Raw genomic sequence first — 44108 nt, forward strand, 5'->3', positions numbered from 1 at the left:
CGGGCCGGTCAGGTTGAGCTTGTTCGCCACGCGCGTGGTGATGTAGTCCTTCTCGTTGGCCAGCATCACCTGGAACTCGCCGACCATCTCGACCAGGTCGGGCCGCGTCGACACGTGGCGCTGGAAGTAGCTGGCGTTGGACATGCCGCCGTACACGCCGACCGGGCCGGGCGCCTGATCGGGCACGTAGCCGCCGCGTTCCAGGCATTCCCAGCAGATCTCGAGGAACACGCGCTGCTGCGGGTCCATCAGCTCCGCTTCCTTCGGGTTGATGCCGAAGAAGGCGGCGTCGAACTGATCGATGTCGTCGATCACGCCGCGGGCGCGCACGTAGAGCGGGTCGGCGCGCAGCGCTGCGCTGACGCCGGCGTCGAGCGTCGCATCGTCGAAGAAGCTGATCGACTCGCGCCCGGCTATCAGGTTGTCCCAGAACTGTTCGACATCGGCGGCGCCCGGGAAGCGGCCGGCCATGGCGATCAGCGCCACCGGCTCCATGTCGCTGCCGGTGGCAGGCTTTGCTGCCGGTGTGCGCTCGCGCTGCGGCGGTGCGGGCTCGTCGTCCTGCGCCTGCATGTCGGCGGCCAGCGCCGCGGGCGTCGGTTGGCGGAAGAACAGGTTGCTCGAGAGGCGGCGTTCGCTGCCCTGCTGCAGATCGCGCAACACCCTGAGCACCAAGAGCGAATCGCCGCCGAGGTCGAAGAAGTTGTCGCTGCGGCCGACCTGGTCGAGGCCCAGGGCGCGCGCGAAGGCGGCGCAGACGCGGCGCTCCGTGTCGCTGCGCGCTTCCTCGAAGGGCTGTGCGAGCTCGGGCCGTTGCCGCGGCGGCTCGGGCAGTGCGCGGCGGTCCAGCTTGCCGTTGGTCGTGACCGGCAGCTGTTCGAGCCAGACCTGGGCCGCGGGCAGCATGGCTTCGGGCAGGCGATCGGCGAGATGCTGGCGCAGCGTGGTCCAGGGCAGCTCGGCGCCGCGCGCCACGAGGTAGGCCACGAGGCGCAGCCGGCCCGCAGCGTCCGCGCGCGGCACGACCGCACAGGACTTGATGCCGGGATGGGCGAGCAGCGCGGCCTCGACCTCGCCGATCTCGATGCGATGGCCGCGGATCTTCACCTGGCCGTCGATGCGGCCGATATATTCGATGCTGCCGTCGGGCAGCCAGCGCGCCTGGTCGCCGGTGCGGTAGAGGCGCTCGCCGGGCCCGCCGAAGGGATCGGCCACGAAGCGTTCGGCGCTCAGGTCGGAGCGCTGCAGGTAGCCGCGCGCCAGGCCGCGCCCGCCGATGCAGAGCTCGCCGACCAGGCCGGCGGGCAACATCGCCATCGAGGGGCTCAGCACGCGCAGCACGGTGTCGTTGATCGGGCGGCCGATGGGCACCGAGCGCGCGTCGGCCGCGAGGTCCTGCGGAATCCGGTGCGTGGCCGCGAAGGTGGTGCACTCGGTCGGTCCGTAACCGTTGATCAGCGTGAGCCCGGGCAACGCCGCGAGCGCGCGCCGCACGTGCGGCACCGACAGCGCCTCGCCGCCGGTGAGCAGCTGGCGCAGGCCTGCGAGTTGCGCGGGATCGTCGTCGACCACCGCATTGAACAGGCCGGCGGTGAGCCAGGCGGTCTTCACCGAGTGTTGGGCGATGGCGCGTGCGAGGCCGGCGCCCGTGGGCACCTTCTCGTCATGCACCACGCAGATGCCACCATTGAGCAACGGGCCCCAGATCTCCAGCGTCGAGGCATCGAAGCCCAGCGGCGCCGCATGCAGCATGGCCTCGCCCGCACGGAGTTCGACATAGTGCGCGTCGACCACGAGGCGCAGGATCGAGCGATGGCAGATCTCGATGCCCTTGGGCGTGCCGGTCGAGCCGGAGGTGTACATCACGTAGGCCACCGATTCGCCGTCGGCCGCGGCCGGTGCGAGCGGCGGCAGCGCGGCATCTTGGCCGGCATCGTCGTCGATGGACAGCAGCGCCCGCTCGCTCGGCACCAGCTGCCGGTACGCGGCCTGCGTCACGACCAGGCCGACGTCGGAATGCGAGAACATGAAGGCGATGCGCTCGACCGGGAAATCCGGCTGGACCGGCACATAGACGGCGCCGGCCTTCAGGATGCCGAGCATCACGATCACGGCCGCGCTCGAGCGGTCGAGCATCACGCCCACGGTGTCGCCGGCACGGATGCCGTTCGCCTGCAGGCGGCGCGCCATCAGTTCGGCGCGCTCAGCCAGCTCGCGGTAGCTCAGCGCACCTGCGTCGCCGACGAGCGCGATCGCATCGGGCCGGCGGGCGACCTGGCGGTCGAACATGGCTTGGACGGTCAGCGCCGCGTCATAGGCCGAGGCGGCGCTGTTCCATGTTTCCAGTTGGCGCTGGCTGTCGAGGGCCGGCAGCGTGCGGATCTCGCGCAGGCTCGCGGCGGGGCGATCGAGCAGATCCGAGGCGGTGTCGGCGATGGCCAGCAGCAGGCCGACTTCGATCGCGCTGTCCATCAGCGAAGCGGTGGCGGCCAGCCGGAGCGTCGCCGGCCGGCCCGCGGGCGCATGGAATTCCAGCTGAAGCGAAGGCGCGTCGGCTTGGCCGGCGCTCGCGCCATCACGGAGCCAGAGCGCAAAAGGGGGCGGCGATCCGGCCGTCGATGCGACGACGCTGTTGCGACGTGCGCTGTCGATCGCGGCCAGCCATTGCTGCGCTGTCGTGGTGTCGTCGCAGTTCACCGCGACGCCGGCACCCGGTGCCTCGTGAAACTCCACCGCCGCCAGGCCCAGCCAGCGGGATTGAAGCAGGATCCATGAAGCGGCGAAGAGCGTGTCCGGCAGAAAGCCGGACGCCTGGGCCTGCGCGGCCCACCGGGTCGCGAGTGCCGGCGGGATATCGAGGCTGGAGACTTGCACCGCGGCTTGCCCCGCTGCGCCGGCACGGGGTACGAACAGGTCCCCCAGCGAAAGCGCCGTCGCGTCGGTCGAGGAATTGGGTTGAGGTCCTTGTTCCATGAACTGGTGGCTCCGCTGTTAGCGCTGTTGCTTCCTTGCCTCGTACGCCGGCCTACATGTATCTATTAAGAGTAACTACAAAGCATTCACTCCATGTGCCGGATATTGCCCCTTGACGATGCGTCGCGCCACCGTACAAAAGGCTATGTGCCCAGCCTATGTCGTTTGGATGTTCTGCAACACTCGACGCATTTGGTTGCGACTGCGGTAGGACGGTGCGGACACGATTCTGCCTCCCTTTTTACATTTTGAATACAAAGGAAGTACAAGAAACGCCGCGTAGACGGCGAGAACTCATAGGAAAGTTCTATTTTTAACGGATCAGGCCTGGTTCAGGCCGCGGCTTCGTCGAGCGACCCCTCGCTCAGGTGTCCGGTATCGCCCCAGCCCACGAGCGTGAAGCCCTGGGGCGTCCAGAGCAGGCGGTTGATGGCGGCATTGCCCAGGTGCCAGGTGCGCGGAGCCTGCAGTTCCTGCCCGGTGGCCGCGCGGTAGAGAACGTCCATCACGCCGCCGTGCGCCACCATCACCACCAGTTCGCCCGGGTGCCTCGCTGCGAGCCCCGCCGCCACGCCGGTCACGCGCTCCCTGAAGGTCAGCAGTGATTCACCGCCATTCGGCGCGAAGGCCGGATCGCGAGTGCGCCAGAGCCGGGCCTGGTCGGGGAGGGTGGCATCGATGTCGGCGAAGGTGCGGCCTTCGAAGTGACCGAAGGCCCGCTCGCGCAGCCCCGGCTCCGCCTTCACCTCGATGCCGCGCGGCGCTGCGATTTCGAGCGCGGTTTGCCATGCGCGCGTGAGGTCGCTGGCATAGATGGCGGCGATGGGTTCTTCCGCGAGCGCCTGCCCGACGCGCCGGGCCTGCCAAAGGCCCGTGTCGTTGAGGGCGATGTCGAGCTGCCCCTGGATGCGGGTGTCGACATTCCATGCGGTTTCGCCGTGGCGCACGGCAATCAGGCGGGTGACCTCCATCCGAGGCGATTCTAGGGGTGAACCCTAGGGCCTGCTAACAGACTCTAGTTCTTGGCGGTCGAGACCTCGATGTCCACCCGGCGTTCGCCCTTCGGCGGATTCGGAAAGCCCTGCAAGGCAGCCTGGAACATCACCGGCAGCACCGTCGCGCTGGCCGTGTAGGGGCCGTCGTTGCGCGCATGGGTTTCGTACACCACGCGGTTGGACGGCAGTTCGCGCAGCACGATGCTGACCTCGCGCGCATACCAGGGGTTCGAGGCGGGCGGGAAGGCCGGTCCGTACCAGCCGCCGCCATACCAGCCCCGGCCGTACCAGGGCGAGCCGTAGCGGCCGTAGCGGTAGGGCCCCCATGGCCCGCCGCCGTAGAACCAGGGGTCGGCCCAGGGCGAGAGCTCGGCTGTCACGCGGGCGCCGATCTGTGCCGTGTAGCGGGGGTTGGCGTCGTCGCGGCGCAGGCCGACGCGTTCGAGCGCGGCGCCCGCCATCGTTTCGAGCTGTTGTTGCGAAGCCTCGCTGGCCTGCTGCGAGGGCAGGCGCTCGAAGCGGTAGGTGGCACCGGCCGGAACCGCGCTGATGTTGGAGAAACTTTTCACCTCGCTGTCGACCACCCAGCGGGTGGCGCAGCCGGTGAGGCCGACGGTCAGCACCAGGGCGGTGAGCGCAAGTTTCATGCGGATCTCCTCGTGGAAGCGCCGTCCCTCAAAGTTGCACGATGCGCAGCGCGGACGGCTCCGGGAACTCGGGTGCGTCGAATGCCTTGTCGCCTTCGGCATCGGCCACGCCGGTGGCCTTGAGACCCTTGAAATCGAAGGACGTTCCGTCCAGCAGATGCGAAGGCACCACGTTCTGCAGCGCATTGAACATGTTCTCGACGCGCCCCGGGTGCTTGCGGTCCCATTCGCGCAGCATCTCGCCCACCTGCTTGCGCTGCAGGTTCTCCTGGCTGCCGCAGAGCGTGCACGGAATGATCGGGAACTCGCGGTGCTGGGCCCAGCGAACCAGGTCCTTCTCGGCCACGTAGGCCAGCGGCCGGATCACGATGTGGCGGCCGTCGTCGCTCACCAGCTTGGGCGGCATCGACTTGAGCTTGCCTGCGAAGAACATGTTGAGAAAGAAGGTCTGCAGCATGTCGTCGCGGTGGTGGCCCAGCGCGACCTTGGTGGCGCCGAGCTCGTCGGCCACGCGGTACAGGATGCCGCGGCGCAGACGGCTGCACAAGCCGCAGGTGGTCTTGCCCTCGGGGATCACGCGCTTCACGATCGAGTACGTGTCCTGCTCCTCGATGTGGAAGGGCACGCCGAGCGCAGTGAGGTAGCCCGGCAGCACATCTTCGGGAAAGCCGGGCTGCTTCTGGTCGAGGTTGACCGCGACGATGTCGAAGTGGATCGGCGCGCGGGCCCGCAACTTGAGCAGGATGTCGAGCAGCGCGTAGCTGTCCTTGCCGCCCGAGACGCAGACCATGACCTTGTCACCTTCCTCGATCATGTTGTAGTCGACGATCGCGCGGCCGACCTCGCGGCACAGGCGCTTTTCGAGCTTGTGGGTCTCGCGCTCGATCTTCACGTTGTTGTTGGTGGACGAAGGGGCTTCGTCGATCCATACCGCACTCATCATTTGCTCCTGAAAACTTCAACGCCGACGGCCTCGCAGTCGGGGTACACATCCGGCTTGGCCGTCGACACCCGCGCGGCCTGCACCTTGGGATGCGCGAGCACCTGCGTCAGGATGTCGTCGCACAGCGTTTCCTGCAAGTGGATGTGGCCCTTGGAGAGGCGCGTGGCGACGGTGCGGCGGATGAAGTCGTAGTCGACCACTTCGTCGAGATCGTCCGCCTTCGGCGTCGAGACGTCCAGCGGCACGTAGAGATCGACATTGATGATGACGCGCTGCTCGGCGCGCTTCTCGAACTCGTGCACGCCGATGTTGATCCAGACCTCGTAGTTGCGCAGGAAGACGCGCCGGCACGAGAGCAGAAGAGGGTCGAGCGCGGCAGTGGTCATGGTGTGGAATCTTTTTTCAGCAGCTCGTCGACGACGAACATGATGTCGCGTGCCAGCGGCACCAGGTGCTGGCCGTTGTCGACGCAAAGGGTGGTGCCGGTCACGCTGGGCGTGCCGGCGAGGAAGACGCAGGCGCGGGCGACGTCGGCCGCATCGATGGGCCGGCGCAGCAGGTTGGCGCGCGAGGCCTTTTCGAAGTTGGCCTGGTTCTGCGGCCCGCTGGTGTAGAGGATGCCGGGCGCCACGCCGCACACCCGCACCGCGGGCGCCAGCGACTGGGCCTGCAACGCCACGGCGCGCTCCAGCGCCAGCTTGGACACCGTGTAGGAGAAGTAATCGGGGTTCAGGTTGTAGACCTTCTGGTCCAGGATGTGGATGGCCGAACGGTCGATGCCGTCGCCGGGCGCGGCGCTCTTCGCGAGCAGCCGTGCCAGGGACAGCGGCGCGACCAGGTTCACGCCGAGCTGGCGCAGCGCGGCATCGGCGTCGAAATCCAGGCCGGTGTCGGGCTCGAAGGCCGAGGCGTTGTTGACGATGCAGCCCAGCGGGCCGTCGGCCGTGACCTTGGCGATCAGCGCGCGCCGTCCCTCTTCGCTCGCGATGTCGGCTTCGATGGCCGTGGTACGGTGTCCCTCGTCGCGCAGGCGCGCGCACAGTGCCTCGGCCTGCGCGCGGGAGGCGCGGTACTGGCACCACACCGTCCAGCCCGCGCGCGCGAAGGCGTCGCAGACCGCGGCGCCGAGCCGCTGGCCGCCGCCGGTCACGAGCACGCCGGGGCGTGGGGTCGATTCAGCCATCCTGATAGATTTCCCGTATGAACCAGGAGCACAGCGCGGAACGCGCCACCCCCTTGACCCGGATTATCGATGCCACCCTGCAGCGCGCCGGAGGCTGGCTGCCATTTGACCGTTTCATGGCCCTGGCTCTTTATGCGCCGGGCCTGGGCTACTACGCCAACGCGAGCCGCAAGTTCGGCCAGATGCCCGCCTCGGGCAGCGACTTCGTGACCGCGCCCGAGCTCACGCCGCTGTTCGGCCGCGCCCTGGCCGTGCAGGTGGCCGAGGCGCTGGCGAAGACCGGCACCGACGAGCTCTGGGAGTTCGGTGCCGGCTCGGGCGCGCTCGCGCTGCAGCTGCTCGACGCTTTGGGCGATCGCGTCGAGCGCTATCGCATCGTCGACCTGTCCGGCACGCTGCGCGAGCGCCAGCAGCAGGCGCTCGCGCGCCACGTCGGCAAGGTCGAGTGGCTGGCCGAGCTGCCGGAGACGATGCGCGGCGTGGTGGTCGGCAACGAGGTGCTCGATGCGATGCCGGTGCAGCTGTTGGCGCGCAGCGGCGGTGCGTGGTTCGAACGCGGCGTGGTGCGCCGGGGCGAGGGCTTCGCCTGGGAAGACCGTCCGACCGAACTGCGGCCGCCGGTGGAGGTGGAGGGCGCGCACAACTACCTGACCGAAATCCATCCGCAGGCCCAGGCCTTCATTGCCACGCTGGCCGACAGGCTGAAAGAGGGCGCGGCCTTCTTCATCGACTATGGCTTTCCCGAAGCCGAGTACTACCACCCGCAGCGCCACATGGGCACCGTGATGTGCCACCGCGGCCACCAGGCGGACGGCGATCCGCTGGCGGAGGTGGGGGAGAAGGACATCACGGCCCACGTCGACTTCACCGGTGTGGCGCTCGCGGGCCAGGAGGCCGGCCTCGAGGTGCTGGGCTACACGAGCCAGGCGAGGTTTCTGCTCAACGCGGGCATCCTGCCGATGATGGAGCAGGCGTCCCTGGCGGAGCGCACGCTGGCCGCGCGCCTGATCCACGAGCACGAGATGGGCGAGCTGTTCAAGGTGATCGGCTTCGCGGCCGGCGAGCCCTGGGACGCACTGGGCTTTGCCGAGGGCGACCGCAGCCACACGCTCTGAAGCGGTTGGACAATTCGTCGAGAATGGGCCGCATGACTGCCGCCCCGACCGCAGATACCGCGCCGCATCAGGACTTCGAGGTGCGCCCCTTCGATGCACCGGTCGGCGCCGAGATCGTCGGCCTCGACATCGGAAGGCCGATCAACGAAGCCGATTTCAGGCGCATCCACCGCGCGCACCTGGACCACCACGTGCTCGTGTTCCGCGACCAGCAGATCACGCCGGACCAGCACATCGCCTTCAGCCGCCGCTTCGGCCCGCTCGAGATCCATGTGCTGCACCAGTTTCATCTCGAGGGCCATCCCGAGATCCTGATTGTCTCCAACATCAAGAAGGCCGACGGCGAGCCGCTCGGCCTCGGCGACGCAGGCGCCTATTGGCATTCCGACATTTCCTACAAGCCCCATCCCAGCCTCGGCTCGCTGCTGCACGCGCAGGAACTGCCGAGCGAAGGCGGCGACACGCTCTTCGCCGACCAGCATCTCGCCTGGGAGGGCCTGAGCCCCGGGATGCAGCAACGGATCCTGCCGTTGAAGGCCGAGCACAGCTACCTCGCCAAGTACGAGGAACTGCGCGCCAAGAATCCGTGGCGCCCCAAGCTCTCGCAGGCCCAGATCGACAAGGTCGCGCCCGCGGTTCAGCCCGTGGTGCGCACCCATCCCGAAACCGGCCGCAAGGCGCTGTTCGTCAGCGAACATTTCACGACCCGCATCGTCGGCTTGCCGCAGGAGGAAAGCGATGCGTTGCTGGCCGAGCTGTTCGCGCACAGCGTGAAGCCCGAGTACGTGTACCGCCACCTCTGGGCGCCGCACGACCTGGTGTTCTGGGACAACCGCTCGCTGATGCACCTGGCCGCGGGCACGCCCGACGAACTGCGACGCAAGCTCTACCGAACGACCATCGAGGGCGATCTGCCGTTCTGAAGCCTGACCGCGACGAAGCGCTTCAGGCCTTGGCCTGACGTCTCACCAGGCGAAGCTCGTCCTTCAGGAAATCGCTCGAGTTGCGCGTGCGCTTGTCCGCCGTTCGGACCTTGTAGGGCACCTTCGTCACTTCGGAGCGTGTGCCGCACAGCCGGATGAAATCCTCGGCGGTCACGATCTTGTCCTTGAAGTGGTCGTACTTGGCGCGCAGGTGCTGCGCCGCTTCCGTGGCATCGTGCTCCTCGCCATTGCGCATGAACTTCATCGATTTTTGGCTGGCAACGCGCTGGATCAGGGTCTCGATCACCCTCTGCTCGGAGGCCGAGGGGGTGGCGTGGGCCGGGCTGGCCGCACACAGCCCAAAAGCCATCGCGGCCAGCAGGGCTTGCAGGAATCGAAGTGTGTTCATTGGCATCGGACTCCAAAGAGCGGGTCACGCAAGTCCAGCCGATGCTAGCGGCGCTGGGCGTGGGGCGTCAAAGCAGCCTGCTGTCAGGTTTAATCTATTTTTTTGCCTTCTCGCGCCATGAGCTCCAACCTCCCTTCGCAAGACGATCTGCGCATCGCCAACGCGCTGGCCGACGCCGCGGCCGCGCATTCGCTGCGCCTGTTCCGCACGCCGCTCGACATCATTGCCAAGGCCGACGAGAGTCCGGTCACCCAGGCCGACCGCGCGGCCGAGACCGCGATGCGCGAGATCCTCGGCCGGGAGCGCCCGGCCGACGGCATCTTCGGCGAGGAGCACGGCCTGGAGCGCGTGGACGCCGCGAGCGTCTGGGTGCTGGACCCGATCGACGGCACGCGCAGCTTCATCACCGGTTCGCCGCTCTGGGGCACGCTGATCGCGCTGGTGCGCGGCGGCCGCGTCGAGCTCGGCATGATCGACATGCCGGTGCTCGGCGAACGCTGGGTCGGCCTGTACAGCCTCGGCGCCGAGCGCAATGGGCAGGCGGTGCGCGCGAGCAGCTGCAGCGCTGTTGCCGAGGCGCGCATCGTCACCACCTCGCCCGACATCTTCAATGCGGCCGACTGGCAGGCCTTCGACACGCTGAGCCGCCGCTGCGCGATGCGCCGCTTCGGCGGCGACTGCTACGGCTACGCGCAGCTCGCGGGCGGCACCATCGACCTGGTGGTCGAGACCGGCCTGCAGCCCTACGACTACCTGGGCCCCGCCGGGCTGATCGAGGCGGCCGGCGGCGTGATCACCGACTGGCAGGGCCAACCGCTGGGCCTGCAGTCCGACGGCCGCGTGATCGCCGCGGCCACGGCGGCGCTGCACCGGGAGGCGCTCGCGGTGCTGGGAGCGGCAGGCGGCCGCTGAAGAAAGCAGTCGACGCGGGACCTTTGTCCCGCCCGATCACCCGCCCGGCGCACCCGCAGCGCTCGAACCGGGACAGTCGCCTCACGACAACCCGCGCCGTGATCCGAACAATCGATGCTCCCCTCACTGTCTCGCGGGAGTTCTTTCGATGTCAGTTCACGCCATCCACGCGGCGATCCCGCCCTCGCGGCATCCGGCCTTGCTGGGCCTGATTGCGCTGATCGATGCGACGTCCGGCGAGGAGCGCGGTGCGGTCCTCGGACGCTGGCTCGAAACCCGCTTTGGCGAACGCCGCCCGCTGGGCTGGCAGGTCGAGCGCGCGGCCGCCGCGGCGATGTCGCTTCTCGACGCGGCCGACACGCCGATCGACGAGCTGGCGCGCCGGCACCGCGTGAGCCGGCGCCAGCTCGAGCGCGATTTCCGGCGTTGTCTCGGCGTGGCGCCGCGCACCTACGCGCGCCTGGTGCGCTTCCAGCGCGCGGCCTGCGCGATCGCAGATGGCATGCCGCTGGCGCAGGTGGCCGCGGAACACGGCTTTGCGGACCAGGCGCACATGACGCGCGTTTTCGGCGAAACCGCCGGCGTGACGCCGCGCCGTCTGCGCGACGGCGACGGGGCTGCGGCCGCGCTGCGTTCGGCGTTCGCGCATCGCACGGTCATGCCGCCGGCCTTGCGGCTGGCGGCCTGAGAAGCCGGCTGCGGCCACCGCGCCTTCCTCACAGATCGCTGACAGGGCCACCCGCGCCTTCGGTCCGCGCGGCGGATGTGCGTTCGCGCGGCTCCTCCATGCCCTGCCAGACGATGACCTTGCCGTGGTCGCTCCAGGCCTCGGTGGCCTGGGCTGCCGAATGAATGGTGCCCCGCGCATCGCAACCGCCGATGCCGGCGGCCAGCACGCACAGCAGGCCGGCCAGCCCGGCGCGGAGGGTGGTTTCGAACATGGTGCGCTCCTTCTGAAAAGAGCTTCGATGATCCGAAGGCACGGCCTCGCCGTCTTGCAGTTTTGCGTCATGCATGCATGTCCAACGGCCTCTTGCCGGCAGAGCTAGACTCTTCCCATGATTCGCTGGCTGATCGTCGTCGTGCTTGCACTGGTCCTCATGAGCGGGCTCACCGAGTGGCTGCGGCGCTACGGCTTCGGGCGCCTGCCCGGCGACTTCGAGTTCCGCGCCTTCGGGCGCGAATGGCAGCTGCCGATCGGAAGCACGGTGGTGCTCAGCACGATCGCAGCCTTGATCGCAAAGTGGATTTGATTCGATGAGAGCTTGTGTCGATATCGGCGGCACCAAGGTGGCCGTGAGCCTGTCGGCCGACAGCGCATCCCCGCTGATCGGCCGGCGCAGCGAACCGACCGCCAAGACCGGCGACAACGATGCGGTGGCGCTGCAGATCCTGCGGCTCATCGACGAGATCTGCGCCGAGCAGGGCATCGCCGCCGATTCGATCGACCGCGCGGGCGTGTCCTCGGCCGGACCCTTCGTGCTGCGCGACGGCATGGTCGAACTCGCCACGCCCAATATCTGCGGCGGCATCGCGGGTCCGGCGCGCGGCCTGCCCAACCAATGGATGACGGCGATCGTCGAGGCGCCGCTCAAGCAGCGCTTCGACCACGTGCGGGTCGAGAACGACGCGGTGGCCGCGCTCGAGGCCGAGCGCCGCTGGGGCGCGCTGCAGGGCGCCGATCATTGCGCCTACGTCACCTGGAGCACCGGCGTCGGCGTCGGCCTGTGCGTCGACGGCCGCATCCTGCACGGCAAGAACGGCAATGCGGGCCATGCGGGCCACAGTTTCGTGGTCGACGACGACAGCAACGCGCTGTGCGGCTGCGGCAATGTCGGCGACGTCGAGGGCCTGGCCGCCGGCAACTCGATCGCGCGCCGCTTCGGGCATTCGGCCGCGGATCTCTTCGCCGCGGCGGCCGCGGGCGATCCGCAGGCGCTGGCCACCACCGATGCGCTGTGCCGCGTGATGGGCCGCATGCTCTACAACCTGGTCGCCACGCTCGATCTGCAGCGCATCAGCCTGGGCGGCAGCGTGTTCTGGAACAACCGCGATTTCCTGCTGCCGCGCCTGCAGGCGCAGGTCGACGGCAAGCTGGTCGCTTTGACGCGCGGTGCAGTGCTGGTGCCCGCGGGGCTGGGCGACAAGGTGGGTGATTACGCGGCGCTGGCGCTGCTCGACTGAAGCCGGCGCGCCTCAGGCGACCAGGCGGGCGTAGGCGATGGCCGAGCCGTATGTGCCTTCCCTGCGCCCCGGCTCAACGTCTCGACGATCTGGCCCAGGCGGCGCAGGCCGGCATCGACCGTCTCGCCGTAGGGCCAACCGCAGTTGATGCGCATGTAGTGGTCGAAGCGCGAGGAGTTCGAGAACAGCGTGCCGGGCGCCACCACGATCCGCTCGGCCAGCGCCGCATCGAAGACCCGCGACGAGGAGAGGCGCTCGGGCAGCTCGACCCACAGCTGCAGCCCGCCGGGTGGCAGGTTGATGCGGGTCCCTGCAGGAAAGTAGCCCGCGATCGCATCGGCGGTCTGCTCGCGCTGCGTCTTCAGGCAATTGCGCAGATGGCGCAGGTGGCGATCGTAGGCGCCGGTGGCCATGAACAGGCCGGCCGCGCCTTGCGAGAGTCCCTCGTTGTGGCGCGTCTGCGCGAACTTGAGCATCTCCACGCGCGCCTGCCAGCGCCCGGCCGCGATCCAGCCCAGCCGCAGGCCGGGCGCGAGGATCTTGTGCAGCGAGGCGCAATGGATCACGTTGCCGCTGGCATCCCAGGACTTGAGCGCGCGCGGCGGCATCTGCGCATCGATGAGCTCGCTGTAGGTGTCGTCCTCGATCAAGGGAATCGCGTGCTGCTCGCACAGCTGCGCGAGCCGCGCCTTGTGGGCATCGGGCATCACGCTGCCCAGCGGGTTCTGCAGGTGAGGCACCACCGCCACGGCCTTGATGTTGTCGTAGGTGCGGATCGCGAGTTCCAGCGCCTCGATCGAGATGCCGGTCTGCGGGCTGGTCGGGATCTCCAACGCGCGCATGCCCAGGCTCTCGAGCACCTGCAGCAGGCCGTAGAAGGTGGGCGACTCCACGGCCACCGTGTCGCCCGGCTGCGCCACGGCACGCAGCGCGAGGTTGAGCGCCTCGATGCAGCCGTTGGTCACCAGGATGTCCTCCGGCGAGATCGTCATGCCCACGCGCAGGCTGCGCTGGGCGAGCACCTCCCGGAACTGGCGATGGCCCTTCAGCGGCGCGGCGACCGCCAGCATGCCGGGGTGCTGGCGCAGCATGCGCGTCATGGCGCTGCGCAGCGCCTCGGCCGGATAGAGCTCCGGCGCGCCGCGCGCGATGGAGAGGTTGAGCTTCTCGGGGATCTGCCGGCGGCGCGCCACGAAGTCCGACACCTTGGCGTGGATGCCGACGTACTGCGCCGGGTCGGGCGCCCGGTCGGCCGCGGGCTCGTCCATGGCCGCGATCGACAGGCGCCGCGGGCGCCGCACGAAGTAGCCCGAGCGCTCGCGCGCCTCGACCCAGCCTTCGCTCTCCATCGCGCGGCACAGCTGCAGCGCGGTCGAGAGGCTGATGTCGTGCTGGCGCATCAGGCGCCGCAGCGAGGGCAGCTTGTCGCCGGGCTTGAGCGAGCCGGCGCGGATCGCGTCGAGGTAGTGCGTGGCCAGCTGCCGGTAGAGCGGGGGTGAGTCCATGGCTTCGATGCTCCGGCAATGAGGGCAGGGAAAACAGATGCAGATGCGAGGGAAAACGACCATAACAGATGGGTTCGGAGCGCCACTGTTGCGCTTCCGATTGCCCTTGGCTGTGCCTGTTTTTGCGGCAGCCCGCTGCCTACGATTCAGCCATCCCCACTCTGCATCGAAAGAGGCCAGCCATGACCAGCGATCTTTCCGAAACCACGCGGCTCGAGCCCGGCCAATCGCTGCGCTTGGCGGTCGATGCGGGCGCCTCGCTGCTGGTCATGGAAGGCCGCGTGCGCATCGTGTCGCCGCCGTCCTGGTTCGGCGACACCGTGTTCAGCGTGGAGAACAACTTCGACGAAGGCGAGGCCTACCTTGCCGGGCGCGGCGGCTGGATCGAGGTCACGGCGCTGGCGCCGGTGCGCCTCAGGGGCGTGCCGCAGTCGGCGCCCGCGGTGCCGGCCGTGAGTTCGCGCGTCGCGCGGCTGGTGCAGTTGCTCTTCGCGAGCTAGCGCACGCTCTCGGCCGCGCGCAGCGCCTCGAGAAAGCTGCGCCGCCACCAGTGCACGTCCTGCTCGCGGATGCGCGCCAGCAGCTTCTGGTGGCGTTCGCGGCGCTCTTCCAGCGGCATCTGCAGCGCCTGTTGCACGGTCTCGGCCGTGCCGTGCGTGTCGTAGGGGTTCACCAGCAGCGCTTCCTTCAACTGTTCGGCCGCACCGGCGAAGCGCGAGAGCACCAGCACGCCCGGATCGGCCGGGTCCTGCGCGGCGATGTATTCCTTGGCCACCAGGTTCATGCCGTCGCGCAGCGGCGTCACCAGTCCGACCGCGGCCGCACGGCACAGCCCCGGCACGCGCTTGCGCGCCACCATGCGGTGGATGTAGCGCACCGGCATCCAGTCGAGCTCGCCGTAGTCGCCGTTGATGGCGCCGCACAGCGATTCGAGCTCGCGCCGGATGTCGGCGTAGGCGTCGACCGTCTCGCGCGTGGGCGAGGCGATCTGGATCAGGGTCGCGCTGCGGCGGTTCTCGGGGTAGTTGGCCAGCAGTTCGCGGAAGGAGCGCACGCGGTTCGGGATGCCCTTGGAATAGTCGAGCCGGTCGATGCCCAGCAGCAGGCGCCGGCTCGAGTACTCGCGCTTCATGGTCTCGTACATGTCGCGCGATTCCTTGGCATGCGTGAGCGCGGCGAACTCGTCGACGTCGATGCCGATCGGGAAGGCGCCGCAGCGCACGGTCTGGCCGTACGCACGGTAGATGCTGTTGCCCATGAAGGCGCCGTTGGCCTCGTTGCGCACGTACTGCTCGAAATGCTGCACGTCCTGCTGGGCCTGGAAGCCGATCAGGTCGTAGGCGAAGAGCGAGCGCATGAGCCATTCGTGCTGCGGGACCGCCGCCATGATGATGTGCGGCGGCAGCGGGATGTGCAGGAAGAAGCCGATGCGCTGCCTGCACCCCATCGCGCGCAGCTCGGCCGCGAGCGGGATCAGGTGATAGTCGTGCACCCAGATGATGTCATCGTCCTGCAGCAGCGGCAGCAGCTTGCGCGCGAACAGCTGGTTCACGCGCCGGTAGCCGCCGATGAAGCTGGCCTCGAAGTTGGCCAGGTCCAGCCGGTCGTGGAACACCGGCCACAGCACGTCGTTGCTGTAGCCGAGGTAGTAGCTGTCGTGGTCTTCGCGGCCGAGGTCGAGGGTGGCGAGCGTGACCTTGCCGGCCTGCTGCCGGTGCATATCGCCTTCGCCGGTCGGGCCGTTCTCGACGATGGTGCCGCTCCAGCCGAACCACAGGCCGCCGGTCAGCTGCAGGCTTTCGCCGAGCGCCACGGCCAGCCCGCCGGCCGCGGGCTTGCGCGGATCGGCAACGCGATTGGAAATGACGACGAGACGGCTCATGGGCTCCTTGTGATCGCGGCCGGTTTCAAATGCACGAATCCCAGGGAGCCGACAGCCGCACTGCCGCATTGATGATGCCGACCATCGAATAGGTCTGCGGGAAGTTGCCCCACATCTCGCCCGTGACCGGGTGCGTGTCTTCCGACAGCAGGCCCAGTGGATTGCGTGCCGCCAGCATGGTCTCGAAGATCTGCCGCGCCTCGGCCTTGCGGCCGATCTTGGCCAGGGCGTCGATGCGCCAGAAAGTGCAGATGTTGAAGGCCGTCTCGGGCTTGCCGAAATCGTCGGCCGCCTCGTAGCGGCGCATGTAGGGACCGTCGCAGAGCGACTTCTCCATGGCCTCGACGGTCGAGATGAAGCGCGGGTCGCGCGCATCGATCAGGCCGACCTCGGCCATCAGCAGGATGCTCGCATCGAGCTCGTGGCCGCCGAAGCTCTCGGCGAAGGCCTGGCGCTCCTCGCACCAGGACTTGGTGAGGATCTCCTCGTGCATGCGCGAGGAGTGGCCGTGCCAGTAGGCCGCGCGCTCCGGCAGGCCGAGCGCGCGCGCCACCTTCGCGAGCCGGTCGCAGGCGGCCCAGCTCATCAGCGCCGAGCTGGTGTGCACGCGCGCGCGCGTGCGCAGCTCCCACATGCCGGCATCGGGCGTACCGTAGACGCGGATGGCCTGCTCGCCCACGGCTTCGAGGTGGGGGAACTCGGCCACGCCGGCGCGGCTGAGCAGCCGGTGGTCGTGGAAGGCCTGCGAGGCGCCGAGCACGATGTTGCCGTAGACGTCGTGCTGGAAGTGCTCCTGCGCCTGGTTGCCCACGCGCACCGGCCCCATGCCGCGGTAGCCGGCCAGCCCTTCGACGAAGGACTCGGGCAGTTCGCGCTCCAGGCCGATGCCGTAGAGCGGCTGGATGTGCTGGCCGTGCGAGCCGATCACGACGTTGCTGAGCCAGCGCAGGTAGTCCTCCATGGTGCCGACCTCGGACAGGCTGTTGAGCGCGCGCACCACGAAGAAGGCGTCGCGCAGCCAGCAGAAGCGGTAGTCCCAGTTGCGCTGGCTGCCCGGCGCCTCGGGAATGCTGGTGGTCATGGCGGCGACGATGGCGCCGGTGTCCTCGTAGAGCGAGAGCTTGAGCGTGATCGCGGCGCGGATCACCGCTTCCTGCCACTCGAAGGGGATCGCGAGCCGCTTGCTCCAGGTGCGCCAGTAGGCGATGGTTTCCTGCTCGAAATGGCGCGCCGTGTCGGCGATGCCGTCGGTCAGCGTCTCGTCGGCGCCGAACACGAAGTTGTGCTCGCGCGACAGCACGAAGGGCTGGCGCGAAAGCACGTGCGAGACCGGGGCGTCGGTGTTGAGACGCAACGCGAAGTCGGGCCCCACATAGCGGATGTGGTTGCTGCCGCGCGTCATGGTCGGCGCCGTCGCGCCCCACTGGAAGCGAGGGGCCAGCGAGACGCGGATGCGCGGTGTGCCCTGGATCGGCCTGACGCGGCGAACGATTGTGAGCGGCCTGAAATAACGCGAGCGGCTGTGAAAGCGCGGCGCCAGGTCGGTGATCTCGAGGCCCTGGCCCGCACTGTCGAAGAGCTGGGTGCGCAGCACGGCGGTGTTCGGCTCGTACCACTGCTTGGCCGATGCGAAGTCCTCGATTTCGATGGCCCATGCGCTCGCATCCTCGGCCGGATGCAGCAGCGCGTTGAACACCGGCTCGCCGTCGAAGCGCGGCAGGCAGCACCAGACGATGCGGCCGCGCTCGTCGACCAGCGCGCTGAAGGCGCAGTTGCCGATCACGCCCAGCTTCAGCGAGGGGTTGGCCGGCGCAACGAAGCCGCGGCGGGCAGCGGGTGCGTCCAGCACCTCGGGATGCGGCGCTGCCTTGTCGCTCGCGCCGGCGGCGCCGGCAATCGACTCGCCGGCGCGGTCTTCGGGCGCGGCGACCTCTTCCAGATTCGTCGTCATGCAGGTTTTCCTTCCGTGTCGGATTCCGGTCCCGCGAGCAGATCGCGTGCCTGGACCAGCCATTCGAACACGGCGCGCGGGGAATCCAGCCGGTGCAGCGCCAGGCTGGGGCCCGATCCGACCTTGATCGCCACGCCGCCGCGCGGCTGCACGATGGCGAAGCCGCTTTCGTCGGTGGTGTCGTCGCCGGCGAAGACCGGCATGCGGCCGGCGAAGGGCGCTTCGCGCAGGAAGGCATCGATCGCGACGCCCTTGTTGATGCCCGCGGGCTTGACCTCGAACACGAACTTGCCGTGCAGCAACTCCAGCTGCGGCTGGCCGTCGATCGCGCGCAGCAGCGCGTCGCGGCAGACGGCTTCGAGCTGGGGCGCGAGCCGGTAGTGCAGGGCGATCGCGGCATGCTTGCGTTCCACCAGCAGGCCTTCGTAGACGCGCGCGAGCTCGTTGACGACGTCCAGCACCATCCTGAGGTCGGGTGCGCGCTGCTCCTGCATCCGGCCCTCGGCATCGCGGCGCTGCACGCCGTGCTCGCCGGCGGCCGGCAGGCGCAGCGGTGCAAGGAAGCGGTCGAGCACGTCGATCTGCCGGCCGGACACGACCGCCAGCGCGCCGCCCAGCAGGTCGTGCAGGTCGTCGAGCAGAGCGACCAGGGAGGTCGGCACCTCGATCGCTTCGGGCGTCTCGGCAATGGCCACGAGCGTGCCGTCGAAATCGAGGAACAGGGCAGCGTCTGGCGTGAGGCGGGGGGGCGTCTGCATTTAGGGGAAAACCATAGCAGACTCGGGCAGTGGGGGGCGTCGGCCAAGACCGCAAATCGGCTTTCTAGGCGCGCGGCGGAAGCGCAGCTGCAACGGCGGCAACCCGCGCACGGGCGATTGCCTCGCCGATTTTCGGGCCCGCTGCACCCGCCAGCTGTGCGTCGCGTGCAATGGGCTCCGTTTCGACCGATTGCGCCGCGCCGAGTGCCGCCAGCAGGCACTCGCGCTGCGGGTAGGCGCTGTCCTCGAGCCCGAGCCGCCCGCGCGCGTCGCATTCGCAGGCCAGCAACGCCTGTTCAAAGCGCTCCGGCTTGCGAAATGCATCGCAGCGATCAAGCAGCCGCACCAGCGCCGTCGCATTGAGTTCGCCGCTGCGATGGATGTTGCCGTGCTCGCGCGCCACCACCTCGGCCAGTTCGCGCAGCTCGACCGGCACGCGCCAGCGCTCGCACACAGCCTGCAGCAGCTCCGCGCTGCGCTGCTCGTGGCCGATGTGGCGCGGCAGTACCTCGGGCGGCGTGCTGCCCTTGCCGAGGTCGTGCACCAGGCAGGCGAAGCGCACCGCCAGCGGCGCCTCGAGCCGCGCCGCCATGTCGAGCACCATCATCAGGTGCAGGCCGGTGTCGACCTCGGGGTGATGGGCTTCGGGCTGCGGCACGCCCCACAGCCGGTCGAGCTCGGGCAGCAGCACGGCCAATGCCCCGCAATCGCGCAACAGCTCGAACATGCGCGAGGGCCTGGCTTCCATCAGCCCGCGCGCGAGCTCCTGCCAGACGCGCTCGGGCACCAGCGCATCGACTTCGCCGGCCGCGACCATCTCGCGCATCAGCGCCATGGTTTCGGGGGCGACCTCGAAGTCGGTGAAGCGGGCCGCGAAGCGTGCGACGCGCAGGATGCGCACCGGGTCCTCGCGGAAGGCATCGGTCACGTGGCGCAGCAGCTTCTGCGCAAGGTCGTGCCGGCCGTGGAAGGGGTCGATCAGGTGCGCTGTGTCGATGGCGCTGGCGGCCTTGTTTGCCGGCAGCGCGATCGCGTTGACCGTCAGGTCGCGCCGGGCCAGGTCCTGTTCGAGCGTGACGTCGGGCGCGGCATGGATAGTGAAGCCGCGATAGCCGGGCGCGCTCTTGCGTTCGGTGCGCGCCAGCGCGTATTCCTCGCGTGTCTTGGGGTGCAGGAACACCGGGAAGTCGCGGCCCACCGGCAGAAAGCCCTTGGCCACCATCTCTTCGGGCGTGGCGCCGACCACGACCCAGTCGCGATCGCTGCCGGGCCGGCCCAGCAGCGCATCGCGGATCGCGCCGCCGACGAGATAGGTTTGCATGGGACGCAGTTTAGGTGCTGGCCCCTCATTCCGGATCTCGCTCAGCGCTCGATTCGGTAGGGTTCGTCGATGACGACGAAGCGCTTCTCGACCAGCGCCTCATCGATCCAGGCCTTCACGCCGGGAAGCTGCTGTACGCGCTCGATGTAGGCTGTGATCGCGGCAGGCACCGGCAGGCCGAAGGTCCTGATGCGCACGCCGACCGGCGCGAAGTACGCATCCGCGATGCCGAACTCGCCGAACAGCATCGGCCCGCCATGGGTTTCCAGGAGGCCGCTCCACATCTGCACGATGCGCGCGAGGTCGGCACCCACCTCCGGCTTGTCGCGCAGGATGATCCGGCCCTGCTCACGCAGGTCCGCCTCGATGTTCATTCCGCAGTGGGTGCGCAGTGCGCCGAAACCTGCGTGCATCTCAGCGCAGATGCTGCGCGCATGCGCGCGCTGGGCCATGTCGCGCGGCCAGAGGGCCTTGTCGGGATGGCTCTCGGCGAGGTATTCGCAGATCGCCAGCGTGTCGTAGACGATGGTGGCGCCGTCCACGAGCACTGGCACGCGGCCGGTCGGGTTGATCGCGTGGATGGTCTTCTTGAAGTGCGAGTCGGCATCCAAGTCATCGAAGGGCACCATGACTTCCTCGAACGCGATGCCGGCCTGCTTCATGAGCACCCATGGCCGCATCGACCAGGACGAGTAGTTCTTGTTGCCGATGTAGAGTTTGGGCATCGCGGTCCTCCAGATTGCTGCAAAGCCCTCGATGCTAGCGGCTGGGCAGCGCGCGATTGATGCCGAAGGCGTGCGCCATTGATGCTCAGCGCCTGGTTTCGTCGTCGGGCGAGGCGATCACGCGGGGTTTCCCGTTCGCACCGCCGCCGGGAGGCGGGCCGATCATCCGCTCGATCAGCTCCACCAGTCGCGGCACCAGCGCAAGCACGGCCAGCGCCAGCAGGGCGCTGAGTATCGCGGTCGCCTCGCGTCCGAGTCCGCAGGCCATGCCGATGGCGGCCGTCATCCAGAGGCCGGCCGCGGTGGTGAGGCCCTCCACGTGCCGTTCGTCCCGGCCCTGCTTAAGAATGGTCCCGGCGCAGAGAAAACCCACGCCCGCCACCAGGCCCTGGATCACGCGGCTCATGTCGGCCGGCACGATGCCGGTCTGCTGAGGCACGAGCACAAAGAGCGCGGAGCCGATCGCCACCAGCATGTGGGTGCGCACCCCGGCGGCCTTGCCGTGCTGTTCGCGCTCGAAACCGAGCGCGAAGCCCAGCACCGCCGCGAGAAAGAGGCGCACCAGGATGCGCGTGAACTGGGCGACGTCGCCGACGTCCGAGAACTCGGCCGCGATGGTGCTTGCGGCTTCGTCCCACCAGGCCATCAGGGCAGGTCCTTGTTGGGCTCGGGCTCGGCGGCGTCGCGCGGGCCTACGTTGCCGAGGCGGTCCTTGATCGATTGCGGCCGGCCGGTGATCAGGGCCGCGTAGTTGGTGGCGTTGGCGAGCACCTTCTTGACGTAGTCGCGGGTCTCGTTGAAGGGCACGTTCTCGGCCCAGATGGCCGCTTCCATCACCGGCCCGTTGCGCCAGTTGCGCGGCCGGCCCGGGCCGGCGTTGTAGGCCGCGGCGGCCAGCGCCATCGAGCCGTCGAAGTCGTCGAGCGCGAGCTTGAGGTAGTTGGTGCCGATGGTGATGTTGGTGTCTCGGTCGTTGATCTGGCCGGGCGTGAAGCCCGCGAGGCCGATCTTGTTGGCAGTCCAGCGCGCAGTGGCGGGCATCACCTGCATCAGGCCCGAGGCGCCGACGCCCGAGCGCGCGTCCATGATGAAGCGGCTTTCCTGCCGGATCAGGCCGTAGACGTAGGCCGGGTCGAGGCCGATCTCCTCGCTCTTGCGCACCACGGTGTCGCGAAAGGGCATCGGGTAGCGCTGCTCGACATCGATCATGCCCTTGGTGCGCTCGCTGGTGTTGATGCAGCGGTCCCACACTTCGCGCCGGCAGGCGAGGTCGGCCGCGGCCAGCAGTTCGCGGTCGCCCATGCCGCCCTTGTCGTGCAGGTTGGTCGCGTAGTTCCACTCGCGCGTGCCCTCGGGGCGCAGGCCGATCGCGATCGCGTTGAGAGCGCGGTTGAGCGCCGGGTTGTTGCGTGCCGCGTCCTTTTCTTCGGCCGTGAGCGGCGCCGGGCGGGTCGGCACCGTGGCGCGCTCGCCCAGCTCTTCGAGCGCCAGCAGTTCGTAGAAGCCGCGCGTGCCGGCAATGCTTTCGAACAGCGCGCGCGCCTGGGCGCGGCGCTCGTCACCGCCCTGGGCGTGGAGGGCGCGTGCCTTCCAGTAGATCCAGGTCGGATCCTGCTGCGTCGATTCGCTCATGGCATCGATCGCGGCCTGCACGTTCTTCCAGTGGCCGCTGCGCAGCGCGGCGCGCGTCTTCCAGGCCAGCATGTCGTCGGAGAGATCGCCGTTCTTCGTGACGTTCGCGAAGGCGCCGCCCGCCGCCGGCGAGAGCTTGACGGCGTACTGGCGGCCGATCGCGCCCCAGAGCCAGTTGCGCTCCTCCGACGTCAGCATCGGGCCCCACTTGCTCTCGAGCTGGGAGGCCGCCATGTCCGGGTCGGCGATGGTCATCTTGATCAGCGCGAGCACCACCAGCTCCTTGCGCGCCTTGGTGGCGACGAAGGCGCGGCCGGTCAGGAACTTGGCCATGCTGGCATTCAGCTCGTCGAACTGCGCGACGGCATCGGGCGCGGCAAGGAGGACCGCGGCGCGGGCCGCCTGCGGCCGGTTGGCCTCGATGGAAACGCGCGCCTTTTTCCATGCGTCGTTGGGCGACATCTGGCCGGCCGCGATCATGCGGTCGGCCGCGGTCAGGCAGCCGTCGTCGAGCTCGCGCTGGCCCAGCCAGTTGCGGCGGACTTCGTCGGCCTGCGCCTTGGTCGCGTTGCCGCCGCGCAGCGTTTCGACAAGGATGGCGTAGCAGCGCACCTGGGCATCGTCGTTCATGCGGTAGGCCGGGTGCAGCGTGGCGAAGCCGTCCCAGTCGCGGCGCTGGCCGAGCAGCATCAGCCAGTCGTTGCGCAGGCGGTCTTCCTGGTAGGTGCCGGCGTAGCGCGAGAAGAAGTCCTGCACCTCGGAGGCGCTCGCTTCCTGAAGGCGCGCCTTGAGCTCCCAGTAGGCGGCCCAGGGTTCCAGCGCGTGGCCTCTTGCCTGCGGCAGCAGGGCCGTCAGACGCGCCTTGTCGCCGCGCTGGAAGGCCTGCTTCATTTGCACCAGCACGTCGTCGTCGCGGTTTTGCGCGCAGGCCGGCTGCAGCAGTGCCGCGGTGGCGAGGACGAGCGAAAGAACGAGGGTGGAGAAGGGTGCGCGGGGCCGGCGGGGCGCGGGTGCCAAAATGCTTGCAAACTGCATCGGGCGATTATGGACAAGTCAAAGGGTGCCGACACCTCGGCAACTGCCAACTTTCTCAAGCAACAGCTGCGAAAAGCGCTGATCGAGCAGCGCCTCGCCATGCCCGACCGCCTCGCGCGCGCCGACCTGCTGCAGCGCGTGATGCGGATCTGGCTGGTCGGCCGGCCCGACACCGTGATCGGCGCCTACTGGCCGATCAAGGGCGAGTTCGATCCCTTGCCCGCGCTGCATCGCTGGAAGGAAGACGGGGAATTGCTGGACGAGCCGCACCGCCGGCGCATCGGCCTGCCGGTGGTCGACCGCGTCCACAAGATCCTGACCTTTCGCGCGTGGTATCCGGGCTGTCCGATGGAGAACGACGCCTTCAACATTCCGAAGCCGAAGGACACCGAGCTGATCGTGCCCACGCTGCTGTTCGTGCCCTGTCTGGGCTACAGCGCCGGCGGCTACCGCCTGGGCTACGGCGGCGGCTTCTACGACCGCACGCTGGCGGCGCTGGAGCCGCGGCCTTTCACCGTGGGGCTCGGCTTCACGAACGGCTACATCGAGGAGTTCGAGCCTGAGGCGCACGATCTGCCGCTCGACGCCATCCTCAACGACAACGGCGTAGTCTGGCCGGCGGGCTGATTCAGTCCAGCTGATCGACGGTGTCGGGGTCCGGCACCTCGCCGATGGTCTCGCGCGTGACCGCGGCCTGCGACTGCAGCCAGTCGCAGAAGTCCCTGATCTCGGGCCGCTGCGCGTTGCGCGGACCGACGATCAGCCAGTAGGCCATCGGTGAATCCATGCGGTGCTGCGGCAGCACCTCGACCAGGTCGCCGTTGGCCAGGCTCTCGGCGATCAGCGAGCTGCGTGCCAGCACCAGGCCCTGGCCGGTGAGCGCGGCCTGCACCATCTGGTAGGCGTAGTTGAAATAGAGCCAGCGCTTGGGCTGCGCCCGATGCAGGTCGTTGACTTCGAACCAGCGGCGCCAGGTGAGCCATTCGAGGTGCGTGCGGTGCGCATCGCCGGCCTCGATCAGCGCGAAACGCGCGATGTCGGCCGGCTCCTTGATCGCGGGGTTGCTCTTGATCAGCCAGGGGCTCGCCACCGGCGTCAGCGTTTCGCCGAAGAGCCGCACCGCGCCGGCCGGCATGCTCTCGCCGGGGCCGTAGCGCAGCGCGATGTCGATGTCCGCGAGGTCCATGTCCAGCGCCGTGTCGGTGGCGTCGATGCGGATGTCGATCTCGGGGTTGTCGCGCTGGAAGGCCTCGAGCCGCGGGATCAGCCACATCGAGGCGAAGGAGGCAAAAGTCGTGAGCGACACGCTCTTGCGGCCCGCGCTCTGTCGGATCTGGCGCACCGCGCCGTCGATGCGCGGCAGCGACTGCTGCACCGCCAGCAGCAACTGGGCGCCGGCGCTCGTGAGCTCGACCGCGCGCGTATGGCGCAGGAACAGGCTCACGCCCACCTCTTCTTCCAGCGACTGGATCTGCCGGCTCACGGCCGACTGGGTCAGCGCCATTTCTTCCGCCGCGGCGCGGAAGTTCAGGTGCCGCGCCACGGCCTCGAAGGCGCGCAGGTGACCGGCCGAGATCGGGCGGGAGCGCAGATGGGTCTGGGAATGCTGCATGGGGTGGAAGTCGGATTGATGCGAAAGCGGAATCAGTAGGCTACCGCGTTTTCATTGGACCGCCAACGGGGAAGCGCCGATCATTCATTCCCGAAGCGCGCAATTGCGTTTCGGAGAAAACCCTCTACAGGAGTCTCACATGTCCGCCGCTTGCACCACCACCTCTACGTTCCCGTCCCCGGCCCTGGCACGTCCGGCTGCCGTACCGCCGGCCGTGCGCCGGGGTGCATGGCAGCTGTCCGCGGGCGAGGCGACCAGTCTCAGAGCCTCCAGCGCGAGCATCCTGCGCATCCGGCAAGGCCGGGTGTGGGTCACGCGCGATGCCACCGATGTCTGGGGCAGCGAAGACCTGGTGCTCGCACCGGGCGAAACGCTGGCCGTCGCCGCCGGCGAGCGCATCGTGATGGAGCCCTGGGACAGCCACGGCGCCACTTACAGCTGGGATGTCGCGACGGCCTAGCCCGTCGGGACTTGCCGGCTATCCAGCAATGTCGAGGCGGGGGCGCAGCGCCAGAAAGCGCTCCAGCGCCTCGGCCCCGTCGAGTTGCTGAAGGATGGCGATGTCTTCGCCTTCCTCGCCGTCCTCGGTCTGGGCCAGGCCCATCTCGAAGCGCTGGTAGCGGCGTTTCGAGAGTCCGCCTTCATAGACCACGCGCATCTCGATGTGCCGCGGGTCGGCCTCCAGGCGGTTCAGCAGGCCCAGCACCTGCTTTCGCGGGCCTTCGAAATGCTGGCAGAAGCGCATGCCGTCGAACACCAGCAGTCCCGTGATTCCCTCCGTTGCATTGCGGGCTCGCGCCCGAGTCACGATTTGGCCCACGACTTCGGTGGGTTGGCCGGGTGCCAGCAGGCTGCAATAGAGGATCTCGTGGAGTTCGGTCATTCGGTCGCGGGTTGGGAGCGAGCGCAGTGTAGGTGCGCCGAACAGCGCGCGAAATGTGAAAAGACATAGGCGCAAGGCCTATAGTGGGTCGGTGAAATTCGAGGACTATCCGGCCCTTGTCCATCCGCCGCGCTGCGCCCATCCGTGCGAGGAGTGCGGCCTGCGCCGGAACCCCGCTTTCCTGCCCGTATCACCCGAGGAACTGCATGCCATCCAGTCCTTCCGCACGGGCACGCGCGTCGTCGATGCCGGCCGGCCGGTGGTCGAGGAAGACCGCCCCAGTGCGCAGCTGTTCACGCTCTATTCCGGTTGGGCCTTTCGCTTCAAGACGCTCAGCGACGGCCGGCGGCAGATCCTGAGCTTCCTGCTGCCGGGCGACTTCATCGGGCTGCAGGACGAGTTTGCCGAGAGTCACACGCACGGCGTCGAGGCGGTGACCGCTGTCACGCTGTGCGTCTTTGCGCGCGACCAGCTCTGGGACCTGTTTCACAGCCAGCCCAAGCTGGGCTACGACATCACGTGGCTGGCGGCGCGCGAGGAAAAGATGGTGGACGACAACCTCGTGACCGCCGGCCGGCGCAATGCGGCCGAGCGGGTCGCGATGCTGCTGATGCATCTCTACCGCCGCGCCGAACGCGTCGGCATGGCCCGCGAGGGCTGGGTCGTGTTTCCGTTCAACCAGCAGCACATCGCCGATGCACTGGGCCTGTCGCTGGTGCACACCAACAAGACTTTGCGGCGGCTGCAGCAGCTCGGGCTCTACAAGCTCGACAGCGGATGGCTGCGCATCCTCGAGCCGCATGCGCTCGAGACGCTGGGCGACTATTTCGAGCGGCCGCTGCGGCCCACGCCGCTGATCTAGGGCCTGTTAACAGGCCTTGGTCACGGCCATCGCGTATCGTAGAGGCCCCGCCCGGAAATCCCGGGCACGAGCCCCGACCCGGCAGCCGCCGGCCAACCCCCTGACTGCGCTGCCCCTGTGAAACTCCTGTCCCGTCTGCGCCAGGTCGCCATGGTTGGCGGCGTCGAAACGTTCGGGGTGGCCATCGGCGGCATTGCCGGTCTGCTCATCGTCAATGTGATGCCGAAGGACCAGTACGCGGCCTACACCTTCCTGGTCGCGTGCATGACGCTGATCCTGGGCATCACCGACCTCGGGCTCGCCCATTGCACCCTGCCCATCGTCGGCCAGCGCGCGGGCGAAGTGCCGTGGGTCGTGGGCGTCTGCCACCAGGTGTTCCGCAAGCGCTGGCTGTTGCTGGCGCTGGGCCTGGCCGTGATCGGGCCCTACTGGTTCTATACCTCGCAGCAGCATGCGTGGGCCGGGTGGGCCTATCTCACAGCGTCGCTGCTCATGGTCGCCGTCGTCCTGCTGGCGCTCAGGGAGCACTACGCCAACACCGTGCTGCTGATCCTCGGCCAGATCCCGACCCTGAACCGGATCGCCTTCTTGTCCCATTGCGTGCGCATCGCTTTCGTCGGCGTGGTGCTCCTGCTGCCCGCGACGTCCTGGTCGGTGACCGGCATCGTGGCGGCGACCGCCGCGGCGAGCTTCGTCAGCGTGGTGCTGTACCGCAAGGCGTTCAGGACACAGCAGTTGCCGGATGCCCATCTCGATGCGGCCGACACGAAGAAGGTGGACGCCCAAGTGCTGCGGATCGCGAAGCCGCTGGTGCTGCCGGCCATCTTCTACCAGGTGCAGGGCGTGATCACCGTGTTCCTGGTGTCCTTGTTCGGCACCGCCAGCATGATGGCCGAGGTCGGCGCCTTCGGCCGCTTGGCCATGGTGCTGATCGTGGTCGACCGGGTGACCAACACCCTGCTGTTCCCGGCCATCGCGCGGGCGCCGGTGGGCGCGCGCCTCGGCGCGATCGTGGCACAGGCCCATGTGGCCTATTTCGCCATGGGCGCCCTGGTCCTGCTGACTTCCTTCTTCTTCCCGCAGTACTGGATCCTGCTCCTGGGCAAGCAGTACACCAGCATGACGCCGCTGGTGTGGATGGTGTTCCTGGCCTCGATCCTGATGAACGCCTCGGGTTTTGCCTTCCGCACCCTGTCGGTCCGCGGCGCGACCGCGGGCCAGACCTACAGCATCGCGGTGACGCTGATCACCCAGATCCTCTATCTGTGGCTGGTGGGCGTGAGCGATCTGCGCTCGGTGCTCGGCTTCGGCATCGCCACCAGCCTGGCCAATTTCGGCTACCAGTACTTCCTCCTGGCCGTGCGCTGGCTGGAGTGGCGCAAGGATGCCGTCGACGAGGCTCAGGCGCGCTTGTAGACCCGGCCGATGGCGGCGGCGATCTTCAGCGAGAGCTGGCGCTTGGCGAGCTCGCCGTCCGAATACGCCTTGATCGGCGCATTGGCGAAGTGGTAGTACCACTTGCTCGCGGCCGAGGGCGGCATGCCGCGCAGGGCCTGGCGGATGTGGCCGCCATGCCAGGGCTTGACCGAGCCGACCGCGTGCGAGAGGTAGTAGCCGCCGGGCGCGAAATCCATGGCTTCCGGCCCGGCCGTGTTCAGCGGCGCCTCGCAGACGGTGAGGGCGAAGTTCAGCGCGTCCTGGTCGGTCGAATGGAACAGGGCGGCGGAACCGCCGGCCTTGAGCTCCTTGGCATGCTCGTTGTAGGCCACCACCAGGTCGCACAGGCGGCGCCACAGGTCCAGGAACTCGAGATGCGCGCGCGAGACCGCGATGAAGCCCGCGTTGTAGTAGCGGTCGAGCCCGCGCCGCGGCGTGGCGCCGTGCGGTTCGAAGAAGCGCGCCCACAGCAGCCGCTTGGGATGCCGCGCAGGGAAGCACCAGTTGACGTCTTCGGCCAGCGAGATCCCGTCTTCGGTGAACCAGCCGGTCAGCGCGGGCCAGTCGCACTTCACGACGATGTCCGGATCGATGTAGGCCACGACATCCGATTGCGGCGCATGCTTCTCCAGCATCTCGCGGATGAAGGTCGGCTTGTAGTAGGTGAAGTGCAGCGGGGTGTCGAGCTCCAGCATGCACAGCACCAGCCCGGGCGCTGCCTGCAGGCGGCCGGTGACGCGGTCGAAGGCCGGCGAATCGACGATCCAGCCCGGCAGGGCACCGCGGTAGCCGACCCAGAGCTCGCCGGTGTAGCCCGCGGCGATCAGCGAATTCGCCAGCGCCGCGACGCCGAAGTGGTAGTTCCGTTCGAAAAGCGTGCAGAGCGTGATGTTCATGGAGGGTCGCAGTTGATCGCGCTCGAGTGTAAACAAATGTTCTATAGGTCGATGCGGCAAGACATCACGGCGCGGCCATCAGCTCGACCAGGTCGCGTTCGTAGGCCTTGAGCCGCCGTACCGCCTGCTCGCGCTGGGACGCGCTGGTGCGCTCGTGCAGCGCCGCCATGTTGCGGCAGCCCTCCTGCAGCAGCGCCCGTTGCCGGTCGCGAGCCGGCCCGGGCGGTGGGTCGGCGATGCGCTGCACGTAGGCATGGATGGCCGCGCGCGCTTCGGCCGGCGGCGTCTTCTCGGCCTGGAAGCGGCGCAACAGGGCGAGCGTCTCCTGCTGGCGCTTCCTGCGCTGGCTGTCGATCAAGCGCGGATCGAACGCCGACTGCGCCACCTGCTGCCTCAGCAGCTCGCGCTGGGACGGATCGAGCCGGCCATAGAAGTCCTCGTTGCGATCCAGCAGCAGCTCGTAGCGCTTCTCCTGCCAGCGGGCGGGGCTGCGTTCGAGCCAGTCCTTGCCGTAGTCGGCATTGATCTTGGCGTACTTGCGCTCGAGCTGCTGCAACTGCGCTTCGCCCAGGCGCAGGGCGAGATCGGCGCCGGCGGGCTCAGCATGCTCCGCCACCGCCACCATGCGCGCTCGGACCTCATCGCCCATCTCGCAGGCCTGCGCCGGCGTGAAATCGCCGGACGCGAGGGCCTGGGCCTTCTGCAGCAGCGCGACGATCTTCGGCAACTCGTTCTGGCGATGCCAGGCCAGGAGCTGCGTGAGCTCGTCGCGCACGCGCGGCGTCTGCGCGCCGTCGAAGTCGAGGTAGCCGTCGAGCCACCAGTAGCTGAATGCGGGCAGGTTGTTGTAGGCCAGCTTGATCGCGCTGCAGGCGGCCAGCGCGGAGGCGACGAGCAGCACGCCGATAATTCGCGCCAGCTTTGCGCAACGCATCCGCATTCGGGAAAGAGGCATGAACAAGACTCCGCAGGACAACCAGGAACCGATCGACGTCGTCATCATGGCGGCCGGAAAGGGCACGCGCATGAAGAGCAGCTTGCCCAAAGTGTTGCATCGATTGGGCGGGCGCGCACTCGTCTCGCACGTGGTCGACACCGCCCAGCGCATCGGCGCGCGCCACGTGGTGGTCGTGACGGGGCATGGCGCGACCGATGTCGAAGCCGCGCTAGAAAGCGGCGCGAGCGGCAGGGTGCCCCTGTTCGCGCGCCAGGTGCCGCAGCTCGGCACCGGCCACGCGATGCAGCAGGCCGCACCGCTCCTGCCCGACGACGGCACGGTGGTGGTGCTGTCGGGCGACGTGCCGCTGATCGGCGAGGCCACCCTGCGCGCGCTGGTGGCGCAAAGCGGCGGGCGCCGGCTCGCGCTGCTCACGATCCGGGTCGACGATCCGACCGGCTACGGCCGCATCGTGCGGGCCCCTGCGGCCCAGGACGGCGACGGCGACGGCGAAGTCCTGGCGATCGTCGAAGAGAAGGACGCGAACGAGGCGCAGCGCGCGATCCGCGAGATCTACAGCGGCGTGATGGCGGTGCCGGCCCAGCTGCTGAAGACCTGGCTCGCACGCCTGGACAACAAGAACGCGCAGGGGGAGTACTACCTGACCGACGTGGTCGGCTTCGCCACCATCGATGGCGTGCCCGTCGTCGCGCACCGTACCGACGACGCGTTGCAGGTGGCCGGTGTCAACAGCCCGGCGCAGCTTGCCGCGCTCGAGCGCGCCTACCAGCTTCGCCAGGCCGATGCGTTGATGGCGCAGGGCGTGCGGCTCGCCGACCCGGCGCGCTTCGACCTGCGCGGCACCCTGGCTTGCGAATCGGATGTGGAGATCGACGTCAACTGCGTCTTCGAAGGCGCGGTGTCGCTGGGGGCGGGCGTGCGCGTGGGTGCCAACTGCGTGATCGCCAACGCGCGCATCGAGACCGGCGCGGTGATCCATCCCTTCACCCACATCGACGGCGAGAAGGCCGGCGTGACGGTCGGCGAGGGTTCGCGCATTGGCCCCTTCGCGCGGCTGCGGCCCGGTGCCCGCCTGGGCGCCGAAGTGCACATCGGCAACTTCGTCGAAGTGAAGAACTCGACCCTGGCTGCCGGTGCCAAGGCCAACCACCTGGCCTACCTGGGCGACGCCACGGTCGGCGCGCGCGTCAACTACGGTGCCGGCAGCATCACGGCCAACTACGACGGCGCCAACAAGCACCGCACGGTGATCGGCGACGACGTGCACGTGGGGAGCAACTGCGTGCTGGTGGCGCCGGTCACGATCGGCGCCGGCGGCACGGTGGGCGGCGGCTCGACCGTGACCAAGAGCACCGAGCCGGGCGCCTTGACGGTGGCGCGCGCGCGGCAGGTCAGCTTCGCGAACTGGCCGCGCCCGACGAAGGCGCCAAAGGACTGATCGGCAGGGGCACGCGCGAAGTGAATTTCGCCCGCTTCAAGCTGAAGAAGGCCTTCACGTTGCGCACATTGGCATCGATGGTGAAGAGGCGCTGCGCGAGCGCCTGGTAGCCGGGCATGTCGCGCACGGTGGCAATCAACACGAAATCCGGCCCCGGCGAAACCCGGTAGCACTGCTGCACGGCATCGTCCGGCGTCACGCGCGCTTCGAACGCGTCGAGGGCAGCGGCGTCCTGGCGATCCAGCGAGACCTCGATCACGGCGGTGAGCAGTGCGCCGACGCGCTCTGTGCTGAGGATCGCGACCTCGCGCTCGATCCAGCCAGCCTCGCGCAGCCGCCGCACGCGCCGGAGGCAGGTGGGGGCGGAGATGTTGAAGCGCTCGGCCAGCGACTGGTTGCTTTGGGAGGCATCCTGCTGCAGGGCGTCCAGAAGCTGCAGGTCGATTTGATCTATGTCGATTGATTTCACATTGGAGATAATAATGAAATAATAGTTTGTCCTTGAGTGGTCATGAAATATTTAGTCAAATTCAATTGAATATTGATCTCAAGTTACGCGACAAGACGCCTACGATCCCACCCGACTTCAATTCCGTAGGAGCTTCTCCATGTGTGGCATCGTCGGCGCCGTTTCCGCTCGCAACATCGTTCCCCTCCTCGTGCAAGGCTTGCAGCGCCTTGAATACCGCGGCTACGACTCCTGCGGCGTGGCCGTGCATGCGAAGGGCCTGCAGCGCGCCCGCACCACGGCGCGCGTGGCCGACCTGCTGGCCCAGGTGCGCGACGACCATATCGAGGGCACGACCGGCATCGCCCACACGCGCTGGGCCACGCACGGTGCGCCGGCGGTGCATAACGCGCATCCGCATTTCAGCCATGGGCCCGGCACCGACGCGGAATCCGCGCGGCCCGGCCGCGTGGCGCTGGTGCACAACGGCATCATCGAGAACCACGAGGCGCTGCGCGCGGCCCTGCAGGCCAAGGGCTATGTGTTCGCAAGCCAGACCGACACCGAGGTCATCGCGCACCTGATCGACAGCCACTACGACGGCGATCTGTTCGAGGCCGTCAAGACCAGCGTGCGGCAACTGCAGGGCGCCTATGCGATCGCGGCGATCTGCCGCGACGAGCCGCATCGCGTGGTCGGCGCGCGCGCCGGTTCGCCGCTGATCCTCGGCGCCGGCAAGGAAGACGGCGAGAACTTCCTCGCCAGCGACGCGATGGCGCTGGCCGGCGTAACCGACCAGATCGTCTATCTCGAGGAGGGCGATGTGGTCGACATCCAGCCGGGCAAGTACTGGATCGTCGACCGTGCCCACAAGCCGGTCACGCGGCCGGTGCGCACCGTGCTCGCGCACAGCGGCGCCGCGGAACTGGGCCCGTACCGCCACTACATGCAGAAGGAAATCTTCGAGCAGCCGCGCGCAATTTCGGACACGCTCGAAGGCATCGAGGGCATCGTGCCCGAACTCTTCGACGGCGCCGGCAGCGATGGCGCGCCGGGCGCCGCTGCCTGGCGCGTATTCCAGGACATCGACAAGCTGTTGATCCTGGCTTGCGGCACCAGCTACTACAGCGGTTGCGTCGCCAAGTACTGGCTCGAAAGCATCGCGAAGATCCCGACCCAGGTCGAAATCGCGAGCGAGTACCGCTACCGCGATTCCGTACCGGACCCGAAGACGCTGGTCGTCACCATCAGCCAGTCGGGCGAAACCGCCGACACGCTGGCGGCACTGAAGCACGCGCGCTCACTGGGCATGGAGCAGACCCTGACCATCTGCAACGTCGCGACCAGCGCGATGGTGCGCGAATGCAAGCTGGCCTACATCACCCGCGCCGGCGTCGAGATCGGCGTGGCTTCGACCAAGGCCTTCACGACGCAACTGGCGGGGCTCTTCCTGCTCACGCTCGCACTGGCGCAAGCCAAGGGTCGTTTGAGCGAAGCGGAGGAAGCGCGCTACCTGAAGGAGATGCGGCACATGCCGGTGGCGCTGCAGTCGGTGCTGGCGCTGGAGCCGCAGATCATCAGCTGGGCCGAAGACTTTGCGCGCAAGGAAAACGCGCTCTTCCTCGGCCGCGGGCTGCACTATCCGATCGCGCTCGAAGGCGCGCTCAAGCTCAAGGAAGTGACCTACATACACGCCGAGGCCTATGCCGCCGGCGAGCTCAAGCACGGCCCGCTCGCGCTGGTCACCAGCGAGATGCCGGTGGTGGCCGTGGCGCCCAACGATGCGCTGCTGGAAAAACTCAAGAGCAACCTGCAGGAAGTGCGCGCGCGCGGCGGCGTGCTCTACGTGCTGGCCGACGGCGACACGCACATCGAGAGTGGCGAAGACTTGCACGTGATCCGCATGCCCGAGCACTACGGTGCGCTGTCACCGATGCTGCACGTGGTGCCGCTGCAGCTGCTGGCCTATCACACGGCCTGCGCGCGCGGGACCGATGTCGACAAGCCGCGGAACCTGGCGAAGAGTGTGACGGTGGAGTAGGGGCGGACGTGGCGCCCGGTTGTAGTTAGTAGTAGTCGCCGCGGTTCCTCGATGCCGGCGACCGTCTCCATGGAAACAGCGTTATGGGCGCGCGCTCTGTCCTAGGGCAAGCTCAGGACGCGCGTGCATGCGCCGGCGGCTTTCGTGCGGGCTTCGCCTTCGCTGGCTTTGGCGGTGCCCTTGCCGGGGCAGTCTTGGCAAGGACCTTGGCATCGTCCAGGGTCGGCACTACAATACAGAAATCTGTACTCGCGTCCTGCGACTCGCCAGCCCATGAAGACCACGCTCAACCTCAACGACACATTGCTGACTGAAGCCAAGGCGCTGGCGGTGCAGCAGCGTACGAGTCTGACGCGCCTGATTGAAGAAGGGCTCCAACTGCGCCTGCGCTCATGCCCGCCTCAAAAGAAACCCGTGCGCCTTCCCGTCTACCGAGGAAAGGGCGGCCTGGCCTCAGGGCTCGACGGATTGAGCAACAAGGCAATGTTGGACGCCGCCGACAGTGACGCCTGACGTTAACGTGCTGGTCGCTGCATCGCGTAGCGATCATCCGCACCATGCAGTGGCCCGCAGCTGGTTGGAAGAAGCCGTCGCCAGCGCAACTCAAGGAAAGCCACTGAAGCTGCAGCCGATGGTGATCGCGAGCTTTCTGCGGCTTGTGACGCATCCGAGGATATTCGTGAACCCGACGCCGACGACCGAAGCCTTGCGCTTCGTGGACGTGCTGTTGGCCGCACCGGGTGTCGAGCAATCCGCACTCGGCGCCGAGTGGACTGCGCTCCGCAAGCTGTGCGCTGACAAGGCACTCGGTGCGAACGACATACCGGATGCTTGGCTGGCTGCTGCGGTCATCCATCAAGGCGAGCATTTGGTCACGTTCGACGGCGACTTCAAGCGGCTGCTATCGAGAGCGCAGTTCACACGACTCGCGGCGTAGCGTGGCCGCCAAGCCAATCTTGCTATGTCGGAGGAGCGAGGATGCTTCTATGTGCAGGCTCGAAAATATCCACAACCTGCTGTTGCTTAGGAAGGCGCTGACCAACGGAACGACCGCCAAGTCGGACATGCTCGGCGGGATCGAGATTCGCAGCCGGCCCGAGATTTCGGCTTGGCGCTGCGTCACCAGGGAATCGGCCGCCTCGAACTCGGTCAGGCCGCGGCGGCAGGACTCGAAGTAGCTCTGGCCGATCTCGGTCATGCGCAGTTGCCGGGTCGAGCGCTCGAGCAAACGAACGCCCAGCGCCTTTTCCAACTCGGCAATCTTGCGACTGACCGTGGACACCGGCACGCCCTCACGTGCAGCCGCTTTGGAGAAGCTCCCCGCTTCGACCACCCGCACGTGGAGGGCCATCGCGTTCTTGTCAGTGTTCATCGGCCTTCTTGCAGTTTCGTACGACCAGCGTACCGGTTTGAGTCGGTCGTCGTCGCTACCATGCCGAGACGCGACGGCGAACTCAACTACGCCAACGCTCGTGAATTCAGTGGCAGGTGTCGCGCCGGCGGCGCATCGGGACGGAGTTTGTCTACCGATACTGGTCGCTCGGAGAGTCTAGACATACCGGGCCCAGCTTTGCCCCCTGAGTACGCGCTCAAGGTCGCGCGTCGCTACCGTCAGGCTCTGCATGAGGGTAGTCTGCCGCGCCTTCGTCATACGGGCATTGACGCCTGCCACGCTGATGGCGCCCAGCACGTGGCCAAGACTGTCTCTGAAACTTCGGCCAACCGCCGTGACCCCTGGGGTAATGCGGTTGCGAATCAGGGAGCACCCAGTCTCGCGCGCCGTCTGCAGCGATTCGCGCAGGATGTGCTCGGGGAAGTCCCACTCCTTGGCGATGCGTTCTTGCACCTGCGCCAAGGTGGCCTGCTGCTCGTCATCGTCCAATGCTGCAAGGATGGCCAGTCCGCCGGCCCCTAAGCCGAGCGGACGGCGGCTGCCCACATGCAGCGTGACAACTCTGACCGGCGTAGGCCCTTCGACCAGGTCGATGCAAACGGCCTCGATGCCACTGCGCTGGATCAGATAGACCGTCTCTGCGGTTTCACTCGCCAACTGCTCGATCAAAGGACGGCATAGGCTCCGAATGTCGAACTGGTGGGTAGCCGCAAGCCCCAGTTCATAGGCCAATGGACCCAGCGCGTACCGCTTCGAGTCCTCCATCTTCATTGCCAAACGCTCGGCGATCAGTTGGGCGAGCAGCCGGTGAGCTGTGCTGTTGGAGAGTCCGGTGTCGCGTGCCAATGCGGTCAGCGCCGCACCCCGCCGGCCCGCTGTAGCCAGCACACGCAGCAGTGCGACAGAGCGCTGTAGCAATCCCGCTCCTGCCGCTTCGGCCGCGCCGGCCCTCACATCATCCATTTCCATTGAATGGAAATTTTAGGCGGAAGCGTCGATCAAAGTCCAAGAATTGACGTCAATGCAAACCGCCTTGTTGGCGGCCCTAGGAAAGACATGGAGCGTCAAACATGAAACTCGCCACCCTGAAGCGCGGAGGCCGCGACGGCACCCTGATCGTCGTCAACAAGGCCCTGACCCGAGCCGCGTCGGCGCGGGAGATTGCCCCAACGCTTCAGTACGCCCTTGAGCGTTGGGCGACCGTTGCGCCTCAGCTGCAGGAGTTGCATGAGCGCCTTGAGCAGGGGGAGCTCACCGATGTGTTCGATCTGAACATCGACGCGCTGGCCAGCCCACTTCCTCGGAGCTATCAGTTCCTGGACGGATCCGTGTACCTCCATCACATGGAGAAGGCGCGCAAAGCGCGCGGCGCTGACATGCCGCCGAACTACAAGACCGACCCGCTGATGTATCAGGGCCTGTCGGACCGCTTCGACGGCCCGCGCGACCCGATGCGCCTACCCGATGAAAGCCTGGGCATTGACTACGAGGCCGAGGTCGCGGTGGTGGTTGATGACGTGCCCATGGGGACGACCGCCGACGAAGCCGCGTCCCACATCAAGCTGGTGATGCTGCTCAACGACTTCACCCTTCGCACCCTGACACGAAGCGAGTTGCCGAAGCAGTTCGGCTTCGTGCAAGCCAAGCCCACGAGCTCGTTCTCGCCTGTTGCCGTGACGCCGGAGGAGCTGGGCGACGCTTGGGATGGGCGAAAGCTCGGCCTCCCAATCCTGTCCTTCATCAACGGACGCGCGATGGGGCGTGCCAACACCGGGCGAGACATGTTCTTCGACTATCCGCAGCTGATCGCCCATGCGGCGCGCACGCGCTCGCTGAGCGCCGGCACCATCATCGGGGCCGGTGCCGTATCAAACCTCGATCCAGAAGCCGGGTACGCATGCATCGCTGAAGCGCGCGCTGACGAGGAGCTCAAGCACGGGCAGGCCAGCACACCCTGGTTCAGGTTTGGCGACACGGTGCGCATCGAGATGTTGGATGGCGCGGGCCAAACGATCTTCGGCGCCATCGAACAGCGCATCCAGAAGGCCTGACGCGCGCCGCGCCGCGCTGCTTGCAGACCCACAGTTCAAAGCCTACGTACAGAAGATGCTGCAGCCACTGCTCGTGCGCCAAGAGTCGCGACTTCTCATTCCCGCCTCCTTCTTCACCCCACATGGCAGGACTGAGCCACTGAAGCTCTTCCAGCCTCCGTCATCAGGAGTTCAAACATGCTTTGCAAGAAACTGCACCACGCCGCCTACCGTTGCAAGGACGCGGGCGAGACCACCAAGTTCTACACCGAGATGCTGGGTCTGAAGTTCGCCCATGCCATGGGTGAGGACCATGTGCCGTCCACGGGGAAATACAGCCCCCACGTGCACATCTTCTTCGAGCTCGAGGATGGCAGTTCCATCGCTTTCTTTGAGTGCCCTAAGGACCCGGGTGAGATCAAGGACATGGCTTCCCCAGACTGGATTCAGCACTTCGCCTTCGAGGTAGAGAGTGTGGAGGTCCTGATGCGTGCAAAGGGGGATTTGCAGGCGAAGGGATTGAAGGTCGTGGGGCCGACAAATCATGATGACTTCATCACCTCGATCTACTTCTTCGATCCCTCAGGGCACCGACTAGAGCTGACCGCACGCACGTGCCACGACCCAGCTCGGATGCGGAGCTTCGCCGACGAGGCACGGGAGGTTCTTGCGCTTTGGTCCGAGACCCATGACTGGTCGCAACGCGTCAAACTGTTCGGCAGCAGTTCCGGCTACCAACGCTCTTGAGCGACCAGCCCCTCACACCGAGGTGTGACGTGACATCCCTTCCGAGGTGTGACGCGACATCCTTTCCAACTACAAGCACGAGACAAACCATGATTCGACGCCAACTATTCGCAGCCATTCTTGCCGCCCCGCTCGTCGCTCAAGCTACGGGCTACCCCGACCGACCCATCACGCTTGTCCACGGGTTCAACGCCGGCGGCAACGCGGACGTGGTCGCACGCATCATCGCGCTGCCGCTGTCCAAGGAGTTGGGGCAGTCAGTCCTCGTCGACCCCAAGGCCGGTGCGGGCGGCAACCTGGCATCGGGACAGGTCGCCAAGGCCCCCGCCGATGGCTACACGCTCATCCTGCAGACGGGCGGACATGCAGTGTCGGCCGCGATGATGAAGAAGCAGCCTTTTGACCCGTTGGAGAGCTTCGACTGGGTCTCCGTGGTCACCAAGTTCCCATTCGTGCTGGCGGTCAATGCGGAGAGCAGGTTCAAGAACATAAAGGATGTACTTGTTGCTGCGAAGGCCGCGCCTGGCACCATCTCGTTCAGCTCCGTGGGCATCGGCTCGACTCAGCACCTATCAGGTGAACTGTTCCAGGCCGCCGCAGGCATCGAGCTCATCCACATCCCCTACAAAGGAGGGGCGGCCCCGCTCCAGGATGTATTGGGTGGGCGTGTTGACCTGATGTTCGACTCCGTGACGGTGACCCGGACCCATATCGAGTCGGGCAAGCTCCGTGGCCTCGGCGTGACATCGACTAACCGCGCTCCGCAGCTGCCGAGTGTGCCTCCGATGAAAGACTCGGTGCCAGGTTTCGAAGTGACATCCTGGACCGGTGTTGCCGCACCGAGGGGCCTTCCGCCTGCAGTGGCGCAGCGCCTGCACGAGGCCTTGGTCAAGGTGCTGGCTCAGCCAGATGTCGTCAAGCAGCTCGAGGCGACTGGCGGTGTCGCCAGCCCTTCGTCGAGCGGTGCTGAGATGAAGACTTTTGTTCAGGCGCAAGTCAGTAGGTGGTCCAAGGTGGTGAAGGACGCGAACATTCCCATGCAATAGCCAGCATGAACAACAGCTTCATTGACGTCGTTGGTCTGTGTGGCAGCCTGCGCGCCGCCTCCATCAATCGCATGGCTGTCGGCCTGGCTGGCCAGGTAATGCCTGCGGGGATGGAGGCATGTTCAAGAACATGCTCGACTGGCTGTCGCGCGTTGATGCCCAGCCCTTCGCCTACAAGCCCGTGGCGATGATGTCGGCATCTACCGGAGCCCGGCGCACTGCGCGCCTTGATAAGATTTGGGAGTTGTTGGGCCTTGAAAGCCCCGTGAGCGAGGCTAAGCCTTATGCGCTGCGCAAGCTGCGGGTTCGAGAATCCGGCAGGCGCCAAGTTCTGCGAGGAATGCGGCGCCAAGCTGGTACGCGTCTGCCCGGCCTGCGGGCACGAGGCAAGCGCGAGCGCCAGTTTCTGCAGCGAATGCGGCGCCCCATTGAGCGGGCCGCCCGCGGGCGCGGCGCTTGCGGCCGGCGCCCCCATCGACTACACGCCCCCCTATCTGGCCGAGCGCATCCGCGCGGCGCAGGTGGATATGGAAGCCCGCGGCGCGGCGGACGGCGAGCGCAAGACGATCACCGCGTTGTTCGCCGACATGGCCGGTTCGACCGCGCTGATCCACGACCTCGATCCCGAAGACGCCCGCCGCCTGATCGACCCGGTGCTGGCGTTGATGATGGAGGCCGTGCATCACTACGAAGGCTATGTGGCCAGGTCGATGGGCGATGGCATCCTGGCGCTGTTCGGCGCGCCGATCGCGCACGAAGACCATTCGCAGCGCGCCCTCTATGCTGCACTGCGCATGCAAGACGAGATGCGCCGCTACGCCGACCGTGTGCGTCTGGCACAGGGGATCGCGCTGCAGCTGCGCGTCGGCGTGAACTCCGGCGAAGTCGTGGTGCGCGCGATCCGCACCGAGGACTTGCACACCGACTACGACCCGGTGGGGAACTCTATCCACATCGCCTCGCGCATGGAAGGCATTGCGGTGCCCGGTTCGATCGTCGCAAGCGAACGCACGCGCAAGCTGAGCGAGGGCTATTTCGCATTCAAGGCGCTCGGCGCGACGCCGATCAAGGGGCTGCCCGAGCCGCTCGCCGTCTTCGAAGTGCTCGGCCTCGGCCCGCTGCGCACCCGGTTGCAGGTGGCTGCCAGCCGCGGGGTTGCGCGCTTTGTCGGCCGTGCCCGCGAGCTCGAGCAACTGCGAGAAGCGCGGGCGCAGGCGCAGGCCGGGCATGGGCGGATCGTCGGCGTGGTCGGCGAGCCGGGGGTTGGCAAGTCGCGGCTGTGCCACGAGTTCAAGCTAGGCGCGCCGCGCGATGGCCTGGTGCTGGAGACCTTCTCGGTCTCGCACGGCAAGGCCTATCCCTATCTGCCGCTGATCGAGCTGCTGGAGAACTACTGCCAGATCACTGCGCAGGACGATGAGCGCCGGCGGCGCGAGAAGCTCACCGGCAAGGTGCTGACCCTCGACCGCGCGCTGGAAGACAGCCTGCCCTATCTGTTCCACCTGCTGGGGGCGACCGAGCCGAGCTCGGCGCTGGCGCAGACGAACCCTCAGATCCGCCGGCAGCGCACTTTCGAGGCGATCCAGCGACTCCTGGTGCGCGAGAGCCAGGCGCAGCCGCTGGAGCTGATCGTAGAGGATCTGCAATGGCTCGACAGCGAGACCGACGCCTTCCTCGGCGTTCTCGCCGAGAGCGTGGCCGACGCCCGCATCCTTCTGCTGGTCAATTACAGGCCCGAGTACCAGCACGACTGGAGTCGCAAGGGCTACTACACCCAGTTGCGGCTGGATCCCCTGGGCGAAGCCGAAGCCCGGGAACTGCTTCGGGGCCTGCTGGGCGACGCCGCCGGGCTCGGCCCGCTCGAGGAGCTGATCCTGGAGCAGACCGAAGGCAACCCATTCTTCATGGAGGAAGTGGTGCAGACGCTGGTCGAGGAGCAGGTACTGCGCGGCGAGCGCGGGCACTACCGCCTCGAGCAGGTTCCGACCACGCTGCATATCCCGACCACCGTGCAAGGCGTGCTCGCCGCCCGCATCGACCGCTTGGAGCCGGCCGAGAAGGCGCTGCTGCAGACCCTGGCGGTGATCGGGAAGTCATTTGCATGGAGCCTGCTCGCGCGCGTCGTCGATCAGCCCGAAGACATGCTGAAGAGCCTGCTGGCGCGGCTGCAGGCCGGGGAGTTCATTTACCAGCAGCCGGCATTTCCGGAGGTGGAGTACAGCTTCGTGCATGGGCTGACCCAGGAGGTGAGCTACGGCTCGCTGCTGATCGAGCGGCGCCGCGCACTGCATGAGCGCACGGCGCAGGCGATCGAGGCCCTGTTCGCCTCCCATCTCGAGGAGCACTGCAGCGAGCTGGCGCATCATTTCAGCCGCAGCGGCAACGCGCCGAAGGCGGTGGAATACCTGCACTGCGCCGGGCGCCAGGCGCTGCAGCGCTCCGCCGATGCAGAGGCAATCGCGCACCTCACCACGGCCCTGGCCCTGCTCGCAGCCCTGCCCGAGGCGCCCGAGCGCGCACGGCAGGAACTCGCGCTCCAGATCACCCTCGGTCCGGCCTGGATGGCCGCCAAGGGGCTCGCTGCACCGGAAGTGGAGGCGACCTATACCCGGGCGCTGATGCTGTGCCGACAGCTCGGGGAGACGGTCCATCTCTTCCCTGCGCTGATGGGGCTGCGGACCTTCTACATGGTCCGGGGGGAACTGCCGACCGCGCGCGAGCTGGCGGAGCAGCTCGTCACGCTGGCCCAGAAGGCGCAAGACCCGGCCTTGCTCGTGCACGCCCATCGGGCGTTGGGAACGGCCCTGTTCGGTCTCGGCGAGCTCGACCCTGCTCGCGCGCATCTGGAACAGGCCTTGGCCCTTCACGACCCTGCGCGGCACCCGTCGCCGGCCTACTTCTTCGTCTTCGAGCCCGGCGTGCTGGGGCTTGCCTTCGTCGCCATGGACCTGTGGCTTCTGGGCTATCCGGACCAAGCCCTCGCACGCAGCCAGGCGATGCTCGCCCGGGCTCAGACCCTGTCCCATCCTCCGGACTCCGCCAGCGCCTTGACCTTCGCCGCCGAGCTCCATTTGTTCCGCCGCGAGGCGCAGCCCGCCCGCGAGCTGACGGAGGCCGTCCTTGCGCTCGCGACCGAGCACGGCTTCCCGTTCTGGCTGGGTTGGGGAACCATCCTCTCGGGCTGGGCGCTGGTCGAGCAGGGACGTGCAGCAGAAGGGATGGAAAGGATGCAACAGGGCTTGAGCGCCTACCAGGCCACGGGCGCGGGGCTATGGCGCACGCGCTTCCTGGCCTTGCTGGCCGAAGCCTACGCAAGAGCGGGGCAGGCCGAGGCAGGGCTGAAGACACTGGCCGAGGCCTTGGCCTTGGTGGAGCTCACGCAGGAGCGTGTTTACGAGGCGGAGCTTTATCGACTCAAGGGCGAGCTGATGTTGCTGCAGCCGGGCCGCGAGGGCGAGGAGGCCGGCGGCGAGGTCGAGGCCTGCTTCCTGCAGGCGATCACCATCGCTCGCCGGCAGGGCGCCCGATCGCTGGAGCTGCGCGCGGTGATGGCCTTGAGCCGGCTGTGGCGGCAGCAGGGCAAGTCGGCGGAGGCCCGCCAGATGTTGGCCGAGAGCTATGGCTGGTTCACCGAGGGCTTCGACACCGCGGACCTGCAGGAGGCCAGGTCGCTGCTTGCCGAGCTCCACTGAAGCGTGCGTCATGTCAGCGCCATGTTCAGAGCATGACCTTTCTCTTCGAGGGAGGTTGCGGAAGTCAAAATTGATCGCCGAGTCTCAACAATGGCCGATGCCGCTAACCGGCGCGCGCCGCCTTTGCGCGCGTCCGAGTTGAGCGGCGCAAGGTCTGCGTACCTGGTATGTGTCTCTTGCCCCATCGCACCAGCGCGAGCAGAACGTCACCCATGGCAGCTCCTTTCTTGCTGAGCGCATAGGCGTAACGAATCGGACGCTCCTGGTACGCGGCGCTCACGACAATCCCAGCCTCTTCGAGGCGCTTCAGGCGATCGGCGAGTGTGTTGGTCGGGATTCCTTCGGGCGAGTCCAGCAGTTCCCCAAAGGTGCGTTTCCCGTGGAGCATGTCCCGAATGACGAGCAACGACCATTTGTCACCCACCAGGTCGAGCGTATTTGCAATAGGGCAGGCGGATCTTCGAAAACCTTCAGGCTTGTTCATCTTTGCTTCCATCAGTCGCGGGTGTCGACCGCGCGAGAAACTTGCAAAATGCAAGTAAGTATGCTACGGTTATAAGTGACTTGCAAAGTGCAAGCGACTGTGCAAAGGAGACGCCATGTCGAACCCTGTCCTGTCGCAATCCGCTCAGCCGAGGTCGCCAGCCCTTCGGGGCACAAAGCTAGTCGCCGCAGTCGTGCTTGCCGTCTGGTTCACGCTCGTCATTCTGCTGGGCGCGAGTGGAGCGTTCGTCACACCGCCCGGGACGCCGCCGCTGCCGATCCTGATCGGGGTCACGGCGCCCATCATCGTGTTTCTCGCCGCTTTCTGGATGTCGCGCCTATTCCGCGAACTTGTTCTGACGGCTGACCTCCGCCTCATGATGGCGATACAGGCATGGAGATTTGCGGGGCTGGGCTTTTTGGCGCTGTACGCCCACGGCGTCTTGCCTGGCAGCTTCGCCTGGCCCGCAGGACTTGGCGACATCGCGATCGGAGTGACCGCGCCTTGGCTACTGGTTGCCCTGATACACCGGCCAAGCTTCGCTGCCAGCAAGACCTTCGTGGTGTGGAATGCGCTCGGGGTGTTGGACCTCGTTGTGGCCCTCGGAACCGGGGCACTCAGTTCGGCCCTCGCCGTCGGCGTCGCCGGGGAGATCACGACCGGCCCGATGGCACTGTTGCCGCTCGTGCTCATCCCCGCTTACTTTGTGCCCATTTTCATCATGCTCCATATGGCAGCGCTCTTTCAGGCGCGACATCTTGCGGGATACCTGAGAGAGCAAGCCTGATCAAGTGCGCCGGACCACTCGGACCTGTGCATGGTGTCGGCAGAAACGTAGCCCCGTTGCAATCCGGGCTCAGTGTTTTCCTGAGCGGGGGTGATGAGAAAGCTCGCTACAGTGAACAGCGCCGGTTCAGGTTCGTCCACTTCAAGGAACGCGCATGAGCAAGAATGTCGCATACGTCACCGGGGGCATGGGAGGCATCGGAACCGCCATTTGCCAGCGCCTGCACAAGGATGGTTTCACGGTCATCGCCGGCTGCGGTCC

Annotated in this window: 45 protein-coding genes and 1 pseudogene (1 of these 46 only partly in view); 22 read left to right on the forward strand and 24 right to left on the reverse strand. The window is 67.4% G+C overall.

Annotation, left to right across the window (positions count from 1 at the left end; genetic code table 11):
- The 6 genes from BLS74_RS07240 to BLS74_RS07265 all read right to left on the reverse strand — a co-directional run.
- Positions 1-2973, reverse strand: the beginning of a protein-coding gene (locus BLS74_RS07240) for a type I polyketide synthase (protein WP_093104088.1). Its footprint begins 4350 nt before the window's first position; only the first 2973 of its 7323 coding nucleotides appear in the window; its start codon is at positions 2971-2973; its stop codon lies off the left edge, out of view.
- A 332-nt stretch (positions 2974-3305) separates the two neighbouring features.
- Positions 3306-3944: a histidine phosphatase family protein gene (locus BLS74_RS07245; RefSeq protein ID WP_093104089.1), complete on the reverse strand. Its 639-nt coding sequence runs from the start codon at positions 3942-3944 to the stop codon at positions 3306-3308.
- 44 nt (positions 3945-3988) lie between these two features.
- A complete protein-coding gene (locus BLS74_RS07250) occupies positions 3989-4615 on the reverse strand; it encodes a DUF4136 domain-containing protein (protein WP_093104091.1) in 627 nt (208 codons plus the stop codon).
- A 28-nt stretch (positions 4616-4643) separates the two neighbouring features.
- Complete coding sequence (gene ttcA / locus BLS74_RS07255) at positions 4644-5555, reverse strand: tRNA 2-thiocytidine(32) synthetase TtcA (protein WP_093104092.1); 912 nt, start codon at positions 5553-5555, stop codon at positions 4644-4646.
- Positions 5555-5944: a dihydroneopterin aldolase gene (locus tag BLS74_RS07260; protein WP_093104094.1), complete on the reverse strand. Its 390-nt coding sequence runs from the start codon at positions 5942-5944 to the stop codon at positions 5555-5557. The genes ttcA and BLS74_RS07260 overlap by 1 nt, the downstream gene beginning before the upstream one ends.
- Positions 5941-6741 carry an SDR family oxidoreductase gene (locus BLS74_RS07265; RefSeq protein WP_093104096.1) on the reverse strand — a complete coding sequence of 267 codons (801 nt, stop codon included), beginning with the start codon at positions 6739-6741 and terminating at the stop codon, positions 5941-5943. The genes BLS74_RS07260 and BLS74_RS07265 overlap by 4 nt, the downstream gene beginning before the upstream one ends.
- 17 nt (positions 6742-6758) lie before the next feature.
- Here BLS74_RS07265 and BLS74_RS07270 point away from each other — a divergent pair, with 17 nt between their 5' ends.
- Together BLS74_RS07270 and BLS74_RS07275 are read left to right on the forward strand one after the other, a co-directional pair.
- The gene (locus tag BLS74_RS07270; protein WP_093104097.1) at positions 6759-7856 is read left to right on the forward strand and encodes a class I SAM-dependent methyltransferase; all 1098 of its coding nucleotides are present in this window, start codon (positions 6759-6761) and stop codon (positions 7854-7856) included.
- A gap of 32 nt (positions 7857-7888) precedes the next feature.
- Positions 7889-8779, forward strand: coding sequence for a TauD/TfdA dioxygenase family protein (locus BLS74_RS07275; RefSeq protein WP_093104182.1), 891 nt, complete (start codon positions 7889-7891; stop codon positions 8777-8779).
- Between the two features lie 22 nt (positions 8780-8801).
- Here BLS74_RS07275 and BLS74_RS07280 read toward each other — a convergent pair whose 3' ends face one another.
- Entirely contained in the window at positions 8802-9188 is a 387-nt protein-coding gene (locus BLS74_RS07280) for a DUF5329 family protein (protein ID WP_093104098.1), read from the reverse strand.
- Between the two features lie 117 nt (positions 9189-9305).
- On the opposite strand from BLS74_RS07280, the gene hisN reads away from it, so the two are divergent.
- Together hisN and BLS74_RS07290 are read left to right on the forward strand one after the other, a co-directional pair.
- A complete protein-coding gene (gene hisN, locus BLS74_RS07285) occupies positions 9306-10100 on the forward strand; it encodes a histidinol-phosphatase (RefSeq protein ID WP_093104100.1) in 795 nt (264 codons plus the stop codon).
- 148 nt (positions 10101-10248) lie between these two features.
- The gene (locus BLS74_RS07290; RefSeq protein WP_093104101.1) at positions 10249-10788 is read left to right on the forward strand and encodes a helix-turn-helix transcriptional regulator; all 540 of its coding nucleotides are present in this window, start codon (positions 10249-10251) and stop codon (positions 10786-10788) included.
- 28 nt (positions 10789-10816) lie between these two features.
- Here the strand turns inward: BLS74_RS07290 and BLS74_RS07295 are convergent, their stop codons facing one another.
- Entirely contained in the window at positions 10817-11041 is a 225-nt protein-coding gene (locus tag BLS74_RS07295) for an ATP-grasp domain-containing protein (protein ID WP_093104103.1), read from the reverse strand.
- 117 nt (positions 11042-11158) lie between these two features.
- Between BLS74_RS07295 and BLS74_RS07300 the strand changes: the two genes are divergently transcribed.
- Positions 11159-11353: a DUF2905 domain-containing protein gene (locus tag BLS74_RS07300; protein WP_093104104.1), complete on the forward strand. Its 195-nt coding sequence runs from the start codon at positions 11159-11161 to the stop codon at positions 11351-11353.
- Positions 11354-11357: 4 nt separating this feature from the next.
- A complete protein-coding gene (locus tag BLS74_RS07305; protein WP_093104106.1) occupies positions 11358-12284 on the forward strand; it encodes an ROK family protein in 927 nt (308 codons plus the stop codon).
- Here BLS74_RS07305 and BLS74_RS07310 read toward each other — a convergent pair.
- Positions 12257-13789 carry an aminotransferase-like domain-containing protein gene (locus BLS74_RS07310; RefSeq protein ID WP_093104107.1) on the reverse strand — a complete coding sequence of 511 codons (1533 nt, stop codon included), beginning with the start codon at positions 13787-13789 and terminating at the stop codon, positions 12257-12259. The two genes, BLS74_RS07305 and BLS74_RS07310, sit on opposite strands and share 28 nt — an antisense overlap.
- 182 nt (positions 13790-13971) lie before the next feature.
- On the opposite strand from BLS74_RS07310, the gene BLS74_RS07315 reads away from it, so the two are divergent.
- Positions 13972-14289, forward strand: coding sequence for a hypothetical protein (locus BLS74_RS07315; RefSeq protein WP_093104108.1), 318 nt, complete (start codon positions 13972-13974; stop codon positions 14287-14289).
- Here BLS74_RS07315 and otsA read toward each other — a convergent pair.
- From otsA to BLS74_RS07350, 7 genes are all read right to left on the reverse strand, one after another.
- Positions 14286-15671, reverse strand: coding sequence for an alpha,alpha-trehalose-phosphate synthase (UDP-forming) (gene otsA, locus BLS74_RS07320; protein WP_093104110.1), 1386 nt, complete (start codon positions 15669-15671; stop codon positions 14286-14288). The genes BLS74_RS07315 and otsA overlap by 4 nt on opposite strands.
- A 25-nt stretch (positions 15672-15696) precedes the next feature.
- Complete coding sequence (locus BLS74_RS07325; protein ID WP_093104111.1) at positions 15697-17622, reverse strand: glycoside hydrolase family 15 protein; 1926 nt, start codon at positions 17620-17622, stop codon at positions 15697-15699.
- Positions 17619-18380 carry a trehalose-phosphatase gene (gene otsB / locus BLS74_RS07330; RefSeq protein ID WP_093104113.1) on the reverse strand — a complete coding sequence of 254 codons (762 nt, stop codon included), beginning with the start codon at positions 18378-18380 and terminating at the stop codon, positions 17619-17621. Before otsB ends, BLS74_RS07325 begins: the two co-directional genes overlap by 4 nt.
- A gap of 64 nt (positions 18381-18444) precedes the next feature.
- On the reverse strand, positions 18445-19701 hold the full coding sequence (locus BLS74_RS07335) for a multifunctional CCA addition/repair protein (protein WP_093104114.1): 1257 nt from the start codon (positions 19699-19701) through the stop codon (positions 18445-18447).
- A gap of 41 nt (positions 19702-19742) precedes the next feature.
- The gene (locus tag BLS74_RS07340) at positions 19743-20426 is read right to left on the reverse strand and encodes a glutathione S-transferase family protein (protein WP_093104116.1); all 684 of its coding nucleotides are present in this window, start codon (positions 20424-20426) and stop codon (positions 19743-19745) included.
- Positions 20427-20511: 85 nt separating this feature from the next.
- Positions 20512-21072 (reverse strand): MgtC/SapB family protein, encoded by a 561-nt coding sequence (locus BLS74_RS07345; RefSeq protein WP_093104118.1) that lies wholly within the window; start codon positions 21070-21072, stop codon positions 20512-20514.
- Entirely contained in the window at positions 21072-23093 is a 2022-nt protein-coding gene (locus BLS74_RS07350) for a lytic transglycosylase domain-containing protein (protein WP_093104120.1), read from the reverse strand. The genes BLS74_RS07345 and BLS74_RS07350 overlap by 1 nt, the downstream gene beginning before the upstream one ends.
- Before the next feature lie 9 nt (positions 23094-23102).
- Between BLS74_RS07350 and BLS74_RS07355 the strand changes: the two genes are divergently transcribed.
- A complete protein-coding gene (locus tag BLS74_RS07355) occupies positions 23103-23720 on the forward strand; it encodes a 5-formyltetrahydrofolate cyclo-ligase (protein ID WP_093104122.1) in 618 nt (205 codons plus the stop codon).
- A 1-nt stretch (position 23721) separates the two neighbouring features.
- On the opposite strand, the gene BLS74_RS07360 is transcribed toward BLS74_RS07355, so the two are convergent.
- Positions 23722-24705 (reverse strand): LysR substrate-binding domain-containing protein, encoded by a 984-nt coding sequence (locus tag BLS74_RS07360; RefSeq protein WP_093104124.1) that lies wholly within the window; start codon positions 24703-24705, stop codon positions 23722-23724.
- A 139-nt stretch (positions 24706-24844) separates the two neighbouring features.
- Between BLS74_RS07360 and BLS74_RS07365 the strand changes: the two genes are divergently transcribed.
- On the forward strand, positions 24845-25165 hold the full coding sequence (locus BLS74_RS07365; protein ID WP_093104125.1) for a DUF2917 domain-containing protein: 321 nt from the start codon (positions 24845-24847) through the stop codon (positions 25163-25165).
- Positions 25166-25183: 18 nt separating this feature from the next.
- On the opposite strand, the gene BLS74_RS07370 is transcribed toward BLS74_RS07365, so the two are convergent.
- Positions 25184-25588, reverse strand: a complete 405-nt coding sequence (locus BLS74_RS07370; RefSeq protein ID WP_093104127.1) for a BLUF domain-containing protein — start codon at positions 25586-25588, stop codon at positions 25184-25186.
- A gap of 91 nt (positions 25589-25679) precedes the next feature.
- Here BLS74_RS07370 and BLS74_RS07375 point away from each other — a divergent pair, with 91 nt between their 5' ends.
- Positions 25680-26450 (forward strand): Crp/Fnr family transcriptional regulator, encoded by a 771-nt coding sequence (locus tag BLS74_RS07375; protein ID WP_093104128.1) that lies wholly within the window; start codon positions 25680-25682, stop codon positions 26448-26450.
- Positions 26451-26567: 117 nt separating this feature from the next.
- Positions 26568-27866 (forward strand): polysaccharide biosynthesis protein, encoded by a 1299-nt coding sequence (locus BLS74_RS07380; RefSeq protein WP_093104130.1) that lies wholly within the window; start codon positions 26568-26570, stop codon positions 27864-27866.
- On the opposite strand, the gene BLS74_RS07385 is transcribed toward BLS74_RS07380, so the two are convergent.
- Positions 27851-28783, reverse strand: coding sequence for a glycosyltransferase family protein (locus BLS74_RS07385; RefSeq protein ID WP_093104131.1), 933 nt, complete (start codon positions 28781-28783; stop codon positions 27851-27853). The genes BLS74_RS07380 and BLS74_RS07385 overlap by 16 nt on opposite strands.
- Before the next feature lie 64 nt (positions 28784-28847).
- On the reverse strand, positions 28848-29738 hold the full coding sequence (locus tag BLS74_RS07390; protein ID WP_244503785.1) for a DUF6279 family lipoprotein: 891 nt from the start codon (positions 29736-29738) through the stop codon (positions 28848-28850).
- On the opposite strand from BLS74_RS07390, the gene glmU reads away from it, so the two are divergent.
- Entirely contained in the window at positions 29737-31179 is a 1443-nt protein-coding gene (gene glmU, locus BLS74_RS07395) for a bifunctional UDP-N-acetylglucosamine diphosphorylase/glucosamine-1-phosphate N-acetyltransferase GlmU (protein ID WP_093104134.1), read from the forward strand. The two genes, BLS74_RS07390 and glmU, sit on opposite strands and share 2 nt — an antisense overlap.
- Here glmU and BLS74_RS07400 read toward each other — a convergent pair.
- On the reverse strand, positions 31133-31648 hold the full coding sequence (locus tag BLS74_RS07400) for an Lrp/AsnC family transcriptional regulator (RefSeq protein WP_093104136.1): 516 nt from the start codon (positions 31646-31648) through the stop codon (positions 31133-31135). The genes glmU and BLS74_RS07400 overlap by 47 nt on opposite strands.
- Positions 31649-31787: 139 nt before the next feature.
- On the opposite strand from BLS74_RS07400, the gene glmS reads away from it, so the two are divergent.
- From glmS to BLS74_RS07415, 3 genes are all read left to right on the forward strand, one after another.
- Positions 31788-33668, forward strand: a complete 1881-nt coding sequence (gene glmS / locus BLS74_RS07405) for a glutamine--fructose-6-phosphate transaminase (isomerizing) (RefSeq protein WP_093104138.1) — start codon at positions 31788-31790, stop codon at positions 33666-33668.
- Positions 33669-33941: 273 nt separating this feature from the next.
- Positions 33942-34181 (forward strand): DUF6364 family protein, encoded by a 240-nt coding sequence (locus BLS74_RS07410; protein WP_093104139.1) that lies wholly within the window; start codon positions 33942-33944, stop codon positions 34179-34181.
- A complete protein-coding gene (locus BLS74_RS07415) occupies positions 34171-34605 on the forward strand; it encodes a TA system VapC family ribonuclease toxin (RefSeq protein WP_093104141.1) in 435 nt (144 codons plus the stop codon). The genes BLS74_RS07410 and BLS74_RS07415 overlap by 11 nt, the downstream gene beginning before the upstream one ends.
- On the opposite strand, the gene BLS74_RS07420 is transcribed toward BLS74_RS07415, so the two are convergent.
- Together BLS74_RS07420 and BLS74_RS07425 are read right to left on the reverse strand one after the other, a co-directional pair.
- Positions 34570-35040, reverse strand: a complete 471-nt coding sequence (locus tag BLS74_RS07420) for a LysR family transcriptional regulator (RefSeq protein WP_093104142.1) — start codon at positions 35038-35040, stop codon at positions 34570-34572. The genes BLS74_RS07415 and BLS74_RS07420 overlap by 36 nt on opposite strands.
- 177 nt (positions 35041-35217) lie before the next feature.
- Positions 35218-36030, reverse strand: coding sequence for an IclR family transcriptional regulator (locus tag BLS74_RS07425; protein WP_093104144.1), 813 nt, complete (start codon positions 36028-36030; stop codon positions 35218-35220).
- A 101-nt stretch (positions 36031-36131) separates the two neighbouring features.
- Here BLS74_RS07425 and BLS74_RS07430 point away from each other — a divergent pair, with 101 nt between their 5' ends.
- From BLS74_RS07430 to BLS74_RS07450, 5 genes and pseudogenes are all read left to right on the forward strand, one after another.
- Positions 36132-37112: a fumarylacetoacetate hydrolase family protein gene (locus BLS74_RS07430; RefSeq protein WP_093104146.1), complete on the forward strand. Its 981-nt coding sequence runs from the start codon at positions 36132-36134 to the stop codon at positions 37110-37112.
- Between the two features lie 177 nt (positions 37113-37289).
- Positions 37290-37838, forward strand: coding sequence for a VOC family protein (locus BLS74_RS07440; protein WP_093104147.1), 549 nt, complete (start codon positions 37290-37292; stop codon positions 37836-37838).
- Positions 37839-37927: 89 nt separating this feature from the next.
- Positions 37928-38884 (forward strand): Bug family tripartite tricarboxylate transporter substrate binding protein, encoded by a 957-nt coding sequence (locus tag BLS74_RS07445; RefSeq protein WP_093104149.1) that lies wholly within the window; start codon positions 37928-37930, stop codon positions 38882-38884.
- 130 nt (positions 38885-39014) lie between these two features.
- A pseudogene (locus BLS74_RS35645) lies at positions 39015-39059 on the forward strand (hypothetical protein); the annotation flags it as partial.
- Between the two features lie 109 nt (positions 39060-39168).
- On the forward strand, positions 39169-42576 hold the full coding sequence (locus tag BLS74_RS07450; protein ID WP_093104151.1) for an adenylate/guanylate cyclase domain-containing protein: 3408 nt from the start codon (positions 39169-39171) through the stop codon (positions 42574-42576).
- 103 nt (positions 42577-42679) lie between these two features.
- On the opposite strand, the gene BLS74_RS07455 is transcribed toward BLS74_RS07450, so the two are convergent.
- Positions 42680-43060 (reverse strand): winged helix-turn-helix transcriptional regulator, encoded by a 381-nt coding sequence (locus BLS74_RS07455; RefSeq protein WP_244503786.1) that lies wholly within the window; start codon positions 43058-43060, stop codon positions 42680-42682.
- Between the two features lie 115 nt (positions 43061-43175).
- On the opposite strand from BLS74_RS07455, the gene BLS74_RS07460 reads away from it, so the two are divergent.
- The gene (locus BLS74_RS07460) at positions 43176-43847 is read left to right on the forward strand and encodes a hypothetical protein (RefSeq protein WP_244503787.1); all 672 of its coding nucleotides are present in this window, start codon (positions 43176-43178) and stop codon (positions 43845-43847) included.
- A 154-nt stretch (positions 43848-44001) separates the two neighbouring features.
- A partial coding sequence (locus BLS74_RS33755) for an SDR family NAD(P)-dependent oxidoreductase (protein ID WP_139191649.1) occupies positions 44002-44108 on the forward strand: 107 nt, incomplete at its 3' end.

This window comes from Variovorax sp. CF079 (assembly GCF_900101545.1).
Lineage (GTDB): Bacteria > Pseudomonadota > Gammaproteobacteria > Burkholderiales > Burkholderiaceae_C > Variovorax.

Coding starts and splice junctions, on each gene's coding strand:
- BLS74_RS07245 (WP_093104089.1), bottom strand. CDS start 3,944: ATGGAGGTCACCCGCCTGATTGCCGTGCGCCACGGCGAAACCGCATGG.
- BLS74_RS07250 (WP_093104091.1), bottom strand. CDS start 4,615: ATGAAACTTGCGCTCACCGCCCTGGTGCTGACCGTCGGCCTCACCGGC.
- ttcA (WP_093104092.1), bottom strand. CDS start 5,555: ATGAGTGCGGTATGGATCGACGAAGCCCCTTCGTCCACCAACAACAAC.
- BLS74_RS07260 (WP_093104094.1), bottom strand. CDS start 5,944: ATGACCACTGCCGCGCTCGACCCTCTTCTGCTCTCGTGCCGGCGCGTC.
- BLS74_RS07265 (WP_093104096.1), bottom strand. CDS start 6,741: ATGGCTGAATCGACCCCACGCCCCGGCGTGCTCGTGACCGGCGGCGGC.
- BLS74_RS07270 (WP_093104097.1), top strand. CDS start 6,759: ATGAACCAGGAGCACAGCGCGGAACGCGCCACCCCCTTGACCCGGATT.
- BLS74_RS07275 (WP_093104182.1), top strand. CDS start 7,889: ATGACTGCCGCCCCGACCGCAGATACCGCGCCGCATCAGGACTTCGAG.
- BLS74_RS07280 (WP_093104098.1), bottom strand. CDS start 9,188: ATGAACACACTTCGATTCCTGCAAGCCCTGCTGGCCGCGATGGCTTTT.
- hisN (WP_093104100.1), top strand. CDS start 9,306: ATGAGCTCCAACCTCCCTTCGCAAGACGATCTGCGCATCGCCAACGCG.
- BLS74_RS07290 (WP_093104101.1), top strand. CDS start 10,249: ATGTCAGTTCACGCCATCCACGCGGCGATCCCGCCCTCGCGGCATCCG.
- BLS74_RS07295 (WP_093104103.1), bottom strand. CDS start 11,041: ATGTTCGAAACCACCCTCCGCGCCGGGCTGGCCGGCCTGCTGTGCGTG.
- BLS74_RS07300 (WP_093104104.1), top strand. CDS start 11,159: ATGATTCGCTGGCTGATCGTCGTCGTGCTTGCACTGGTCCTCATGAGC.
- BLS74_RS07305 (WP_093104106.1), top strand. CDS start 11,358: ATGAGAGCTTGTGTCGATATCGGCGGCACCAAGGTGGCCGTGAGCCTG.
- BLS74_RS07310 (WP_093104107.1), bottom strand. CDS start 13,789: ATGGACTCACCCCCGCTCTACCGGCAGCTGGCCACGCACTACCTCGAC.
- BLS74_RS07315 (WP_093104108.1), top strand. CDS start 13,972: ATGACCAGCGATCTTTCCGAAACCACGCGGCTCGAGCCCGGCCAATCG.
- otsA (WP_093104110.1), bottom strand. CDS start 15,671: ATGAGCCGTCTCGTCGTCATTTCCAATCGCGTTGCCGATCCGCGCAAG.
- BLS74_RS07325 (WP_093104111.1), bottom strand. CDS start 17,622: ATGACGACGAATCTGGAAGAGGTCGCCGCGCCCGAAGACCGCGCCGGC.
- otsB (WP_093104113.1), bottom strand. CDS start 18,380: ATGCAGACGCCCCCCCGCCTCACGCCAGACGCTGCCCTGTTCCTCGAT.
- BLS74_RS07335 (WP_093104114.1), bottom strand. CDS start 19,701: ATGCAAACCTATCTCGTCGGCGGCGCGATCCGCGATGCGCTGCTGGGC.
- BLS74_RS07340 (WP_093104116.1), bottom strand. CDS start 20,426: ATGCCCAAACTCTACATCGGCAACAAGAACTACTCGTCCTGGTCGATG.
- BLS74_RS07345 (WP_093104118.1), bottom strand. CDS start 21,072: ATGGCCTGGTGGGACGAAGCCGCAAGCACCATCGCGGCCGAGTTCTCG.
- BLS74_RS07350 (WP_093104120.1), bottom strand. CDS start 23,093: ATGCAGTTTGCAAGCATTTTGGCACCCGCGCCCCGCCGGCCCCGCGCA.
- BLS74_RS07355 (WP_093104122.1), top strand. CDS start 23,103: ATGGACAAGTCAAAGGGTGCCGACACCTCGGCAACTGCCAACTTTCTC.
- BLS74_RS07360 (WP_093104124.1), bottom strand. CDS start 24,705: ATGCAGCATTCCCAGACCCATCTGCGCTCCCGCCCGATCTCGGCCGGT.
- BLS74_RS07365 (WP_093104125.1), top strand. CDS start 24,845: ATGTCCGCCGCTTGCACCACCACCTCTACGTTCCCGTCCCCGGCCCTG.
- BLS74_RS07370 (WP_093104127.1), bottom strand. CDS start 25,588: ATGACCGAACTCCACGAGATCCTCTATTGCAGCCTGCTGGCACCCGGC.
- BLS74_RS07385 (WP_093104131.1), bottom strand. CDS start 28,783: ATGAACATCACGCTCTGCACGCTTTTCGAACGGAACTACCACTTCGGC.
- glmU (WP_093104134.1), top strand. CDS start 29,737: ATGAACAAGACTCCGCAGGACAACCAGGAACCGATCGACGTCGTCATC.
- BLS74_RS07390 (WP_244503785.1), bottom strand. CDS start 29,738: ATGCCTCTTTCCCGAATGCGGATGCGTTGCGCAAAGCTGGCGCGAATT.
- glmS (WP_093104138.1), top strand. CDS start 31,788: ATGTGTGGCATCGTCGGCGCCGTTTCCGCTCGCAACATCGTTCCCCTC.
- BLS74_RS07410 (WP_093104139.1), top strand. CDS start 33,942: ATGAAGACCACGCTCAACCTCAACGACACATTGCTGACTGAAGCCAAG.
- BLS74_RS07420 (WP_093104142.1), bottom strand. CDS start 35,040: ATGAACACTGACAAGAACGCGATGGCCCTCCACGTGCGGGTGGTCGAA.
- BLS74_RS07425 (WP_093104144.1), bottom strand. CDS start 36,030: ATGGAAATGGATGATGTGAGGGCCGGCGCGGCCGAAGCGGCAGGAGCG.
- BLS74_RS07430 (WP_093104146.1), top strand. CDS start 36,132: ATGAAACTCGCCACCCTGAAGCGCGGAGGCCGCGACGGCACCCTGATC.
- BLS74_RS07440 (WP_093104147.1), top strand. CDS start 37,290: ATGCTTTGCAAGAAACTGCACCACGCCGCCTACCGTTGCAAGGACGCG.
- BLS74_RS07445 (WP_093104149.1), top strand. CDS start 37,928: ATGATTCGACGCCAACTATTCGCAGCCATTCTTGCCGCCCCGCTCGTC.
- BLS74_RS07450 (WP_093104151.1), top strand. CDS start 39,169: ATGCGCTGCGCAAGCTGCGGGTTCGAGAATCCGGCAGGCGCCAAGTTC.
- BLS74_RS07455 (WP_244503786.1), bottom strand. CDS start 43,060: ATGAACAAGCCTGAAGGTTTTCGAAGATCCGCCTGCCCTATTGCAAAT.
- BLS74_RS07460 (WP_244503787.1), top strand. CDS start 43,176: ATGTCGAACCCTGTCCTGTCGCAATCCGCTCAGCCGAGGTCGCCAGCC.